We start from the raw sequence: 56,359 nt of genomic DNA, 5'->3' as shown, positions 1-56,359 counted from the left end.
GCCAGTGGGATAAACAGATACAACATTGCGCCACCTTCCTCGTAGGAGCGTGGCTTGCCCGCGAAGGACCGCAAMGCGGTCCCAGACCTCACCGCTATCGGGGACCGCTGTGCGGTCCTTTCGCAGGCAAGCCAGCTCCTACAGGGTCAACGAGGCCATGACCGCGAAAGGGCCGCCAAGCGGTCCCCGCCTCTACCCATGCCGGATCAGGTTCGGCCTCAGCCCAGATTGGCGGCGATCCGCCGCGCCGTCTCGACGACGCGCTCGGTCACCGCCTCCTGGCGCAGCAGCTGGAAGTTGGCGCTGGTGCCCACCGCCGCCAGGCTGCCGAGGATCTCGTCGCTGCCGGCGACCATGATCGGCGCGGCGATACCGGTCAGGCCCAGGTTCAGTTCGTCATGGGTGACGCAATAACCATCCTTGCGGATCTTGCGCGCGGCCTTGGCGAAGCTGTTCCAGTCGTAGGGGCTGTGCGGGTCGCTGGCCATCTGCTCGTCGAACAGGCGCTGCAGGCGCCGGCCTTTCTGGTAGGCGATCAGCACCTTGGACTGGGCACCGCGAAAGAACGGCAACGGCTGCCCGCGGCCGAAGGCGAACTGGTAGGTGTCGGTGGGCTCGGCGATGTAGGTGTTGATGATCCGGCCATCGTAGAAAACGCTGGCGAACACCGCCAGGCCGGTCTCCTCGGACAGCCCGTGCATCAGCTCGCGGCCGGCGATCAGGATCGGATCGTACTGCCGCATCATCCAGTCCAGTTCGATGATCCGCGGCCCCAGGCCGTAGCTGCCGGCATCGACGCGGACCAGCAGGCCGGCGTCGCACAGGTCCTTCACATAGCGGTACACGGTCGCCCGGGACAGGCCCATGCGCTCGGCGATCGTCTCCGGGTCGATCTTCAGGGTCTGCGGGCTGAACAGGTCCAGCACGCTCAGCATCTTGCTCAGGCTACTCATCTTGCTCCTGGAATTTCGGGCGGTAGGGGTGCGGCCGCGGGCCGGCGGTGGGGGCGAAGGATAGGGTATTTGGCCTGAGAAAAACAGCTCGATAGTGGCGTTTATCAAGTGGGTGATTTTGCATAAATCTCAAATTATGAGTAAATCGCTTAAATTTCTGTTGTTTTGATATTTTGTTTGTGTGATAAATCTCTCCATCTGCAACGGCCGAAAATTCCGAGAGGGCTGAAAATGAATGGCGCGCAACTACTGGTGAAAGCGGCTGTGGCAAGCGGGATCGAATACTGCTTCGCCAATCCGGGCACCACCGAAATCCCCCTGGTGGCGGCACTGGCCAACGAGCCGTCGCTCAAGCCGGTGTTGTCCCTGTTCGAGGGCGTCTGCACCGGCGCGGCGGATGGCTACGGCCGTATCGCCGGGCGCCCGGCGCTGACCCTGACCCACCTGGGCCCGGGCTTTGCCAACGGCATCGCCAACCTGCACAACGCCCGGCGGGCCAACACCCCGATCGTCAACGTGATCGGCGACCACGCCTCCTGGCACGTCGACTACGACCCGCCGCTGGCCAGCGACATCGGTGCCCTGGCGGGCGCGGTTTCCGGCTGGGTGCGTACCTCGAAGTCGACCGATGGCCTGGCCCACGACCTGCAGAGCGCCATCCGCGCCGCCTGGCAGCCCGCCGGGCAGATCGCCAGCCTGATCCTGCCGATGGACCTGCAGGCCCGCGAAGTAGTGCAGGCGCCGCGTTTCAGCAGCCTGAGCGCGCCGGTTCGGCGCTTTGCCGGCGACCGCGTCGAGCGCGTCGCCGCGGCCCTGCGCGACGGGCGCAAGCTGGTGTTTATCGTCGGCGACGAAGGCCTCGGCGAAGCGGGCCTGCTGGCCGCCGGGCGCCTGGCGCAACTGCCGGGGGTCAAGCTGTTCGCCGAGACCTTCCCGCGCCTCAGCCATCGTGGCGGCGGCCTGCCGGATCTGGACCGCCTGCCGTATTTCCCGGAAGTGGCCATCGGCATCCTCGAGCAGTACGACGCCGTGGTCTGCGCCGGTGTCCCCGAGCCGATCAGCTACTTCGGCTACGAGGGCATTCCCTCGCGCCTGGCGGAAACCGATCGCCTGCTGCACCTGGCCGAGGTGGGTGACGACGTCAGCGGCGCCCTGGCCGCCCTGGCCGATGCGCTGCAGGCCCCGGCCTGCGCGCCGGCGCCGATTGGCGTGGAACTGCCGGATGCCGGCGAGGCCCTGTCGCCACAGTCGGTCGGGCGGGTCCTGGCCGCGGCGCTGCCCAGGGACAGCATCGTCTCGGTCGAGGGCGGCACCTGTGGCTATCCGTTCTTCACCGCCTCGGCCCGCGCCGAGCGGCACCGGGTCATGACCAATACCGGCGGGGCCATCGGCCAGGGCATTCCGGTGGGCTTCGGCGCGGCCCTGGCCGAGCGCGGCACCCCGGTGTTCTGCCTGCAGTCGGACGGCAGCGCGCAATACACCATCCAGACCCTGTGGAGCATCGCCCGCGAGCAGTTGCCGGTGGTGATCCTGATCGCCGCCAACCACCGCTACGCGATCCTGCAGAACGAGCTGCGCCGCTTCGGCGTGACCGAGTTCGGCCCGCAGGCCCTGAGCCTGACCGAGCTGGACCGCCCGCGCGTGGACTGGAAGGCCCTGGCCCAGGGCTACGGCGTGCCGGCCTGCACGGTGCACAGCAATGGCGAGCTGCACCGCGCGCTGGCCGAAGCCAAGGCGTCGCGCGCGCCGTTCCTGATCGAAATGGCACTGTGAGGAGGCCGTCATGAGCACACTGCAGATACTCCCCGAAGTCCGTGACCTGTTGTCCCGGCCAGGCCAGCTGTTCATCGGCGGCAGCTGGCAGGACGCCGCCGGCGGCGAGCGCTTCGCCGTCGAGAACCCTGCCGACCAGAGCCTGGTCAACGAAGTGGCGCAGGCCGGTGAAGCGGATGTGGACGCCGCCGTCGGCGCGGCCAGGGCGGCCTTCGAAGGCCCCTGGCGGCAGTGCCAGCCGGCCCGTCGCGGTCTGCTGATGCTGCGCCTGGCCGAGTTGCTGGAGGCCCACCGCGAAGAACTGGCGCAACTGATCACCCTGGAGAACGGCAAGCCGATCGCCAATGCCCGCGCCGAGGCGGCCAGCGCGGCCAATATCATCCGTTACTTCGCCGGCTGGCCGAGCAAGATCGAGGGCAGCACCCTGCCGGTGTCGCCGGCCAGCGGCAACCCCGTGCTCAACTACACCCTGCGCGAGCCGGTGGGGGTCTGCGCGCTGATCGTGCCGTGGAACTTCCCCCTGACCATGTGCGTGTGGAAGCTCGGCCCGGTGCTCGCCACCGGCTGCACCGCGGTGCTCAAGCCCGCCGAGCAGACGCCGCTGGTGGCCATCCGCCTGGTCCAGCTGATCGAGGCCGCCGGCTTCCCCGCCGGGGTGGTCAACCTGATCACCGGCCAGGGCGTGCGCACCGGCTCGCCGCTGGCGCAACACGCCGATGTCGACAAGATCGCCTTCACCGGTTCCACCCAGGTCGGTCGCCTGATCGCCCAGGCCGCCACCGGCAACATGAAGAAGGTCTCGCTGGAACTGGGCGGCAAGTCGCCGAACATCATCCTGCCGGACGCCGATATCGTCCGCGCCGCCAAGGGCGCCGCCGACGGCATCTTCTACAACCAGGGCCAGGTGTGCACCGCCGGCTCGCGCCTGTACGTGCACGAGTCGGTGCTCGACGCGGTGCTCGACGAGCTGCGCCGCCACGCCGCCGCCCATGTCATCGGCCCCGGCCTCGACCCGGCCAGCACCCTCGGCCCGCTGGTCTCGCAGCGCCAGCTGGACAGCGTCCAGGAATACCTGCGCCGCGGTGTGGCGGAGGGTGCCGAGCTGATCTGCGGTGGCCAGCGCCCGGCGCACCTGGAGCGCGGCCACTTCATCCAGCCCAGCGTGTTTCTCGATCGCCAGGAGCGCGCCTGCGTGGCCCGCGAGGAAATCTTCGGCCCGGTGCTGACGGTGATGAGCTGGTCCGACCCGGAAGAACTGGTGGCCCGCGCCAACGACTCGCCCTACGGCCTGGCCGCCGGGCTGTGGACCAACGACCTGCGCGCCGCCCATCGCCTGGCCGCCCGGCTCAAGGCCGGCTCGGTGTGGATCAACTGCTGGAACGTGGTCGATCCGGCCTCGCCCTTCGGCGGCTACAAGCAATCCGGCTGGGGCCGGGAAATGGGCAAGAACGTCATCGATGCCTACACCGAGACGAAAAGCGTTTTCGTCGACCTGGCCTGACTCACAACACGACACGACAAGAGGAATCAATATGGATCTGCAACTGCAAGGCCGCGTCGCCATCGTCACCGGCGGCGGCATGGGTATCGGCAAGGAAGTGGCGCGCTTCCTGTCCCAGGAAGGCTGCAAGGTGGTGATCTGCGCGCGGCGCATGTCCTACCTGGAAGAGGCCGCCGCCGAGATCAGCGCGGAGACCGGCAACGAGGTACTGCCACTGTTCTGCGACACCAACGAGATGGAGGCGGTCAGCGCCATGGTCGAGCAGGCCCGCGAGCGCTTCGGCCGCATCGACATCCTGGTCAATGGCGCGGCGGCGCCGTCCGGCGTGGTGCGCAACGATATCGAGCATGCCGGCGACGACGAGCTGCTGGCCGACCTCAACACCAAGGTGATCGGCTACTTCCGCTGCGCCAAGGCGGTGACCCCGCACATGAAGGCCGGCGGCTTCGGGCGCATCATCAACATCGGCGGCCTGACCGGGCGCGGCAGCAAGGTGCTCTCGGGCATGCGCAACCTGGCCATCGCCCACATGACCAAGACCCTCTCCGACCAGCTCGGTCCGGACGGCATCACCGTCAACCTGATCCACCCCGGCGTGGTCGATACCCCGCATATCCAGGAGCTCTACGAGCGCGAAGGACTCAAGCAGGGCAAGACCCCGCAACAGGTCGAGCAGGGCTACATCGACGCCACCCCGATCCGCCGCACCCTGCAACCCATGGAAATGGGCTGGCTGATCGGTTTCCTCGCCTCGCCGAAAGCCGGCGCCATCACCGGTGAGTCCATCGGCATCGACGGCGGCCTGACCCGCGGCATCTTCATCTAAGGAGTGCAGAGCATGAGCAATGGAACCCTGCTGGTCGCCACGGTGGGCCAGGCGGTCATCCGCAGCGCCGACGAGGGCCGCAGCTGGCACCGCCTGGGCGTCGGCCAGGCGCTGGAATTCGATGCCATCACCCGGTCCCTGAGTTTCAGCCCGCAGGCGCCGGAAACCCTGTATGTCGGCGCCGATATCGGCCTGTGCATCAGCAGCGATACCGGCGGCACCTGGCAGCGCGTCGAGTCGCCGTTCAACGGCCAGACGGTGTGGAAGGTCGCGGTGGACCCGCTGGACGCCCGGCGCATCTTCGTCGGCACCGGCGCGCCGTCCCGCGCCGTGCTCTGGCGCACCCTGGATGGCGGCGCCAGCTGGTACCGCGTGCCGGTGGAGATCCCGGAGTTCTGCGACGGGGTCAACCGTCCGCGGCTGCTGGCCTTCGCCTACGACCCGACGGACCGCGACCAGATCTGGTTCGGTCTGGAGGAAGGCGGACTGTTCCACAGCCGTGACGGTGGCGACAGCTTCGAGCGCATCGACGACCGCCTGTTGTGGGACTTCAACTCCGACATCCACAACATCCTGGTGCTGCCCAACCACGGCGCGAAGGTCATCGTGGTGGTGTGCGTCAACGCCATCTACCGCAGCCTCGACGAAGGCCGCACCTGGACCGGGATCATCGCCAGGGAGGCGTTCGGCCTGTACTACGCGCGGGTCATGAATGCGCCGCCGGGCAGCGAAAGCACGCTGTACATCAGCATCTCCGACGGCACCCCGGGGACCACCAGCAAGATCCTGGTCTCGCGCGACGCGGCCCTGAGCTGGGAAGTCCTGCCGCTGCCGCAGCAGCCCAATTCCTGTGTCTGGGCGGTGGCGTTCAACCCGGCCAATCCCCGGCAGATCGTCGCCGGGACCAAGTACGGCCACCTGTTCACCTCGGAAAATGGCGGCGACAGCTGGCAGAAGCACTGGCGCGAATTCAGCGAGATCGCCGACGTGGCCTGGACCCCGGCCGTGGCGACGATCAAGGCCGGACACCAGTCCGTGATCAAGTGAGCGGAGGTTGCCAGCATGAAGATCGACATCGTGCGGACCCACCTGTCGCTGTTCGTCAGCGACCCCGAGCGCTCTGCCCAGTGGTACGCGGACGTGCTCGGCATGCATGAAAGCGCCCGGGGCGAGAGCTGGATCATGATGGCCTTCGGCGCCAAGCACCACGACATCGCCCTGATCAAGGCCGCGCCCGGCGCGCAGCAGGGCGGCCTGGGCCTGCAGCACTACGGCCTGGAGATCGCCGGCGACATGACCACCCTGCGCCAGCTCTACGGCATGTTGCTCGGCAAGGGTGTGGAGATCGTCAAGATCACCGACCACGAGATCGGCAACGGCCTGTATTTCAACGATCCGGACGGCAACCGCCTGGAGTTCTTCCTCGAAACCGAACACGACGACGCCCTGGCCAAGGCCCGCTTCAAGGCCGCCGGCGCGCCGAGCCGACATTTCAACCTGGACCCACTGTGACAAGGAGCAACCTGATGAAACCGACCAATTTCGCCGGCTACCACATCCGCAAGTGGCACAGCTTCGTCGAAGAGACCCTGGCCAACGAGTCCGGCCAGCTGGCCGATGGCGAGGCGCTGTTCAAGTACGCCATCGCCGCGGTGATCCACAACCCGTTCGCCGGGCAGTTCAGCGAGAACCTCGACGCCCTGGTCGAGCCTTCGCCGCTGCTGGGCGAGGAGTTCGGCCGGCGCATCCGCGAACTGGCCGGCGAGCGCGCCGTGGTCAGCTACGGCAAGGCCTGCCTGGTGGGCAGCCAGGGCGAGTACGAGCACGGCAACGCCTTCCTCACCAACCCGGCGGCCGACCCGGTGCGCGTGGCCCTGGGCGGCGGCAAGTCGTGGGTGCCGTCCACCGGCAAGCGCGGCGGACCGGGGGCTACCATCGATGTGCCGCTGGCGCACAAGGATGCGTTGTACGTGCGCTCGCACTACGACACCCTCTCCCTGTCGTTCGGCGACGGTCCGGCCCCGGATGAAGTGATCATCATCTGGGCCTTCGCCACCCGCGGCCGCCTGCGTGCGCGCCTGGGCGGGCTGGCGGCGGCGGATATCCAGGGTGACAACGGCCTGGTCTGAACACGCATCCGGTCAGGGGAGTCCGTCCATGCCTGCAGCAAGCTGCTTTTTTCACAACCGCGCCGGCCTGCGCCTGCACTACCTGCGTCACGGCCGCCACGGCGGCATCCCGGTCGTGCTGCTGCACGGCCTGCGCGCCTATGCCCAGACCTGGGACGAGCTGGTGGCGGCGCTGGGCGACGGCTTCGACTGCGTGGCCCTCGACCAGCGCGGGCGTGGTGCCAGCGACTGGGCGGCCAGCGAGAGCTACCGCACCGAGGTCTATGTCGATGACCTGGAGGACCTGGTCGAGCACCTGGGCTTCACGCGCTTCGTGCTGATCGGCCATTCCCTCGGTGGCGCCAACGCCCTGGAGTACGTGCGGCGCAATCCGCGGCGGGTGCGCGCGCTGATCATCGAGGACATCGGCCCGGGCTCGTCGAGCGCGGGCGACGGTGCGGCGCGGATCCGCCGGGAAATGGCGCAGACGCCGCTGCTGTTCGCCGACTGGCGCGCGGCCGAGGCCTTCTGGCGGGCGTCGCGGCCCGGCCTCTCGGCGCAGGGCCTGGCCTCGCGCCTGCGCCACTCGATGCGCGAGGTCGCGCAAGGGGTCGGCTGGCGTCACGACCAGCAGGGCATCGCCACGGCGCGCCTGAGCATTCCGTCGATCGATCTGTGGCCGGCGGTGCGTGCCCTGGACTGCCCGACCCTGTTCATCCGCGGCGCGCGTTCGGATTTCCTCCCCGCGCCGATGCTGCAAGCGCTGCGCGAGTGCAATCCACGGGTCGCCACCGCGGTGATCGAGGATGCCAGCCACTATGTGCACGACGACCAGGGTGCGGCCTTCAACCGTGAAGTCCAGGCCTTTCTCGATGGCCTGGACCTGAGCCAACAACAATGAATCGGTGAGTGTCATGAAACGGGAAAGAACCCAGGTTGTGATCGTCGGCGGCGGCCCCAATGGGGTGACCGCCGCCCACTATATGGGCCTCTACGGCATCCAGTGCGTGGTACTGGAACTGGCCGAAGGCATCCTGCCGTACCCCCGCGCGGTGGGCATGGACGATGAAGCCCTGCGGGTCCTGCAGGGCGTGGACATCGCCGAGCGCGCGGTGCGCGACATGATCTGCGACGTGCCGCTGCGCTACTACAACGCCCGCGGTGTGTGCTTCGCCGAGGTCAAGCCGAGCGTCGCGCAGTACGGCTGGCCGATGCGCAATATCTTCATGCAGCAGTTGCTCGAAGAGACCCTGCGCGAGGCGCTGCCGCGGCATCCCGGGGTGCAGTTGCGCCAGGGCCATGAAATGCTCGAACTGCGCCAGGACGCCGACGGCGTGACCCTGCAGGTGCGCGGCAGCGACGGCGATGTCTACCAGCTGCAGGCGGACTACCTGATCGGCGCCGACGGCGGCCGTTCCTCGGTGCGCAAGCAACTGGGCATCGAGCTGCAAGGCCTGACCCATCCGCGCAAATGGGTGGTGATCGATACCCGCAACGACTCCCTCGACGCGCCGTTCACCGCCCTGCATGCCGACCCGCAGCGACCCTTCGTGTGCATCTACCTGCCGTATCAGCAGCGGCGCTGGGAGTTCATGCTGCTCGAAGGCGAGAACGAAGAGGCCATGTGCGAGGAGGGCAATATCCGCCGGCTGATCCGCGGCCATATCGGCGATGCCGTGGACGCCCTGGAGATCGTCCGCATCCGCGCCTACACGCACAATTCGCGGGTGGCGCAGCGCTTCGTCGAGGGGCGCGCGGTGCTGGTCGGCGATGCCGCGCATATCTCCCCACCGTGGGCCGGGCAGGGGCTCAATTCCGGCCTGCGCGACGTGGCCAACGTCTGCTGGAAGATCGCCGCGATCCTCCAGGGCAAGGCCGCCCCGCGCATCCTGCAGAGCTACGACCAGGAGCGCCGCGGGCATGCCACCGACCTCATCGCCCTGGCCGACAACATGGGCGCCGTGCTCGGCCTGACCAACCCGCTGATGGCCGGTGTGCGCGACTGGCTGTTCCAGGCGGTGAACAGCGTCGACAACCTGCGCTCGCACCTGCTGGAGTTCAAGTTCAAGCCCAAGGCGACCATCACCAAAGGCCTGGTCTTCCATGAGCGCGCCGAACTGCGCGAGGACGACCTGGTCGGCCAGCTGTTCATCCAGCCCGAGGTGGAAACGGCCGACGGCCAGCGCACCCGCCTGGACGAGGTGCTCGGGCACTCCTATGCGGTGCTGGGCTACCGGGTGAACCCGATCGAGACGCTCTCTGCGGAGCGCCGCGCGTACTGGGCGAAATGGGATACCCGCTTCATCCAGGTCAACCGCTCCCGCAGTGGCCCGGCACGCGACCAGCCGTTGCAGGCCGAAGCCGCGATCAGCGTGGAGGACGTCTCCAACCGCCTGGGCAACTGGTTCGGCGGCGTGCGCGATTCCATCGTGGTCATCCGCCCCGATCGCTTCATCGCCGCGATCACCACTCCCGAGCGCCTCGATGCGGTGCTGGGCAAGCTGCAGGAGCAGCTGTCATGAGCCTGGCCCGGCAGTTGCTGAGCCGCCTGCGCGAGGCGGCCGTTGCGGCGGCGCCGTTGCCCACCGAGGAGGGCGAGCGCCTGGATGTGGTGCAGGGCTACTGCCTGCTATGCCAGGCCCTGCAGCAGCGCCGCAACGGCGGCGAGACGCTGGTGGGCTGGAAGGTCGCCTTCGCCTCGAAGGCCGCCTATGAGCGCTTCGGCCTGAGCGAGCCGGTGTATGGCGCGCTGACCGATGTGATGCAGGTGGATGCCGAGCGCCCTGTCGACCTGCAACGCTTCATCCAGCCCAAGCTGGAGATCGAGCTGGCCTTCGTCCTCGACCGCGCCCTGCCGGCGGCTGAATACAGCGACGCGCAGCTGCTTGCTGCGGTAGGCCACATGGCTCCGGCCTTCGAGGTGGCGGACAGCCGCTGGCAGGGCTGGCGCTTCGGCGCCGGGGCGTTTCTCGCCGACAACGCCTCGGCCGCGGCCTTCTGCCTGGGCCGGCGCCAGCCCTTCGATGCCACGCTGGCCGCGCGCCTGGACTACGCGCTGTACCGCGATGACGCGCTGCTCGCCAAGGGCAGCCTGGGTGCCCGCGACGACACGCCGCTGCGCAACCTGTGCTGGGTGCTGCGACGCCTGCTGGAGGATGGTCATGCCCTGGAGGCCGGCCAGGTGATCCTCTCCGGCGCCTTGCTCGCGCCCCTCGCGCTGACCCCCGGCGACTACCGGCTGGCGATGCTTGGCACGGAACTGGCTTTGACTTTCACGCCGGCGCTGCCGGCCTGAACGGGATCCCGGCATTCAGGGAGGGTGCCGGGAGCCTTCCTGACTCCGCTCACAGCGTAAAGGGGCGCCAGCACATGTTCGCGGAAACTCGATCCTTCAACGACTCCCAACTGCATGCGGGCTCGATCATGGGCTGGGAGCAGACCTACGACCAGATCGGCCGCGGTGTGCTTTCCAGCGAGCTGACGCAACTGTGCGGCACGCGCTTCCAGGTGTTCCGCGAGGTGCTCGACAAGCGCGTGGTGCAGCAGGGCTGCGCGCCGAAAGGGCGCCTGTGCATCGCCATCTCCATGGACACCCCGCGTCCGCCGGTGATGCAGGGCCACGAAGTGGCTTCCTGTGGCGTGGCCCTGCTGCGCGATGGCGAAGAGTTCGTCCTGCATGCGCCGGAAGGCATGCAGTTTCTCGCGGCCAACCTCGATATCGTGCGCTTCGCCCAGCAGGCGGCACTGGAACTGAGCGATCAGCAGCTCAAACGCCTGAAAACCTCGTCCCAGGTCTCGGTCAGCGCCGAGGCGCTGGAGCGCCTGCGCTGCCGGGTGGTGGCGCTGTTCGGCGCGCCGCTGGGCGCGGGCCTGTCCGAACAGCAGCTGGAAAACCTCTTGCTGGAGGCCTTTCTCGATCTGTTCCTGGAGGCCCAGGACGAAGTCCGTTGCCGTCGCGGCAACCTCTCGGTCAGCGCCTACCTGGTCCGGCGCAGCCAGGAACTGCTGCTCGAACAGCCGCAGCAACCGCTGAGCATCCTCGACATCTGCGAGCGCCTGCGGGTCAGCCGGCGCACCCTGCAGAACAGCTTCCAGCAGATCACCGGGCAGCGTCCCGTGGAGTACCTGCGCACCGTTCGTCTCAACGCCGTGCGCCGGGCCCTGCTCGGCAGCAGTGTGGTGGAAGGTAACGTGAGCGAGGTGGCGGGTCGCCTGGGCTTTTTCCATTTGAGTCACTTCGCCGCACATTACCGCGAGCTGTTCGGCGAGTACCCCTCGGCCACCCCGCGCAAGGCTCACTGAGCCGTCGCTTCAGGTCCTGAACTGGGCCAGCAGCGCCTGCTGGTGCTGCGCCAGTGCGCAGAGGGTGCGATTCAGTTCGCTGGATTCGTCCATGCGTGCGGTCAGTTCCTGGCTGATGCCGTGCAGGTCACTCATGCGCCCGGTGATGGCGTCGAGCACCTGGTGCTGCTGGTCGGTGGCCGTGGCGATCTGCCGGTTCATTCGCTCGATGGTGTCGACCTCGGTGCTGATGGCGTGCAGGCGCGCGTGGGACTGGTCGATCTCCTCGACCACGCGCACGGTGCGGGTGCGGCTGGCGAGCATGCCGTCGAGGGCCTGGCGGCTGAGTTCGCCGAGGTGCTCGACCACCTCGCGGATCTCGGCGGTGGACTTCTGGGTATGGGTGGCCAGCTGGCGCACTTCGTCGGCGACCACGGCGAAGCCGCGTCCCTGTTCGCCGGCACGGGCTGCCTCGATCGCGGCGTTGAGGGCCAGCAGGTTGGTTTTCTGCGCCAGGGTGCAGATCACGTCCAGCACCTGGTCGATCTGCGTGCCGCTGTTGGCCAGGGCCTCGATGCGGGCGAAGGTCGCCTGCAACTGCTCGTCCAGTTCGGCGATGCCCCGACGGGTCTCGTCGAAGCGCAGCAGGCCGCTGCGGGTGGCCTGTTCCGCGGTGCTGGCGGCGTGGGCGGCGCGGGACGAGCGATCGGCGATCTCCTGGGCGCTGCTGCCCATCTGCACCAGGGCGGTGACGGTCTGCTCGACCTGGTCGTGCTGGCGGTGCATGGCGGCCGTGACCTCGGCGCTGATGCTGGCGCTGCGGCTGGCGCCGAGGCCGGTCTGGGTGGCGGCCTGCTGGATGGCCTGGATCACCGGTTGCAGTTTCTCCAGGAAGCGGTTGAAGCCATCGGCCAGGCGTCCGGGTTCGCGATCGGCGCGGCGTGGCAGGCGTTGCGTGAGGTCGCCGTCGCCTTGCACCACCCGGTCCAGGGCCTCGGCGACCTGTAGCAGGGGACGGGTCGCCGTGCGCGCCGACCAGCCCAGGACCAGCAGGCCGAGCAGGGCGAACAGCGTGCCCCAGCCGAGGCTGTGCCAGTTGGCTTCGCCGCTGGCCTGGTCGAACGCCTGGTGCAGGCCCAGGGCCGGGGCCTGCAGCAGGGCCTGGGGCAGGCGGATATGCAGGTGCCAGGGGCGCGCGTCGTCGATGGGGGCAAAGGCTTTGTCGACCTCGGCATCGTTGGCGGATTCGCTGCCGCGAGCCTGCGCCACGCTGATGCCGCTGGCGGAGCTGAGGCTGACCGACGCCTGGCCGTCGTAGAGCTGGCTGCGCAGCGCGTCGGTCAGCGCCGCCAGGGTCGTCAGGCCGATATCCACGCCGACCACGCCGATCACCCGGCCGTCGCGGGCGATGGGCAGGGCAATGCTGCTCATCAGGGTGTCCTGGCCTTCCACATCCACCGTGTAGGGCTCCACGACACAGGCCCTGGCCGTGGTGCGCGGGCAGTCGTACCAGCTGTTGTCCGGCTCGACCCCGGCGGGCGCCTTGTTGAGCAGGATGTTGTCTTCGCTGAGCACCGTCTGCTGGGTCCGTCCTGGCCTTGCCTGCGACCAGTACAGGGCGAAGCGGCCGCGCGCGTTGCCGGCGAGGGCGGCGCGGTCGATGAAGGCCTGGTCCGCGCCGTCCAGGGCGTCGGGCGCGTAGACCACATACAGCCCGAGCAACTGCGGACGCCGGGCCAGGGTGGCGCCGGCCCTGGCGACGATCTCCCGGCGCAGCGCCTCGGCGCTGAGCGCACCCTGTGCATGCAGGGCCTGCAGGTGCAGGAGCTGCTCGGCGAAGCCTTCGACGTAGGTGCGGTTGTCCTCGAAGAAGCGCTGCATGCGCAGGGTCTGGGCGCTGGCGCGGTCGTCCAGGCGCGCCACGGCCAGCTCGCTGAATGCCGCGGTGCTGCGTTGCTTGAGCGATTCGGAGATCTGTCGGGTCTGCACCAGGCTGGCGCCGAGGATGGAAACGACAACGGCCAGCAGGCATAGCCCGCTGAGCAGGGTGATGCGCCATTGGAGGCTCGAAGGCATGGTGGGTTCCTGTGGTCGGGCAGGGCACGGGCGGGAGGCCGGAACGACTGGCGCGCCGCGGGTTGTTGTTCTTGTTGGCGCAGCGATCATAGGTGGACCGGCGCGCGCGCCGTCATCCCGAATTGGCAGTGATGCGCCGTGCCACGCGAAAATCCCGGCCTGCCCTCGACCGGGCAACTCGCCGCATGCGCTGTGCTGCGCGACACCGCTTGGGTACGATGACTCCCTTTACGCGCGGAGAGGGAATTCATGCATCTGTATGTCGTGCGCCACGGGGAAACCTGGGCCAATGCCGAGCAACGCTACCTGGGAGCGCTCGACCCGGCGCTGACCGAGACAGGACGCCAGCAGGCGCGAGCGCTTGCCGGCACCTTGCCCGCGCAGCTCGACGCCCTCGTCGTCTCGCCACGCCTGAGAGCGCTGGAAACCGCGAGCATCCTCAATCAGGATCTGCAGCTTGCGCCGCGGACAATGGCGTGCTTCCGCGAGCGCGATGTCGGGGTGTTCGAGGGCTTGACCCAGGCCGAAGCCAGAGAGCGCTATCCACAACTGTGGTCGCGCAACATCACCCGTCGCTGGGACGCCGGGCCAACCGCTGGCGAGTCGATCGCCGAGGTGGTCGAGCGTGTGCGCGAGGGCCTGCTGGAACTGGAGGCGAGCTATCCGGCGCAGAGGGTTCTGCTGGTCGCGCACGGCTTCGTCGCGAAAGTGATCCGCGCCTTGAGCAAAGGGGACTTCGCGGATTTCTACGACTGGCAGCTGGCGAACGGCAACCTGCTGGCCCTGGAGCCTTGGCGCATGCCGAGCCTCGATGCCGAGCGGCTCAGGGACTCGCTGCCGGTGCCATGAAACCGGGGCAGCCGCAGCGATCGTTCAGGGCGCCAGCGCGCCCTGCAGGAACAGCAGTTCAAGGGTCTGCACGGAGTTCGCACTGGCCGCGCGCCCGCGGCGCTCGGCATCGACAACGCCGTAGATCATGCTCAGGAACATCTCGGTGAACACCGCGGCGCTGATATCGATACGAAACACCCCGGCCTGCTGGCCGCGCAGAAAGAAGGCATCCAGGGCCTCGGCATAGGATTGCCAATGGCGGCTGGTTTCCTGGTCCTCGAAGGTATCGGGACGGTACTGGAACAGCAGGAAGACCATGATCTCGCGATGCTTGAGATGCTCGGTGACGAGGTGGTGCAACGCCACCAGCGGTTCGGCCTGGCGCAGGTCGGCATCGCGGGTGATCTGGCTCAGGACCTGTTCGCCATGCCGCTCCAGCATGCGAACCAGATTGTCACGGGTGCCGCAGAAGCGGTGCAGGGTGGCCTTGCTGACGCCAGCGGTTTCGGCCAACTCCTTCAACGTGGCCCGGGGACGGACGACGATGGCATCGGCGAGGGCTTTGAGCAGGCGTTCGTCGGTGGCGGGAGAAGGCATCGGAATGGCTCGCAGTGCTGGCTGTGCACGGCATTGTGAAGCAAATGCGCACATCTGGCATCCATTCGATGGAAAAATGATTCATTTGAATCATATTGGGCTCATCCGCCCGCTCTACGACGCGGATCCCCGGGTCATGTCGGATCATGCACCTTGCGCCCGCGCAGCAGTCGTGGCTGCCTGGCCGGTCCGTATTGGCGCTGCCAATGGAGCGGAGTGGTGCCGAACCAGCGCTGGAACGCCCTGCTGAAACCGCTGGGGTCGGCGTAGCCGAGCAGGTCGGCGAGGCGGCCCATGCTGATGGCCGGATCATTGAGGTATTCACGGGCCAGGGCCTGGCGGGTCTTGTCCAGGACTTTCTGGAACGACGTGCCTTCCTGCTCCAGGCGCCGCTGCAGGGTCCGCGGGTTCACCGCCATCCAGCTGGCGGCCTTGTCCAGCGTGGCGCGCCCGCCTGGCAGCAGATGGCGCAGCAGTTGCTCGATGCAGGCGGGCAGTTCGGCGGGGGCCAGGCGCTCCATGCGGCCGATGTGCGCGGTGAGCATGCGGTGCAGCATGGTGTCGGTGGTGCTCAGCGGTAGCGACAGCAGCGACCGCGGCAGGACCAGGCCGCTGCAGGTCGCGGAAAATACCGGTGACAACCCCAGCGCGGCGCGGTAGTCCGCCTCGGGCGCCAGCGCCGGGTGGGCGATCATCAGGCGCACGGGGTGCCAGTCGGCGCTGGTCACGGCGCGCAGCAGCTTGAGCAGCACGGCGCACACCAGCTCTTCGGCCTGGCAGTGGCCCGGCCAGGGGGCATCGGCGGCCGAGAACGCCAGGGTGGCTTCGTCTTCGGCCTCGGTGTAGCTCATCACCAGCGCCCCGTTGTTCACCGCGTAGTTGTCGCGCAGTTCCAGGAGGGCCTCGCCGAGGGTATTGGCATTGCAGATCAGATAGAGCAGGTCGCCGAACACCGCCAGCCCTTGATGCAGGCCGAACAGCAAGCCGAACAGAGGGTTTTCGCTGTGTCGCGCGCAGAGGTCGAGCAGCGTGCAGTAGCGCCGGTACGCCAGCAGCGTCTCCGGTCTCTGCTCGATATCGGCGGGCAGGCTGGCGTGGCGCAGCAGGTCGCTGGCCCTGAGTCCCTGGGCCGTGGCGAACTCGCTGAACCGGCTCAGGGCCAGCGCACGAATAAAGGGGTTGGCCGGGGTCGCTGCCTGGTTCACGGAGCGTCCTCGCAGGCGTCCGTGAGTGCCAGGCGCTGGGCGCGCCGATAGTGCTTGCGCCACTTCTGCGGGGCGACCCCGCACCAGCGGGCGAACGCTCGGGAAAAGGTGCCCGGGCAGGTGTAGCCGAGCAGCACGGACAACTGCGTCAGGTTGATGCTCGAATCGCACAGGTAACGCTTGGCCATGGCCTCGCGGGTGTTGTCGAGCAAGGTCTGGAAGCTGGTGCCCTGGGTGTGCAGGTAGCGCTGCAGCGTGCGCGGGCTGAACATCAGTTGTGCGGCGATGTGCTCGATGCTGATGTTGCCGGCGAACAGGCCATTGCGGATCAGCCGCTCGACGTAGCCCGGCAGGGTCTGCAGGTCGAGATTCGAGAGGTCCTCGAAATGCCGTTTCAGCAGGTGCTGCAGGCCATTGTCCGCCGCGCTGATGCGGTTTTTCAGCAGGGCGTGGTCGAACACCCAGGCGTTGACCGGGCTGTCGAAGCGCGGCAGCACTTCGAGCAGCGCGCGATAGCCGGGCGGCCGCGCGCCCGCCGGGTGGCGCAGCAGCATTTCGTGGGGCAGCCAGGCGCGACCCAGCAGGGCCTCCATGATCCTGCCGCCGATGGCCATCGCCAGTTCCACCGTCTGCCGTGCTGCGGGCACCGTCCCATCGGTCATGTCGTACATCAGCCAGGCCTGCTGCCCATGCTGTTCGAGGCGCAGCGCCGCGCCGTTGCTGTGGGTCGGGAAATAGCGGATCAGTGCGTCCAGTGCCTCGCCGACGGTCTGCGCGCTGCGCACGACATGCAGCAGCGCGCCCAGGGCCGAGGAACCCTGGTGCAGGCCGAACTGCAGGCCGAACAGCGGGTTGCCGGATTGCTCCGCGGCCCGTTCCAGGAGGGCGGCGAAGCACTCGCCGCTGAGCGGGGCGTTGGGCTGGTCGTCCGCGGCGCCGACGGCTTTGAGCAATTGCTCGGGGTCCAGTCCCTGGCTGCTGGCAAATTCACGAAAGCCCAGAAGGGCAATACCAAGCACGAACGAACTCATATCAAGACCCTGGAGGGTAGGGGGCGGTCACACTGCGGAGCCATGCTAGCAGGCCACTGACAGGCTGAGAGGGCCTGCCGCCGAGCTGTCATCAATTGCATGGCGACTGGCGCGATTTGCGAAGCGCGGTCGGGCGATGGCAAGCAGACTCGTCAAGGCATGAGCACCGGGTCGCTGACGCGGCGAGGTGTCCAGGTGCTTGCGAATTGAATGTTCGAGGTCTTCATGATTGACGATTTTGCCCGCGGTTTCTCCCTCCATCCACGGCACGGTGCCCCTGCGGCCCCGACTGAACTCGATGGCTCTTTCCTGCTGCTGGTGAGCAACGCGGTGCGCTCATGATCGGCAGCGTTCTGGCCGTCGATGGTGGGCATCTGGTCATTAGCCTGTAACGCCATTTACTCCCGGTGGCTGGTCGTTCCGGCACCGCCCCATGCAACCGCTTTCTCGATCTCATCGCTGGCGAACCGCTGCGCGGTTCTGCGTCCATGACCGCTGCAGCATTTAAGTAACAATTGTTTCGTTAATTCACAATTTTGGTGCGGAGGCTGCTGCACGGACGTGCAAGGTTGGGTCTTTAAGTATCACGTATCAACTGTTATAAAAATTGTAAATCATTGATTTAGATAATAAAAATTTCATAAATCGGATTGGCATCCGGTTTGCTTGGTGCCACCTCGCCCGGCACCAGAACCGGTAGTTGATCAGACCTGGTCGTCGACCGTTTGCGAGTCAGGAAACGGCTGGCGGCAGTTCAGAGCTAAAGAGGACTTTCCAATGAAACATGTGATTCAGCGCCTTGATGTCGGTCTTGCTTCAGTCGGAGCAATCAGGCCGTTGGTGGTGGCATTCGCGACCCTGCTCGCCTGTGGTGCGACCCAGGCAGCCCAGAGTGATGCCGCGCAACTGGGCAGCAAGCTGACCCCGCTGGGGGGGGAAGTCGCCGCCGGCGGCAATGGTGCGATACCCGCCTGGGTGGAGCCCGGCAAGCAGGATTCGGGCTGGAGCTATGGCGAGGTGCGTGGCCAGCATTGGAAGTTCAAGGATGACAAGCCGCTCTTCAGCATCACCGCCGCCAACGTGGCGCAGTATGCCAAGCAGCTGTCGCCCGGCCAGCTGGAACTGTTCAAGAAGATCCCGGATTACCGGATGGACGTCTACCCGACGCGGCGGACCTGCGGTGCACCGGACTTCGTGGTGGAGAACACCCGCAAGAACGTTGGTTTCGCCACCCTCGACAGCAGTGGCGTGGCCCTGCAGGAAGCCCACGTGCCGGGCATTCCGTTCCCCATGCCGACGACGGGCGCCGAGGTCATGTGGAACATGAAGATGCGCTACCGCGGCGTCGGTTTCGACATGTCCAAGACCGTTTCCGGATTGTCTCCGCGTGACGCTGGCGGCAGCTGGCTGCGCACCTCCACCGACTGGTTCATGTACACCCCGTGGGGCCAGAAGGGCAGTGCGCTGTTCTCCTCGTTCGACCGCCTGGAACTTGCCACCTACTTCAACTACAACGAACCCGCCGCTCTGGCAGGGCAGGCCGGGGTGATCACCACCAAGGCCGGCGAACAGGCCACCAGTTTCTACTACTTCCCCGGCCAGCGTCGTGTGCGCCGCATGCCGTCCTATTCCTACGACGCGCCGCAGATCGGCCTGGACAACCAGTACACCGTCGATGAGTCGAACATCTTCTTCGGTCCCATGGATCGCTTCGACTGGAAGCTGGTAGGCAAGCAGGAACTGCTGGTGCCCTACAACGCCTTCGGGGCCTACGACGGTTCGGCGCGTATCGAGGATGTCGCCCAGCAGAGCTCCATCGCTCCCACGTCCCGTCGCTACGAGCTGCACCGTGTCTGGGTGGTCGAGGCCAATGTGCGCGAGGGCATGCGTCACCAGGCGCCCAAGCGTGTGTTCTACATCGACGAGGACAGCTGGAACGGCCTGATGGCGGTCGACTACGACAAGCAGGGACAGATCTGGAAGGTCCGCGAGGGTTACACCATTCCGGTGTACGAGACCGGCACCTGCGATATGGAAGCCCAGGCCCAGTACAACCTGGTCGATGGCCGCTACCTCTACGACATGACCTCCATCGGCGTTGGCAAAAAGGACCATCGCTGGCTGACCGAGGGTACTGGCAACCCCCGTCTGAAGCGTGACTTCTACACCTCCGACAACCTGCGAGCCATCAGCGAACGTTGATCCTTCACCTTTAGAGCGCCGACATGAAAAGAACAATCACAAAAGCTTCAGGCCTTGCTATTGCGTGCATGACTCCCCTGGCAATGGGGTTCACCTTCGAAACCGAGTCCATCCGCGGGTCGTTCGATTCGACGATTTCCTATGGCATGGGCATCCGCACCGAGTCCCAGGGTTGCAACCTGATCAATGAGGGGGCCACGGGCCATCACCCACCCACCGGGTGCCTGGCGCAGACGTCGGGCGTCGGCGATCAGGGCGACCTCAACTACGACAAGGGCGACCTGTTCACCCATTACCTCAAGGGCACCCACGAGCTGCTGCTGAAGCTGCCCGAGGACTTCACCTTCATGGCCCGTGGCAGCTGGATTCGCGATTTCGCCGCCACCGACACCACGGGCGCCTTGTCCTTCAACACACCGCCGGGCGTGGGCAGCGATGGCCTGACCAGCTCGGCCCGCGACGACCTCAAGTTCAAGGCCCGCCTGCTCGACCTGTGGGTGAGCAAGGGCTTCGACGTGGGTGACCAGCGCGTCCGTGCCCGCCTGGGCAACCAGGTGATCAACTGGGGCGAAAGCCTGTTCGTGCAGGGCGGTATCAACAACACCAACGCCTACGATATCCAGGCCCTGTCGCGTCCTGGCGTGCAGCTCAAGGAGGCCGTGCTGCCAGCGCCGATGCTCAGCGTCGCGTCCGGCCTCGGTTCCGGGGTCAACGTCGAGGCCTACTACCAGTTCGCCTGGAACAAGAGCGAACTGCCGCCGGTCGGCAGCTACTGGAACTACACCCCGGCGCTGGGCAAGGGCATGGGCGCCTACGGCTTCGACGACAAGAAAGCCCGTGACAGCGGCCAGTGGGGCCTGTCGGTGCGCTGGCAGCCGCAGGACAGCGATGTCAATTTCGGCGCGTACGTGATGCGCTACCACGACAAGCTGCCGTCGCTGACCATGCGCCTGCTGGACCCGGATACCTTCGCCCTGTCGCAGAAGTGGGTGTATCCGGAAGACCGCATGCTCTATGGCATCAGCGCCAACATGCCGATTGGCGACTGGGCGGTGGGCACGGAGCTGTCCTACCGGCCCAAGGACGCGGTATCGCTGAACCCGGTCATCGACCTGTGCAACAACAATGGCGGCAAATGCTGGAAGGACGAGAAGAAGTTCCAGTGGCACCTGACCGGCCTGTACAGCTTCACGCCGTCCAACTCCCCGGACCTTCTCGACTTCGTCGGGGCCAGCACCGGTACCCTGCTGACCGAGCTGGTGGTGATCAAGTACCCGGGGCTGCACGACAGTTACAACGGCGAGCTGGTCGCCGCGGGCGCGAACACCTGGCAGCTGGATCCGGCCAGCGCACCGAAGGCGCATGGCGACAAGACTTCGTCGGGGATCAACCTGGACTTCAGTGTGACCTACGACGGCACCTTGCTGCCGGGCTGGCAAGTGACCCCGGGCGTCTTCTATTCGCGCTCCCTGGGCGGGCGTACGCCCAACCTGGCGGCGACCTTCACCGAAGACGCGAGCAGCATGAACCTGTACCTCAACTTCGTGCGCAACCCGGCCAGCTGGCAGGTTTCCTTCAACTACGCGAAGTTCTTTAGCGGTGATACCCCGTACGACCAGTTGCTGCGTGATCGTGATTATGTCGGTGTGGTTCTGTCGCGCACCCTGTGAGGCTTGTCGTGAACATGTCTATTGATGTATCGAAGCAACCGGTGCGCGGCGTTCTGCCGCGCATCGAGGCCGGCTTGTTCGGGCACCGCGGTCTGGTCCTGATCCTGCTGGCCCTGTTTACCGCGGTGATGGCCTGGTTCGCCGTGCAATTGCGCATGGATGCCGGGTTCGAGAAGCAGCTGCCGATCGGCCACGAGTACGTGGCCACCTTCGAGCAGTACCGTGGTGATCTGCTCGGCGCGAACCGTCTGACCTTCGTGGTCAAGGCCCGCCAGGGCAACATCTGGACCGAGGCGGGGCTGCGCCGACTGTCCGATGTCACCCAGGCGGTGACGTTCCTGCCGGGCGTCTCGCGCGGCAGCGTGCGCTCGCTGTGGACGCCCAATGCGTTCGTCAACGAGATCACCGAGGACGGCTTCCGCGCCGATCCGCTGGTGCCCGGCACGGTGACACCGGAGCGTCTGGATGCGGACATCATTGCCCGCATCGCCGACTCCACCGCCCAGGGTGGCTTCATCGGCACCCTGGTGTCCCGTGACCAGAGCAGCGCAATGATCACCGCCGAGCTCAACGAACGTGACGCCAACGGCGAGCGCCTGGACTACGTGGCCTACAACCGGGTGCTGGAGGAGCAGATCCGCCAGCGCTTCGAGGATGCCGGCTTCGAGATCCAGATCATCGGCTTTGCCAAGCAGATCGGCGATATCGCCGACGGCGCGGCGGCGGTCATCGAGTTCTGCCTGTTGGCGCTGTTGCTGACGGCGGTGGCGGTGTACTGGTATTGCCACTCGCTGCGCTTCACCCTGCTGGCGCTGGGCTGCTCGATGACCTCGCTGATCTGGCAGTTCGGCAGCCTGCGCCTGCTGGGCTACGGGCTCGACCCGCTGGCGGTGCTGGTGCCGTTCCTGGTGTTCGCCATCGGGGTTTCCCACGGGGTGCAGCAGATCAACTACATCGTCCGCGAGATCGCCACCGGCAGCAGCGCGCAGGTGGCGGCCCGTTCCAGCTTCAGGGGGCTGCTGGTGCCGGGCACCCTGGCCCTGGTGACGGCCTTCGTGTCGTTCGTCACCTTGCTCCTGATCCCCATCCCGATGGTCCGCGAGCTGGCGATCACCGCCTCGCTCGGGGTGGCGTTCAAGATCGTCACCAACCTGATCATGCTGCCGCTGGTGGCCTCGATGCTGAAGGTCGATGCGCGCTACGCGGCCGCCGAGGAAGTCTCCCGGCAACGCCGCGCGGGCTGGCTGACAGGGCCGGCGAAGCTGGCCGAGTGGCGCTATGCGCGTTGGGTCATGCTGGTGGCCCTGCTGGTGTTCGCCACGGCCGTGTGGCAAAGCCACGATCGTGTGGTCGGTTCGTTGCAGGCCGGCGCACCGGAGCTGCGCGAAGACTCGCGCTTCAACCGCGATGCGCTGTCCATCGCCAACAGCTACGACATTGGCCTGGACTGGCTCAGTGTGGTCTTCGAGGTGCAGCCCGAACGATTGGCCGCAGGCGGCGGCAATGCCTGCGAAGATGTCGAGCTCGGGCAGTATCAGGACCGCTTCGCCTGGGCGATGGAAGGGGTGCCGGGGGTGCTCTCGGTGGCGTCGTTCTCCACGGCGATGCGTCAGTTCAACGAGGGCTACAACGAAGGCAATCCGAAGATGAGCGCGGTGCCCATCGACCCGATGAACTACTCGTCGCTGGCCGCCGAGGTGGGTCGCACGGCAGGGCTGATGCGCACCGATTGCAGCATGACCGCCGTGCACCTGTACCTGGCCGACCACAAGGCCACCACCATCAGCCGGGTGATCGACGCGGCCAAGGCGTTCCGTGCCGAGCAGCCGTTGCCGGGTGTCTCCGTGCGCCTGGCCTCGGGCAATGCCGGGGTGATCGCGGCGATCAACGAGGAGGTGGAGAAGAGCGAGACACCGATGCTGCTGTACGTCTATGCCGCCATCGCCCTGCTGGTCCTGGTGGTCTACCGCGACCTGCGCGCGGTGCTGGTGTGCTGCCTGCCGCTGACCATCGGTACCTTCATCGGCTACTGGTTCATGAAGGAACTGCAGATCGGCCTGACCATCGCCACGCTGCCGGTGATGGTGCTCGCCGTCGGTATCGGTGTGGACTACGCCTTCTACATCTACAACCGTATCCAGTTGCACCAGGCGAATGGCCAGCCGGTGGGCATCGCCGTGGCTCATTCACTGCGCGAGGTCGGCATGGCCACGATCTTCACGGCGATCACCCTGGCGGTCGGCGTCGCCACCTGGGCGTTCTCCGATCTCAAGTTCCAGGCGGACATGGGCAAGCTGCTGGCCTTCATGTTCATGGTCAACATGGTCATGGCGATGACGGTACTGCCGGCGTTCGCGGTCTGGCTGGAGCGGATTTTCCCGCGCAAGCGCCCGGTGCGCATGATTGGCGCGCTGGCGCATTGAGGAGAGCGGTATGGGATACCTGAAAACAATCCTGGGCGTGGCGCTGCTGGCGGCGCTGCCCATGGCCTCGTCGCTGGCCGCCGGGCTGGAGCCGGTGGCCGCCGTGCCGACGGCGCATGCCGCCCAGGCGCTGCTGCTGGGGGCCGACTGGGCCGGGGAACGGGTGGTCACGGTGGGCGATCATGGCGTGGTGCTGCTCTCCGACGACAAGGGCAACAGCTACCGCCAGGCCCGCGCCGTACCCGTTTCCAGCACCCTGACCGGGGTCAGCTTCAGTGACGCCAGTCACGGCTGGGCAGTGGGGCACTGGGGGGCGATCCTCGCCAGCACGGATGGCGGCGACAGCTGGCAGGTCCAGCGCCTGACCCCTGATGAAGACCGGCCGCTGTTCGCCGTGCACTTCTTCGATGAACGGCGGGGCGTGGCGGTAGGGCTCTGGTCGCTGGTGCTGACCACTGAAGACGGCGGCGCGACCTGGAGCGAACGCAAACTTCCGGCGCCTGCGGGTGCCAGTCGTGCCGACCTCAACCTGATGAGCCTGTTCGTCGATGGCCATGGCGCGCTGTATGCCACCGCCGAGCGCGGGCAACTGCTGCGCTCCGACGACCAGGGGCAGACCTGGCGCTACCTCGACACCGGCTACGAGGGCACGTTCTGGACCGGTGCGGTGCTGGCCGACGGCAGCCTGCTGCTGGGCGGCCAGCGCGGCAGCCTGTGGCGGGGAACGGCCGACGGCACGGACTGGCAGCGCATTGCGCTCGACGCCCGCAGCTCGATCACCTCCATCGCGGTGCAGGGCGAACAGGTCCTTGCGGTGGGGCTCGATGGTCTGGAAGTCCGCAGCAGTGACGGTGGTCGTACCTTCAAGGCGTCGCGCAGTGCCGACGGTGTATCGCTCACCGCCGCACTGGCCGGCAAGGGCGCCGATCCGTTGCTGTTCTCCCGCCATGGGGTCGCCGCGCTGCCTTCCCAATGAATCCGGCGCCGCTCTGCGGCGCGCGGTTCAGTCTGCAAATAGCGTTTGTCAACGCGCCTGTCCAGGTCGCCTCGAAGACCTTTTCCATGTGCTCGTAAAGCATGCCGAAAGCCTGCCTGGTATGGCCTGGACAAAATACATAACACTAGTTGCGTTAAATTGGATGCAGCAGTAGAGTCATCACAAACAACAACAAGTCGCAGTGAGGGTGCCATGTGTGAATCCAGCATGCCTGCAGCCTCTCGATGCGCTTGTCGTCCAGCTGGTTTCCAGCTGACCGGAGAGCGTGCATGAACCATTTCAGCGAAACACAGCAGCCCCATACCGGTGCTGACAAATTCCGTCCGATTGGTGGATGGGTGGAGCGTCCGGATGACCTGCAGGCGGCGCTGGAGGGCGACCTCGAGGCCGACGTGGTCGTCGTCGGCGCGGGCTTCGCCGGCCTCTCGACCGCACTGGAGCTGACCGCGCTGGGCGCCAGCGTGGTTGTCCTGGAGCAGGATTTCGCCGGCTTCGGTGCCAGCGGACGCAATGCCGGCTACCTGGCGGGCAGCATGGGTGTGGAGTTCGAGCTGTTCCACAAGCGTGTGGGTCTGGAGAAGGCCAGGAAGATCGTATCGTTCTACGATGAAGGCGTGAGCTACGTGGAAAGACGCCTGCGTGAGCTGGCGATCGACTGCGACTACAACCCCTCCGGCATCATCCGTGCCGTGATTCACCCCTCCCAGGAAAAGAAACTGCGTCACGGCATGGCGCTTGGCCAAGAGCTGGGCTCGGTCACGCGCTTCGTCGAGCGCGACGAAATGCGCGCCCGGGGCATTCCGCCGGCATTCCTGTTCGGCTGTACCCAGCACGGTGGCACCCTTGATCCCGGCAAGTACGTCATGGGCCTGCGGCGTGCCGCGCTGCAGGCCGGTGTACGCCTGTTCGAGCAGACCCGACTGCTGTCCTACAGCGAAGGCAAGACCATCACCTGCCGCACCGAGCGAGGCAGCGTGCGTGCGCCGTTCATGGTCCTCGCCACCAACGCCTACACGCCGCAACTGGGCCTGCTGCGCGACAAGGTGGTGCCGCTGCGGGTTTCTGCGCTCGAGACCGAACCCCTGTCCAAGGCGCAGTTGCAGAGTCTGGGCTGGCACGACAGGGAAGGGATCGTGACCCCGCACTGGACCATGGAAAGCCATCGCCTGACCGCCCGCGACACCTTGCTGGTCACCACCAAGCAGCTCGGCTACGCCTATGGCTCGGGCACGCCCAACCAGCCTGACAACGCCGCCTACAAGGCCTTGCAGCAAGCCTTGAACGATCGTTTCCCGACGCTTCGCGGCAGCGCCATCCGGGCCTGCTGGAGCGGCTACATCAGCCTGGCATTCGATGCCTTGCCCGTGGTCGGCGCCACCGGCGCGCACGGCAACATCCTCTACACCGCTGGCTGTTCCGGGCATGGCGTCGGTACCCAGTCGCTGGTCGGCCACCTGCTGGCCGAGCAGATCGGCGGTATCGAGCACCCGCTGCTGGCGGCGCTGCGCCACAAGACCCCGTCGACGCTACCCGAGCCACTGCAGTGGTGCGTCATGAGGACCGCCCTGGCCGGTGTGGGTGTGCTCGACGGTTACGTGAACCGTCGGGCCCGGGCATAGAACGCACACTAAACCGGTGATGCCGCGGGCCCGCCCTGGGGCTGGCCTGCGCATCGCCTTCGCAACCCTGGAGCAACAATGAACAGCAATTCGAACGATGCCGTGCGGATCACCGCCTGGGCGGCGATCCTGGGCGGCCTGTTTGCCTACCTCAACGTCTCTTTCATGCTGATGGTGACCCACGGTGACATGACTGTGACCCTGGACGGCGCGCAAATGCTGAGCCTGCCGGCAGAGCAGCGGCAGTTCTTCAGGCTGTCGATGTTCGCCGACCTGCTGGGCTTCTACCTGCCCCTGCTGGTGATCGGCGGCTATCTGTGGCGGACGTTCCGTGAGCAGGCCGGTGCCCTCGGCGACATGGCCGCGCTGGCCATTGCCACCTACGTGATCCTCGGTGTGGTGGGCGCGGCCCTGCAACTGTCGGTACTCAACCCGCTCGCGGCACTTCACCAGAGCGGCGCACCGGCCGTGCAGGCTGCCGCCGAAGTCGCCTGGACGAGCATCGCCGTGGGCAGCCAGCGCGGGCTCTGGTGGTGCGAAGGACCGGTCGTGCTGTTCTGGGGCCTGGTCGTGGGCGGCCACCTGAAGAATGCCGGCTGGGGGGCTTCGATCCTGTTGCCGCTGAAGGTTGTCGGCTGGTGCTTCGGCCTGTACTTCATCGTCGGCTTCTTCCCGCAGCTGGATGCCGTGACCAATGCGTTGCTGGTCCTCGTGGTGCTGATCTTCCCCTTCTGGATGGTGCTGTTTGGCCTGAGCCTGCGCCGCCGTTCGTCGCGCCTTGCGCTGGGCGCCTGAGCAGAACCGATAAAGGTGCTGCCCGCTCGCGTGCAGCACGCAAACAACAACCGTGTGAGGCTCCCTGTATGGCTGAAAGGCCCCCCTCCAACCCATTCGATCTCAAACGCCGGCAACTGCTGAAGTTCGCCGGTGCCACGGCGGCCGTCGGCGGTCTTGGCCTGCAGGCCACGCTGAGCATGGCCGACGAAGGCAAGCCCAAGGTTCCGGGCAGCGATGATGGCGTGCTCGATGTCGCCATCATCGGCGCCGGGATGGCCGGGCTCACTGCCGCCCGTGATCTGCAAAATGCCGGTTGTCAGTCATTCGTGGTGCTGGAGGCGCGTCAGCGCGTCGGCGGCCGGGTGCTGAACCATGACCTGGGCGGTGGGCAGATCTCGGAAGCCGGTGGCCAGTGGATCGGCCCGGGCCAGACGGCCGTGGCGGATCTTGCGCGCGAGCTCGATATCGGCACCTTCCCGACCTACTACCAGGGCAACACGGTGGTGCTTGGTGGGGAAGGCCGTCTTGAGATCGATCTGAAAGGCACTTTCGGCACCGATGAAAGCATCGGCGCCAAGCTCAGCGAATTGTCCAAGGTGGTGCCGTCGGGCGCTCCGTGGACCTCGCCGAGGGTAGCGGAACTGGACAAGCTTTCGATGGGCGACTGGTTGGCCCAGCAAAATATCAAGCCTGAAGATCGATCTGGTTGGGACACCAGCCTCACGCTGACGGGTGGGGTAACCCCGGCCAAGATGGGCCTGCTGCATTTCCTCTCGATGATCAACTCGGCGAGCTGCGACTACATGAAGCTCGACTCGATCAAGGACAGCGCGCAAGGCACGCGCTTCGTCGGTGGCTCGCAGGCGTTGTGCACGCGCATGGCCGAGGCCCTGGGTGACAAGCTGCGCCTGGCCTGCCCGGTACGGGAAATCGCCGACTGGGATCGCGACGTGGTGCGCCTGATCACCGACCAGGGCGAGGTGCGCGCACGCCGCGTGATCGTGGCGATCCACCCGGCGCTGTGCAACCAGGTGCGCTTCCAGCCCGCACTGCCGGAAGGCCGCGCCGCCCTGCAGCGCGCCTGGCCCGCGCACAGTCCGGCGCGCAAGACGGCGATGGTGTACAAGCGGCCGTTCTGGCGGGACAAGGGCCTCAATGGCCACACCCTGCAGATCAAGGGCCAGGTGCTCTGGGCCTGGGACAACTCGCCGCCCGATGGCGAAATCGGCGTGATCAACGCCTTCGTCGTCAATGCCATGGTGCCGTCCGACCATGATGCCGCGCGCCAGGTGCTGGCGCAGATCTATGCGCGCTCGTTGGGTGACGAGGCGCTTAGCCCGATCGGTTATCACGACCATGACTGGGGGCAGGCCGATCCCTGGAGCCTCACCTGCGTGTCGGCGATTCCACCCGGCTTCTGGAGCCAGCATGGCCCGTCGCTGCGACCGGCCTGCGGCAACCTCATCTGGTCGGGTACCGAAACCGCTGAAATCTGGGCGGGCTATATGGACGGCGCGGTGCGCTCGGGTCATCAGAGTGCGCTGCAGGCACTCGGTTCGCTGCGTAAGGCATAGGGGCGATCATGAAGAAGAAATTGTTGTTGGGTGTCGCGGTTGTCCTGGTCGTGCTGCTGGCCGTGTTCGGGCGCGATCTGCTGGGGATGTACCGTCTGCTGGACTACATCGATACCACCACCCAGGCCTACGAGGCGGAGGGACCGTGGCCACAGACGGCGGACGCCTGCATTGGCTGCCATGGCAAGCAGGGCACCTCCCTGCATCAGCGCTATCCGAGCCTGGCCGGGCAACCCACCGAGTACCTGCAGGCGCAGCTCCATGCCTTTGCCAAGGGTCAGCGCATCAACCCGAACATGCAGCCTCTGGCGATGACGCTCACCGAGGAAGAAATCCTCAAGCTGGCCAATCACTACGCCGCCCAGCCTGCGGTGGAAAACCACTGGTTCAAGCCTGACCCCGCCTTGCGCGAGCAGGGTGAACGGCTGGCGACCGCGGGTGCCTGCACGGCCTGTCATGGCGAGAAGCTGATGGGCCAGGCCCTGTTCCCGCGTCTGGCCGGGCAGGGCGCCGACTACCTCCAGGCCCAGCTGGATGCCTTCGCCCAGGGACGGCGGGTCGACCCGACCGGTTCGATGACGGCGATCACCGCGACCTTGTCGGCGGAGGATCGCAAAGCGCTTTCCCATTACCTCGCATCACTCGTCCCAGCGTCGAAATGAAACCCCGAATCCGATAAAAAAGAGAATTTCGCTATGGAAACCAGAGATATAGCCGCCTTGCTCACCTGTGTACTCCTGGTCACCTCGGGAGCCACCTATGGCATCAAGTTTCTGCGCAAGGGCAACTTCCTGTTGGGGCTGGAGTGGCTGATCGTGGCATTCTCCGGCAGTAACCTGCTGATCTTCCTGCTGACCCAGTGGAAGGTCTCCTACAACATTTCCTTCTTCCTCGACGCCTTCTCGCGAGGCTTCGGCATCCCCATCGTGACCGTGCTCGGGCTGATGGCGGTCACCCACGACTACAAGCCGTCGAAGCTCAAGGATGCGCTGATCTTCGCGATCACCTTCGCCAGCACTTTCGTCATGATCAAGGCCGATTTCATGGTCAAGCCGTTGCCTTACTTCTACGTGGGCATGTGGATCGCCTATTCGGTCTTCCTGGCGTACTTCATCGGCCGTCTGCTGAGTGCCGGTGAGCGCCTGCATGCGCTGGGCGTCACCCTCGCAGCGTTGACCGGTCTGATCGTGGCCTGCATCTACGACTTCTACCCGATCCCGGGAGACGACTCGAAGGCGATCTTCATGTCCATCGCGCTGGTCACCTGGTCCTACATGATGATCCAGCTGTACTACGCCTTCTTCGCCCTGGCGCGGGCAAAGCAGCAACCGTCCTACGCGCGCTGATGCGCGCGTTCGCCAGGCTTCGTCAACGAAGCCTTGGCGAACCCTCGGAACCTCACCCGGAGAACACCCCATGTCCATCGAGCAAGTCGCACCGGCGGTAGAGCGGATGCGCGAAGTTTTCGCCCAGCAGCGCAAGGCATTCGCGCAGGAGCGTTACCCTTCCTTTGAGTCGCGTCGTGCCAACCTGCAGGCGCTCAAGGCCCTGGTGCTGGACCACGCGGACGATATCGCGGCGGCCATTTCCAGCGATTTCGGCCATCGCTCCGCGCACGAAACCAAGCTGCTGGATATCTTCGGCCTGGTCAGTGAAATCAACCACGCGATCAAGTGCCTGAAGGGCTGGATGAAGCCGCGCAAGCGTGGCGTCGGCATCTGGTTCCAGCCCGGGCGCGCCGCGTTGCTCGCCCAGCCGCTGGGGGTGATCGGCATCGCCGCGCCCTGGAACTACCCGCTGTACCTGACCCTGGGGCCGCTGTGCGGCGCCCTGGCCGCCGGCAACCGCGCGATGATCAAGGTCGCCAGCGATTCGAGCCATTTCGGCCGCCTGCTCGCGGAACTGCTCGGCAAGCGTTTCGCCGAGGACCTGGTGGCGGTCGTGCAGCCGGGCCCCGGGATCAACGATGGCTTCTCGCGCCTGCCGTTCGACCATCTGATCTTCACCGGCTCGCCCGCCGTGGGCCGGCAGATCATGCGCAACTGCAGCGAGAACCTGACGCCTGTCACCCTGGAACTGGGCGGCAAGTCGCCGACCCTGGTGGCCCCCGGCTATTCGCTGCAGAAAGCGGCTGAAACCATCCTCTGGGGCAAGTGCCTCAATGCCGGGCAGACCTGTGTCGCGCCTGACTATGTGTTCCTGCCGGCCGATAGCGAAGATGCATTCATCGAGCATGCGAGGGCGGCGGTGAACGGGCATTACCCGACGCCGCTGGCCGACAACCCGGACTACAGCTGCATGATCAACGCCCGCCAACTGGCGCGGGTCGAGGCCCTGCTGGCCGATGCGCGGGAGAAGGGCGCGCGGGTGGTGGCCCTGGCCGATGCCGAAGGTGCCCGGCGCGTCGGCAAGCTGGCGCCGCACCTGGTGTTCGATGTGCGTGACGACATGCTGATCATGCAGGAGGAAATCTTCGGGCCGGTGCTGCCGGTGCTTGGCTATCGCCGCCTGGAAGACGCTGTGGAGTACATCAATGCCCACGAGCGGCCGCTGGCCCTGTACCTGTTCGACGAAGATGCCGGGCGGGTCGAGACGGTGCTGCGGCAAACGATTTCCGGTGGTGTTTCGGTCAACAGCGTGATGCTTCACGTACTGCAGGAGAACCTGCCGTTCGGTGGCGTGGGCAACTCGGGGTTGGGTCACTACCACGCCGAGGAAGGGTTCCAGACCTTCAGCAAGATGCGTCCGATCTTCTACCAGGCAAAACACAACGGCAGCTTCATGCTCAAGCCGCCGTATGGTCGCCTTACCCAGATTCTTCTGCGCCTGGTATTGCGTTGATGCACAGTGCTCCACGGGCTGACGAAGCTGCTACGAGCTGACACTGTTCCTGTCATGTCATGCCCCACTTTTGCGCCCTTCGGGGCGCTTTTTTTTGCCTGGCATATGGGTATCTACACAACGCCAAGGGACTGACAGGAGACCGTGTCGAGGCTTCCAGGTACCCGCCTTGAGCCTTGCAGCGCCCTTGAGACCGAGCGCCGCGCGGGCGGCGCTCGGTCTCAAGGACGCTGCAAGGTTCCAGACAGGCTGCTCAGATCAAGCCTGTGCAACCCACTCGGCACCGCGCTCGGCGATCATGATCGACGCCGCGTTGGTGTTGCCGCCGACCAGGGTCGGCATGATCGAGGCGTCGATGACCCGCAGGCCCTCGATCCCGTGGACGCGCAACTGGCTGTCGACCACGGCCATCTCGTCCTGGCCCATCTTGCAGGTGCCGATCGGGTGATAAATGCTGTCGGTGCGCTTGCGCAGCAGCTCGATCAGTTGCTCGTCGCTGTGCAGGCCGGTGCTGTAGAAATCGCGCAGGCCGAAGCCGGCCATCGGGGTCTGGGCGATGATTTCCCGGGCCATGCGGTAGCCCTTGAGCAGGGTCTTGACGTCGTCGTCGTGCTCCAGGAAATGCGGGTCGATACGCGGTGCGACCCGCGAGTCCGGGGACGTCAGGCCGACGCTGCCGATGCTCTTGGGGCGCAGTACGCAGACGTGACAGCTGAAACCATGGCCCCAGTGCAGTTTGCGGTTGTGGTCGTCGACCGTACCGATCACCGCATGCAGCTGGATATCCGGACGCGCCAGGCTCGGGTCGGTCTTGAGGAAACCGCCGGCCTCGGCACAGTTGCTCGATAGCGGGCCGCGCCGATGGCGCAGGTATTCGTACAGCGCCTTGCCCATGTTCAGGCTGCCGCCCACGGAGACACCGAGCAACGAGGTGTCGCTGCTCTTGTAGCAGAGCACCACGTCGGGGTGATCCTGCAGGTTCTGACCGACACCCGGCAGCTCATGCCGCACTTCGATGCCCTGGGGCTTGAGCTCGGCCTCGGAACCGATGCCGGAGAGCATCAGCAGGTGGGGGCTGCCGAACGTACCGGCGGCCAGGAGGACTTCCTTGCGCGCCTTCAGGTGAACCCGGCGGCCCTTGATCAGCGCCTGCACGCCCGTGGCCCGGTCGCCCTGCAGGACGATGCTTTCGACATGGGTGCTGGTCAGCACCGTGAGGTTGCGCCGTTGCCGGATCGGTTTGAGGAACGCGGTTGCCGTGCTCCAGCGCCGACCGTCGCGGATGGTCACGTCGTAATAGCCGACGCCTTCCTGTTGCGGGCCGTTGAAGTCGTCGTTGAAGCGATGGCCGGCGCGAATCGCCGACTCGACGAAGGCCTCGGTGGCGACATGCCGGTGTGCGGGGCCGACGTAGAGTTCACCTTCACCGCCGTGAAAGTCATCGTTGCCGCCGTGGTGCATTTCGCTCTTGCGGAAGTAGGGCAGCACGTCGTCGAACGACCAGCCGTCGTTGCCCAGTGCCTGCCAGTCGTTGAAGTCGTCCTGATGGCCACGGATGTAGATCATGCCGTTGATCGAACTGCTGCCGCCCAGCACCTTGCCGCGCGGCTGGTAGCCGAGGCGGCCGCCCAGGCCAGGTTGCGCGGTGGTCTTGAAGGCCCAGTTGACATGCCGGGTCGGCAGGATGGCGGCCATCCCTACCGGGGTGTGGATCAGGGGAGAGCGGTCTTCGGGACCGGCCTCCAGCAGGCCTACGCTGACGCTGGGGTCGGCACTGAGGCGGTTGGCAAGGACGCAGCCGGCAGAGCCGGCGCCGACGATCAGATAGTCGAATTCCATCTTGTTGTTCTCGAAGGGTGGCGATGAGAGGCACGGCGTTACTGACGAGGTGGATTCACCCGTTCCAGGCCGTGTACCGATTGACGAAGCCGATGATGTTGCGTTGCGCCGCCAGGGCCTGGGGCAGTGCCGGCATCATCTGGAACACATGTGGCAGGCGCTTCCAGACCTCCAGTTGCACGGGTACGCCGGCGGCCGCGGCCTTGGCCGCGGCGCGTACCGAATCGTCCAGCAGCATCTCGGTGCTGCCGACCTGGAACAGCAGGGGCGGCAGCCCCGCGAAACTGCCGAACAGCGGCGACACCGCCGGCAGCCCGTGGGTCTCGGCCGGGGCATAGAAGGTGCGGATACCGATCGCGAAGGCCGGGGTGAAGATCGGGTCGTGGCGCGCATTGCCCAGTGCGCTGGCACCGCTGAGGGTGAAGTCGAGGAACGGCGAGAGCAGCACGGCGCAGCCTGGCGCGACTTCGCGGTCGTCGCGCAGGCGCTGGAGCAACGACAGCACCAGGTTGCCGCCCGCCGAGTCGCCGGCGATCACGATGTTTTCCGGCCTGATGCCTTGGTTCTGCAACCAGCGATAGGCCTTCAGCGCGTCATTGAGCGCCGCCGGGAACGGGTGCTCCGGCGCCAGGCGGTAGTCCACCAGCAACGCCCGCGCCTTGAGCGGCTGGCACCAGCTGGCGACCATCGCCGCGTAGACCTCGGGGGTATAGGCGACGAACGCCCCGCCATGGATGTACAGCAACACCCGCTCCGGCCTGCAATCGGTGGGCGTCAGCCATTGGGCGGCGACGCCGTTGCAGTTCACCGCGTCGCGCCGGACGTTCGCGGGGAACGCCTTGGGCGCCTGGCCATCGAGCCGGTCGAACTGCTTGCGCAGCTTGCCGATATCGATGTTCAGGCCATGCCCCGACTTGACCAGCAGGCGCAGGGCCAGGTTGACCAGCCTGCTTTTCCAGCGCCCTTCGGGCAGATCGATCTCGCGGGTGTAGAGCTGCGCGTTCATGAGGTCACCTTGGGCTGCTGAGCAGTTGGCCAGCGGTAGTCGCGCAGTTGCTCGCGCAGCTGCACCTTGCTGACCTTGCCGGTCGCGGTGTGCGGCAGTGCCTCGACGAACACGATGTCGTCGGGGATGCAGAAACGTGCGACCTTCCCGGGGTACTGGGCCAGCACGTCTTCGCGGGTCGCGCTCAGGCCGGGTTTCAGTACCACCGCCACCAAGGGGCGCTCGTCCCATTTCGGATGGGCGATACCCAGCGCGGCGGCTTCGGCGACGGCCGGGTGACTCATGGCGATGTTTTCCAGGTCGATGGAGCTGATCCATTCGCCGCCGGACTTGATCACGTCCTTGGCCCGGTCGGTGATCTGCATGAACCCGTCGGCGTCGAGGGTGGCCACATCGCCGGTGGGGAACCAGCCGTCCGCCAGCGGGCTGGCGTCGATACCGAAGTAGTGGTCGACCACCCAGTGGCCACGGACCATCAGGGCACCGGCGGTCTTGCCGTCGCGCGGCAGTTCGTTGCCGTCGTCGTCGATGATTTTCAGGTCGATGCCGAAGGGCGGGCGGCCCTGCTTGACGCCAATGGCAAAGCGCGCCTCGGCGTCCAGGGTCAGTTGCGTTGCCTTCAGCGTGTTGATCGCGCCCAGCGGCGACAGCTCGGTCATGCCCCAGGCGTGTTGCAGGCGGATGCCGAATTCTTCCTCGTAGCTGCGCATCATGGCCGGCGGGCAGGCGGCGCCGCCGACGACCATGCGTTTCAGGTCCGCAAGGCGGCCCGTGCTCTGGCGCATGTGCTGTTGCAGGCTGAGCCACACCGTGGGGACGCCGGCGGAGAAGGTCACGCGCTCGCGCTCGAACAGCTTGAAAATGCTTTCACCGTCCAGTGCGGCGCCAGGAAACACCAGTTTGGCACCCACCAGCGGCGCCGAGTACGGCAAGCCCCAGGCGTTGACGTGGAACATCGGCACTACCGGGGAGACCACGTCGGTTGCGGACAGCGCCAGTGCATCCGGAAGCGAGCTGGAGAAGGCATGCAGCAAGGTGGCGCGGTGCGAATACAGTACGCCCTTGGGGTTGCCGGTGGTGCCCGAGGTGTAGCACAGCGCCGCGGCCGAGTGCTCGTCCAGTTGCGGCCAGGAGAAGTCGCTCGACTCGGCGTCGAGCAGTTCTTCGTAGCACAGCAGGTTGGCGATCTGCGTGGCTGGCATGTGCGCACGGTCAGTCATCGCTACCCAATGCTTCACGCTCGGGCAGTCGGCGGCAATGCTCTCTACCAGCGAGACGAAACTCAGGTCGAAGAAGACGATTTCGTCTTCGGCGTCCCTGATGATCCAGCGGATCTGTTCGGGGAACAGTCGCGGGTTGACGGTATGGGTGATTGCGCCGGTGCCCGAGATCGCATAGTAGAGCTCGAAATGCCGGAAGCCGTTCCAGGCCAGGGTGCCCACGCGGCTGCCCGGGGTCGTGCCCAGGCGGATCAGGGCGTTGGCGGCCTGCTTGGCGCGCTTGTGCGCGTCAGCATAGGTGTAGCGATGAACGGAGCCTTCGTGGGTACAGGAGACGATTTCCGTGTCGCCGTGATACCGCGCTGCGTGTTCGAGCAGTGAAGGGATGGTCAGGGGCAGCGTCATCATTTGACCTTGCATCGGGTTCTACCTTTCTTTTTTTTGTCAGATCCCGACCACTCGAAGCGCAAGCCAGTGGCCGGGCAGGAAGTTGCACTCAGCTGGCGACGCGCGAAGGCCTTACGGCGCTGACGTGTCGCTCGCTGCGGACGAATTTCAGGCGGTGGTCTTCGACGGGATCCTTGAGCAGCATCTGCTTGTCACGGCCGTAGTGCATGAACACGAACCACGGGTAGGACTTGCCCTGGCGCGGCAGGAACTGCTGGTCGCGCTGGATGTATCCCGACTTCATGGAATTCATCATCCCGTCGTTCAATGCGTTGTTGGCATCGTCACGAGGGGTCACGACGTCGAAGCGGTTTTCGTCCATGTAGCGGAACAGCCGGCACAGGTACCGGGCCGCCAGATCGACCTTGAGGGTCCAGGACACGTTGGTGTAGCCGAAGATCCAGGCCATGTTCGGCAGGTTTTCCAGCAGCACCGCTTTGTAGGTCATCTGCTCGCCGAGCTGGCGTGGAACGCCATCCACCGAGATGCTCATCCCGCCCAGCAACTGCAGCTTGAGGCCGGTCGCCGCGATGATGATGTCGGCTGACAGCTGCTTGCCGGACTTCAGGAGGATGCCGTTTTCGGTGAAACGCTCGATGTGATCGGTCTCGACCGAGGCCTGGCCGCTGCGGATGGCCTTGAACAGATCACCATTGGGCACCGCGCACAGGCGCTCGTCCCAGGGCATGTAGTTGGGCGTGAAGTGGCGCATGTCGGCGTTGGGGCCGACCTGGCGGCGCACGTGGGACAGGATGATCCGCCGCGCCAGCTGTGGCCATTGCCGACAGGCGAGGTACACCGCCCGGTACAGGGCGATATTGCGCTTGCGCGCCAGGCCATGGGCCCAGCGCTTGGGCATGATGTGGGCGAGCGCGGTGGTGAGTTTGTCGGTGGCGGGCAGCGAGTAGATGTAGGAGGGCGAGCGCTGCAGCATGGTGATGTGGCGGGTCTTGTCAGCCATGGCCGGGATCAGCGTGGCCGCGGTGGCACCGCTGCCGATCACCACGACCTTCTTGCCGGTGTAGTCGAGGTCCTCGGGCCAGTGCTGCGGGTGAACCCGCACGCCCTTGAAGGCTTCCTCGCCCGGGAAGCTGGGCAGGAAACCGTCGTCGTGGTTGTAGTAGCCGGTGCAGCACAACAGGAACCTGCAGGTGTAGTGCCGCACGGCTCCGCTCGCCTCGTGGTGGGCGGTCACTTGCCACAGGCGCTGCTCGCTGGACCAGTTGGCGTTGGTGATCTTCAGCCCGTAGTGAATCTTCTCGCTCAGCCCGTACTGCCTGGCAGTGTCCTGGATATAGCTGCGGATGGCGGCGCCGTCGGCCAGCACCTTTTCGCTGTCCCACAGGCGGAATTTGTAGCCGTAGCTGAGCATGTCCGAGTCGGAGCGAATGCCCGGATAGCGGAAAAGATCCCACGTCCCCCCCATGCAGTCGCGCCGCTCCAGGATGGCCATGCTGCGATCCGGGAACTCTTTCGCCAGGTGGCATGCCGTGCCGATGCCTGACAGGCCCGCACCGATGATCAGGGTATCGAAATGTAGGTTGCTCATGAGGTCTCCGTGCCTGTGCGACCAGGCCGGGCAATGGATTGAGAGGGGCGGATCCGGGTCGACAGGGACTGCCGGCGGAGCGTGGTTTTTGCAGCGTGATGAGCTGCGCGGGCGAGGTCCCGCGGTGGCTCGAACCTGGTGGCCAGCGCTCTCGATCGGGGCAGCAAGCCCGGGAGATATGTCGACTGCACAGAGGCGCTGTGCGTGACACGGTGAGCGCGTTCGCGGATGGAGTGGTGCGTGGAGTCTGTCATTTGATGAGCTCCTGTAATTGTTGTTCTACAAGACTGTAAATCGCTGTGAATATTAACGCAACGACTGTTATGTATATTGTTGATCCACATCAACGGCGGATTGCCCGACCGACACGGATGAGTGCGTCAACGACGGTGCCTGCCTCACGCAGGCACCATTCACGGGAGGGATGAGCGGCCTTATCGGGCCGTCGGGGCGAGACCTGCGAGGTAGTGCGCCAGGGCTTGCAGTTCGTCGTCCGGAATGAGGCTGACGGTGGCGTTCATGGCGCCGCTGGGATCCGTGCGCCGGCCCTGCTTGAAGGCCTGGAGTTGCTCCAGCAGGTAGGCCTGGCCCTGGCCGGCGAGACGTGGGCCTATCTCACTGCCGGACAGCTGCGCGCCGTGGCAGGCGCTGCAGGCGCGGGCGGCGACACTGGCCTGGCCGCGGGCCTGCAGGGCGTCATCTGGTGCGGGTGCGTGGGTGATCCGCGGCTCCTGGCGGGCGAAGTACTCGGCCAGGGCCTGGATGCGTGCCTCGCCCAGGTCTGCCACCAGTGGCTGCATCTGCGGGCTGTGCCGTTTGCCCTGGGCGAACGCCTGCAGTTGCGCCTGGAGGTAGGCCGCCGGTTGCCCCGCCAGCGCCGGGTATTGCGCGTTTTCGGGTTGCCCGCGCACGCCATGGCACAGCGCGCAGGCATCCTGCGGTTGCGGCCAGGCACCACCATTGGCCTCGTAGCTGGCGTAGTGGCGGTCCAGGGCATTCATGAAGCGGTAGCCGGCGACCAGTTCCGGCCCGTAGACGGCGGCCGCGCCGAGCAGGGCGCCGACGAGCAGTGCGCTGCTCCACAGCAAGGTGCGCTTTCTCATGCCTGCCTCCGGCTGCCGACGAGGGCCTGCAGGGCTTCAAGTGCTGCGCGGTGGCCGGAGCGTACCGCGCCATCCATGCTGCTGGTCCAGAGATCGGAGGTCTCGGTGCCCGACCAGATCAGGCGCCCGACTGCCGGCTTCAGGTAACGCCCCCAGCGGGTGAGGAAGCCCGGGGGAATGGAGCCCACGCAGGTCAGGGTCCAGGGATCGACCTTGGCCCAGTCGTGGTCATGGAATTGCTTGACCTCCAGTGCTTCCTTGCCCAGCGCCCGGGCATAGATCCGTGCGAGCCGGCGTTCGGCTGCTGCGGGTTCATCGGTGAGCTGGGCGCTGCGCACGAAGCCCATCAGGATGCCGACGCTGGCGTCTGGCGGAGAGTTGTCGCAGGAGAGAATCAGCGGGCCGTCGGCCTGCACGACCTGGCCGTTGAGGCCCTTTTCCCGCCAGAACGGCCGCTCGTAGACATGCACCGTCTTGCGCATCGGCGCGTGGGACGGCCACAGGCGTTGCAACTGCGCCCGGCCTTCCGGCAGGGGTGGGTCGAAGACGATCTGGTTGCACAGCGCCGGGTGCAGCGCGGCGATGACCTGGCGGGTGCGGAACACGCCCTGGTCGGTATGGACCTCGACGATGTCCTGGTCCCAGCCGACGATCTTGCGCACCGGCGTGGACAGTTTCACCTGATCGCCCAGCGCTTGCGCCATGCGCTGGCAGAGGACCTGCGAGCCGCCCACGAAACGGGTTTCCTGGGCACCGTCCTTGAATCCCTCGAGCTTTTCCATGCTGCAATCGGCGGAGTTGATCAGCGAGAGGTAGTGCAGCAGCGCGAGGCTGGAAGGCGGGGTGCCGGTGGTCAGGCCGATGGAGGTGTCGAAGCTCAGCCGGCTGACGTTGTCCAGGCCCTGGCTGGCCAACCATTGGCCCACCGACAGTTTGTCGATCTCGGGCGCATCCGCCGCGGTCCAGGGCTCCTTGCTGGGGACTCGGCGCGCCATCTGGTTGAGCTTCTCGGTGATCGGGTTGCTGGCGCCCTGGGCTTTGCTCAGGTCTTCCTCGTACTGGGCATCGCCCACCAGGTAGACCGTGCGCCCCTGGTAGTAGGTGGGGAAGGTCTCGACCTCGAGTTCACGCGCCAGGTCGAAGATCGCGGTCTGGCCGGGGCCGATCCATTCCCCGCCGGCTTCCGAGACCAGGCCATTGCCAAGGGGATGGTTGTAGGTGCGTCCACCCACGCGATCCCGTGCTTCCAGTACCACGCAGGAGGTGCTGCCGGCCCGTTGCAGGTCCCGGGCTGCGGTCAGTCCGGCGAGCCCGGCGCCGATGATCAGCACGTCCAGCACCGGCTGGGAATCAGCCGTCAATGCCTGGGCCATGGCCCGTCCGCTGAGGGCAACGCCCCCGATCAAGGCCGCGCTGCCCAGCGCTTGCACGAGCAAGCGCCGCTTGAGCGCGGCCTGTGACAGTTCTCTGCTTCGTTGATCCATCTTTGCCTCGGCCAACCTGTTTTTATATTTAGATAACTGTAGTTATGCAAAATATCCTACTGCGCCCGGGCGGCCAAGGGAATACCCCTGATCGGTGATTGGTCGGGTTGGCGAATATCGCGCGCAAGTGCTTGCGAAGGAGAGACGAGGCAGGCTAGCTTAAAATGGAAACGGTCGTTATTTTAAATCGAAGAGAAAACCGGAGAGCTACCGATGAAGGTTCTGAACGTGCTGGTCATCGCGTCGGTCATCAGCCTGCCGCTTCACGCGGCGGAGGCACCGAAACACGACTACTGCCAGGAAAAGATAGCCCAGCTCGATCATATCGAGCGGACCGACGGGATGGGGGTGCAGGGCGGGGTGGCGACCAGCATTCGCCGACTGATCGAGCAAGCCAGGGCAGCTCAGGCCAAAGGTGATGCGAAAGCCTGCCTGGCGGCGGCCAACCAGGCGCTTAGCCTGTACCAGACCGCGACGCACTAGGCTCTGTGTGAAAAGCCTTGATACTCGGTGATGCTGCGTTGAAAACAGCCTCGGAATGCTCATTTACAACCCGTAAACTCCGCTTCCTCGGCTGTTTTCGCCTTGCCTGACCTTCGTCTCAAGACTTTTCACACAGACCCTAGCGGACAGACGGGCACCCGGCTGATGCGCGCGGGCGGTCGTTCATCAGGCTTTCGCCTTGCTCCTGGCAGTGCTCTTCACGGCTTTCGGCGGGGCGATCAGGACGATGAGCGCATCGAGCAGCGCCTTGCCGCGCTCGCCACTGAAGCGTTCCGGCTCGATGGGCAGCATCATCAGCCAGCCGTCGCAGATCGTGCTGATCTGGTCGGCCAGCACGTCGGCGTGAATGTCGTTGCGAATCTTGCCGTCTGTCTGACCTTGTTCGATAAGTCGGGTGAATACCAGGCGGAAGCGGTCATAGCGCTGTTTGATGATGTCGGCGAACACCGGCTCATGGCGGGCGTGGGAGAGTATCTGCAGCCAGGACAGCCACATGGTCGGCTCGTCGAAGTTGACCCAGTTGATCCACTGGTGCAGCAGCGAGGCGATATCGAGCGGTTCCTGGTTCGCTTCCAGCAGCGTGTCGACCTGATCGAACAGGCTCTGCGCAACCGCCGAGATCATCTCTTCCTTGTTGGCGAAGTAGTAGGTCACCGCGCCGGTGGTGCAACCCGCCTGCTTGGCGACCTTGCGCATGGACGCGCCGGCGTAGCCATCCTGGGCGATGACCGCGATCGCTGCCGCCAGCAGTTCCGCACGTTTCGCATCGCGGTCGCCGACCGGTCTTCCCCTGCGGGCAACGGTCTCTGGCGCGTTTTCGCATTCGCGTGAAGGGGCGGTTGTGGAACGGGCTTTGGTATCGGGCATGGGTACTCAGGACGTATCGAAGTCGGATGAAGGAAGCGGTTTTCGCCTGCCGATGCAGGCGAAAAGAGCCTCAGCATAGTGAAGTTGCGCCAATAAAACACCCCGGTCCGGCCGGGTGCGGAGCGCCCGCACCCGCCGTATGGGCTGTGGGTCAGTCGTCGGCGCGAAATATCGACGGGGTGATGTTGGTGAAGTTCGTGACATCGGCGAGCACCGCCGGGGTTCCGGGGGCGGTGAGCGCCGCGTCGATCCCGGCCTGTCCGGCAAAGCGCAGGATCAGGCAGGCCACCAGGGGTTGCGGACCCGCATGGGGAAACAGCACCTGCGCGTCCTGCAGACCGTACCCGCCCCAGGCCTCCCGGGCCAGGGGGAGGTGAGTGGACAGGTAGTAGTCCTTGTCGAACGTCGCGCCTTCGGCGACGGGGTAGCTGACGATCAGGGTAGCCATGGCAATTCCTTGCTGGGTTGGAGGTAAACAGGGGCGCGATCGTCAGGCCTCGCCGCAGCCCGCGACCGCGACGGCGCGGATTTCGACGAGTAGCTGCGGCATGGCCAGTTCGCTGATGCCGACCGCCGTCCAGGACGGGTAGCGCGTCGGGAAGTACTCGTCCTTGACCCTGGCAAACTCCGCCATGTCGCTCTGCATGCGGGTATGGAAGGTGGTCAGCTCGACCACGTCCGCCAGGGTCGCGCCGGCGGCTTCGAGCACCTGCCTGAGCGCCTGGAAGGCGAGGTGTGACTGTTCGACGATGCCGTCGGCGGGCGTCAGGCTGTGGTCGATCCCCACCTGGCCCGAGACCCAGATCAGATCCCCCACGCGGGTGGCCGGGGAGAAATGGAAATTGTCGTACAGCACCTGGGTCGCGGGCGGGGTGATGGACTGGCGCTTGAGATTGCGGGTTGTCATGGGCGTACTCCGGTCAGACGATCTGGCGGAAGGTGGGATGGCGGAACGGCGCGCCCGCGGTCAGTTGCTCCAGTTCCTCGGTAAACAGCACACCCTGTTGCGGGTAGCCGGCGGCGCTGTGGGCCGGCAGCGGCTGGAAGGTCGCGTCATCGCCGAAGAAACGGAAGACGAAGGTGCGCCGCCGCGGAAAGTCGGCATCGACCGGCGCACCGCCGTGCAGGGAGCCGGGATGAAGGAGCACGACGTCACCGGGCTCGGTGGCCCAGGACAGAATGTCGAACGCCTGCGGGTTGGCCCTGCGCTCGGCCTCGATGTCCGGCAGGCGGGGCAGGGCGCCATTGCCGTGCAGCGGCTGGGTCGGGTCGTCCGGGTCGGTGAAGGTAGTGCCGTCGTAGCGCGGTCCATGGTGCGAGCCGCGGACGATCTCCAGCGCGTTGCGCTTGGGCACGGCGTCGAAGCTGATCCAGGCATTGCCCCAATGGTTGCCGGCCCAGGGCAGGTAGGAGGTGTCCTGGTGCCAGAGGGTTCTGGCGCCCTGGCCACCGGCCTTGAGGAACACCTCTTCGGCGAAGTACCAGACGTTCTTCGAACCCCAGATCCTGGCGAACAGCTCGCCCAGCGGCAGCTCTGCAACCAGCGCTTCCAGGCGCTCCTTGGCCAGGGGATTGGCATTGTCGACGTGGGATTGCTGGGTGGTCCCGGCGAACATCCGGGTCGCATGCGGGCCGTGATTGAGCAGTGCCCAGTCGTAGGCCTCTGCGCAGCGGGCCAATTGTTCCTGGCTCAAGAGTCCCTTGACCAGCACGGCACCATCTTCATGAAACGCCTTGCTCAGCGAGTCTTGCATGACCGTTCTCCTGTTTATTGTTTTTTGCAGGTGCTCAGCAGCCTAGCAAGCGACCCTAATTAGGACAACACATGTTATTGTAAATTATGGAGCGAGATGATTCATCTTGTTTCCAGGCGACGGCCGGGCGTATTGCCATGGCCTCAGATGCCTATTTTCTGGCGTGATAGGTGAAGCTTTTGTGCCGATGCAAAAAGCACACTCGGATCCACCGATAACAAGAACGTTGCGCCCGGACGCTGTCCGGGCGATGGAGGATTTCGATGCGTCTATTGCCCTCGACCCGTCAGTTGGCAAGTGCAGCGGGGGGTGCGGATTGAAGTCTTTCAGCGCTTTCATGCGCGACCTGAGCGTGCGCAAGAAAATGTTCGCGGGCTTCGGCCTGGCGCTTTCGATCACCTTCTGTGTCGTCTGGGCGAGCCTTTCGGCGCTCAATTCGACCTTGCTGCGCTTCGACGACCTGCTGGAGGTCAACACCATCAAGGTCGGCCTGAAGGAAGCGCAACTGCACGAGAAGGAACTGATCATGACCGGCGACCTGCAGTACCTGGACAAGGCGCTGAGTCTGGTCGACGAGGTCAAGGCGCGGGCCGCCGAGTGTGAAGGACGCCTGCAACTGCCCGAGAACAAGGCCCTGATGCGCCAGGTGCAGAGCGAAGTCGGCAGCTATCGCGAGAAGCTGCTTGGCCTGGGCAAGGCCATTTCGGCGAACAAGACCGCCCAGGGCATCATGGATGAATCGTCACGCAAGGCGTTCGAGCAGTTCGATCAACTGGACGAGGTGCTGAGCAACGCTGCGGCCAAGCGCGTCGAGATGGCCGGCGACCCCACCGCCATGCGCCTGCTGGAAGACTCCAGCCAGGCCAACGAAATGGCCATGGAGCTGCATGAGGCCCGGCGCTCCAGTACCAACTACATCACCCGACGCCTGCCCGAGGATGCCGAGCAGGTCGAGGAGTTCTTCTCGATGCTGGAGTTCAAGGGCTCGCAGCTCTCGGCCGGGCTTGACGATGACCAGGCCCGTTCCAGTGTCGAGAGTGCCCTGGGCGAGCTGGGCGGCTACCGTCGTCAGTTCGCCGCGCTGCGCCAGAGCCTGGATGAGCTGGAGTCGACCCGCCACGACATGGTCGAGCGCGCCCAGCAAGTGGCGGCCTCCTCGGAGGCCTCGGCGCTGCTGGAACTCAAATCGCTGCGCAGCGAAGCCGACAAGGCGCGGATGCTGATCATCGGCGCCGCCATTCTCGCGCTGCTGGTGGGGCTGGTGGGGGCGATCCTGGTGACCCAGTCGATCGTCACGCCGCTGCAACGGCTGGTCGGCATTGCCCGCAAGGTCGCGGCGGGCAACCTGACCGAAGACATCCAGGGCGAGCGCCGCGACGAACTGGGCCTGCTGATGCAGGCCGTGCAGGAAATGACCATGAGCCTGCGCCAGCTGATCGGGCGGGTCAGCGGCGGCGTGGTGCAGATCGCCAGTGCGGCCCAGGGGCTTTCCGGTGTCACCAACAAGACCAGCGAGGGGGCAAAATCCCAGCGCCTGGAAATCGAGCAGGCGGTGACCGCGATGTCCGAGATGGTGGTCAGCGTGCAGGATGTCGCGCGCAACGCCCAGAGTGCCGCGGCCTCGGCGCGGGATGCCGATGCGCAGACCCGCGAGGGCGGCATTACCGTGCAGCATGCGATCCTGCACACCGAGAAACTGGCCCTGGCCGTCGAGCAATCCGCCGAATGCATCGGCCGGCTGAAGCATGAGAGCGCCAGCATCGGCACGGTGCTCGACGTCATCCGCGAGGTCGCCGAGCAGACCAACCTGCTTGCCCTCAACGCCGCGATCGAAGCCGCCAGGGCCGGCGACGGTGGCCGCGGCTTCGCCGTGGTCGCCGAGGAAGTCAGGACCCTGGCACGGCGCACCCAGCAGTCCACCGAGCAGATCCAGACCCTGATCCACAACCTGCAGCAAGGCGCGCAGAACGCCGTGGAGAAGATGGCGGAAAGCAGCCTGATGGCCAGCGAAACCGTGCAGGCCGCACGGCAGGCAGGGGTGTCCTTGATGGCCATCGATCGCTCCGTGTCCGTCATCCAGGAACTGAACCGGCAGATCGCCGCCACCACCGAACAGCAGAGCGCGGTTGCCGAGCAGGTCAACCAGAGCGTTTCCAGCATTCGCGATGTCGCGGAGCAATCCGCCGCCGCCAGTGAAGAGATTTCCGCGGCCAGCGCCGACCTGGCCCATCTGGGCGGCGAGATGACGTCGCTGGTGAAACTCTTCGAGTTCGTCGAGGACCCGCGCGCGAGCGCTGGGACTGGCGATCGAAGCGCTTCCCGGCTCGCTGACGGACGCCCCGCATAATGCCGGCAATGAGCACCGGGCATTGTCCCGGCAAGGCTCGCTGAGTGCCGACCCCCTCATGCGCGACCACCCCATCGATCCGGCATGCGCCTACTAGACTCTGGAAACTCCCAGGACGTTTGTATACCCGCGGCAGGATCCGATGCCGGCGCGCGTTTCGTTGCCTTTTGCCCTGATCGAGGGAAGATGAAATGACAGTGTGTAATACGTTTCGGGTGCTCGGGCTGCTCTGCGGCCTGGGCCTGGCCGTCAGCGGTTGCCAGCAGGAACAACGTTCGCAGGAGCCGCCGCGCCCCGTCCGTACGGTAATCGCCAAGCCCGGGTTGATCGGCGAGGAGGTTGCCCAGACCGGCGAAATCCGCGCTCATATCGAGACCGACCTGGGCTTTCGCATCCCCGGTCGGGTCGCCAGCCGTCGCGTCGAGGTCGGCATGAGCGTGGCCAAGGGGCAGGTGCTGGCGGTGCTCGATCCCAACGACGTGCAGAACGAAGTGCGGGTGGCCGAGGCCGAAGTCAGGAGTGCCGAAGCGGCCGAGGAGTTCGCCCGCTCGGGGCTCGAGCGACAGAAGACCCTGTTCGACAAGCAGTTCGTCGCCCGTGCCCGGGTCGATGAGGCCGCGTCCAACTGGCGGGTGGCGAACGCCAGGCTCAACGTCGCGCGCACAGGCCTGCTCAGCGCGCGCAACAAGCTCAGCTACACCGAGTTGCAGGCGCCCGACGCGGCTATCGTCAGCGCGGCGATGGTCAATACCGGCCAGGTCGTCGACGCCGGGCAAGTGGCGTTCAAGCTCGCCTCGACCCACGAGCGCGACGCTGTCTTCAACATCTCCGAGCGTCTGTACATCTCGGTGTCCAACGACATTCAGGTGGAAGTCGCGCTGGTGTCGAACCCCGCGATCAAAGTCATCGGCCGCATTCGCGATGCCAGCCCGGCCGCGGATGAGGCAACCCGCACCTACCGGGTCCGCATCGCCTTGCCCGATGCCCCGCCGGCGATGACGCTCGGGGCCACGGTGACCGGGCGTCTGCTCCTGCCCGGCAAGACCCTGTTCATTCTCCCGGCCTCGGCGCTGACCAGCGAGGATGGCAAACCCGCGGTCTTCGTGGTCCAGCCCGCCGACCAGGTGCTGGTGCGCAAACCCGTGGTGGTGACGCGCTTCACGGCGAGCCAGGCGCTGATCGAGTCGGGTCTTGCCGAGGGCGATGCGGTGGTGACCGCAGGTGTCAGCAAGCTCAGGGCCGGGCAAAAGGTCGTCTACCACGCTGAGCAGGTGGCCCAATGAAGTCGGACACCGGACAACCCGAGGAGAAGGGCGGATTCAACCTGTCGGCGTGGTCGATCGGGCAGATGCCGCTGATGTTCTTCCTGATGCTGATCACTCTGGTCGGGGGTGCCCTCAGCTATTCCAAGCTGAGTCGCAACGAAGACCCGGCCTTCACCATCAAGACCATGGTGGTCGCCGCCCGCTGGCCTGGCGCGAACATCGACGATACGACCAAGCTGCTGACCGATCGCCTGGAGAAGAAGCTCGAGGAGATCCCCTACCTCGACCGCCTCGACAGCTACACGCGCCCGGGCGAGACCGTGATCATGGTCAACCTGCGCGATGACGCGCCGTCGCACATCGTCCCGGATGCCTGGTACCAGGTGCGCAAGAAGATGACCGACATTGCCGCGACGCTTCCCAGCGGCGTGCAGGGGCCGTTCTTCGACGACGAATTCGGCGATACCTACGGGCAGATCTTCGGCTTCACCGCCGAGGGCTACTCCGATCGGGAACTGCGCGACTACCTGGAAGGCGTGCGGGCGGAGCTGCTGCGTATCCATGGCATCGGCAAGGTGCAGTTGCTCGGGGTGCAGGAAGAGCAGATCGTCATCGAGTTCTCGCCCGGTCGGCTGGCTTCCTTCGGGCTGGACGAGAATGCCGTACTGAAGGCACTGCAGGCCCAGAACGCGGTGATTCCGTCGGGCACCGTGCGCTTGCCCGACGACAAGATCTCGCTGCGCGTCAGCGGCGGTTTCGCCTCCGAGGAAAGCCTGCGCAACGTGACCCTGCGCGCCAATGACCGTTTCGTGCCGCTGGTCGAGCTCGCCTCGATCCGGCGCATTCCCGCCGATCCGCCGGCACCGCTGTTCCGGGTCAACGGCGAGAAGGCCCTCGGTGTGGCGATTTCGATGGCCGCCGGTGGCAACCTGCTGGACTTCGGTGAAACGGTGCGAAGCCGCATGGAGGAGGTCAGGCTGGCGCTGCCCCACGGCATCGAGATGCTTCAGGTCGCCGACCAGTCGATCGTGGTCAAGCAAGCGGTCAACGGCTTTCTGACGGTGCTGGCCGAAGCGGTCGCGATCGTCCTTGCGGTGTCCTTTCTTTCCCTCGGTGTTCGCGCCGGGCTGGTCGTCAGCATCTCGATCCCCTTCGTCCTGGCGCTCACCTTCATCGGTATGGAACTGACCGGCATCGGCCTGCAGCGTATCTCCCTGGGCGCGCTGATCATTGCCCTGGGGCTGCTGGTGGATGACGCGATGATCACCGTCGAGGCGATGGTCGGCAAGCTGGAAGCCGGCTGGGATCTGAAGCGGGCGGCGAGCTTCGCCTACGAGTCCACCGCCTTCCCGATGCTCACCGGCACCCTGGTGATGATCGCCGGGTTCATCCCGGTGGGCTTCGCCGCTTCCAGTGCGGGTGAGTACTGCTACTCGATGTTCATGGTGGTGCTGATCTCGCTGTCGGCTTCCTGGGTGGTGGCGGTGCTGTTCTCGCCGTTGCTCGGCACCCTGATCCTGCCCAAGGCGTTGCCGCAGCACGGCGGCGGGCACGGTCGAATCATGGCGTTCTATGAGCGCGCCCTGTCCTGGGCCCTGGGACACCGCGCAGTGACTCTCGCTGTCGCACTCGCGGCCTTCGGGGCATCGCTCGGCGCCTCGGCCTATCTCGAACAGCAGTTCTTCCCGCCTTCCGACCGCCCCGAGCTGCTGGTCAGCCTGACCCTGCCGCAGAACGCCTCCCTGGATGCGACCAACCGCGAGGCGTTGAAACTGGAGGAACTGCTCAAGAACGATGCCGATGTCGAGCGCTTCTCGACCTATGTCGGCTCCGGCGCGATCCGGTTCTACCTGCCCATGGAGGTCTTGCTGCAGAACGAAAACGTCACCCAGGCCGTGGTGATCGCCAAGGGCGTCAAGGAGCGCGACGCCCTGCAGGCGCGGCTGGCGCAGAAGTTCAAGACCGATTTCTCCGGGCTCATCGCCCGTGCGACACCGCTGGAGCTCGGTCCGCCGGTCGGCTGGCCGCTGAAGTACCGGGTTACCGGGCCCGACCAGAACAAGGTACGTGATATCGCGGCGCGCCTGGCCAACGTCGTGTCGGCCAATCCGGACACGCGGGAAGTCCATCTGCTGTCGGGAGAACCGCAACGCACTGTCCTGGTCCAGATCGACCAGACCCAGGCGCGGGCCCTGGGCTTCTCGTCGGAAGACATCGCCAGCGCCATGGCCACCATCTTCTCCGGTTCGGCGGTGACCACCGTGCGCGACCAGGACCGCCTGATCGATGTCATGGTCCGGGCGCAGACCGGGGAGCGCAGCGACCTGGCGACCCTGGCCAACCTGCAGATTCGCAACGGCGAAGGCCAGAACATCCCGTTGAGCCAGATCGCCAGGCTCAGCTACGGCGTCGAAGACCCCATTGTCTGGCGCCGGCAGCGCCTGGCCCTGCTCACGGTGCAGGGCGACGTGCGCGAGGGGCTCGAGGCTGCCACCGTGGTGCAGGCACTCGCGCCCACCGTGGCGCAGTTCGCCAGGGACCTGCCCAAGGGCTACAAGGTCGAAACGGGCGGCGCGGTCGAGGAAGCGGCGAAAGGCAGCAGCTCGCTCGCCGCGGTTCTGCCGATCACCGCGCTGGTGATGTGCGTGCTGCTGATGGTGCAACTGCGCAGTTTCTCGCGGATGTTCCTGGCGCTGGCGATGGCCCCGTTCGGCCTTATTGGCGTGGTCCTGGCGATGTTGCCGACCGGCACGCCGATGGGCTTCGTCGCGCAGCTCGGGGTCATCGCCCTGGTGGGCATGATCGTGCGCAACGCGGTGATCCTGATCGAAGAGGTGGACATCAATATCCGGGGTGGGCAGTCGGCGCTGGAGGCCATCGTCCACGCTTCGATGCACAGGGCCCGGCCCATCGTGCTGACCGCCTGCGCGGCCATTCTCGGCATGATCCCGATCGCCCCGCAGATCTTCTGGGGGCCGATGGCCTATGCGGTGATTGGCGGGCTGGCCGTGGCCACGGTGGTGACCTTGACCGTCCTGCCGTGCGGTGTCTCGTTCCTGCTGCAGTGGGAGAACCGCCGGCGCAAAGCACCGGAGCAGCCCGCCGGCTCAGTCGCCTGACGGGCGCATCATCCGCAGGAACGACTCCAGGCACGGGTTGCCGTTGCCTGGATGCCAACTGATGCCGAACTCGATCCGCGGCGAGTCGGCCAGGGCGAAGAAGCGGATGCCCGGCAGGTTGCTGCGGGCCATCGCCGAGGGCACCAGCGACACCCCCAGGCCCTCGGCCACGAGGTTGACGATGGTGCCCTGCAGTTGCGTGTACAGGCGCACCTGCGGCTCGAAACCCGCCGCCTGGCACTGCGCCATGATGTGGTCGTAGAGCACCGGCGCGGTGTTGCGCGGGGTGAGGATGAACGGCTCGGCGCTCAGTTCGCCCAGGCGCAGCTCGCGCCGGCGGGCCAGGGGATGATCGGCGGGCAGGGCGATGCACAGGGTTTCGCTGTGCAGGGCCTGGTAGCGCAGCGCCTCGTGCCCGGCCTGGCGAAACGACAGGCAGACATCGTTGTTGCCTTCCAGTACCGAGCGTTCCAGCTCCGTCGGCATCAGTTCGTGCAGGGACAGGCCGATGCCGGGCCAGGCCTGGGAAAATTCCTTGATCAGCCTGGGGAAGCCGGTCCAGGCCACCATCGAGGTGAAGGCGATGCGCAGCTCGCCGCGTTCGCCACGAGCCACCGCCTGGCTGGCGCGGATCGCCGACTCCAGGCCCGCCAGCACCTGGCCGGCGTTGCGCTGCAGCTCGCGGCCGGCGGCGGTGAGGCTGACCGAGCGGGAGCTGCGCACGACCAGTTCGCAGCCCATGGCTTCCTCCAGACTGGCGATCTGCCGGCTCAACGAAGGTTGCGCCAGGTTCAGGCTCGCCGCGGCATTGCCGAAGTGCAGGTGTTCGGCCAGGGCGAGGAAGTAGCGCAGTTGGCGCAGTTCGATCATCGATGTCTCCAGGCTATGGATCGGGGCATTTTAAGTCATTGGACCGTATCGAAACAGGTTCCTACACTGGCGTCGCTCTGTCCCGTCTGGAAGCGCCATGCACACCGTTCTCGTTGTCGTCGTCCCCATCTTCGCCCTTATCCTGGTGGGCTACCTGTGTCGCAGGAGCGGCAGGCTCGGGCCCAATGCCGCCTCCGAAATCAATCGGCTGGTGGTCTGGCTGTGCTTGCCCGCGCTGCTGTTCAAGGTCACGGCGAGTGCGTCCTGGGCCGAGATCTGGCAGCCCGGTTTCGTCCTGGCATTCGGCGGCGGGACGCTGGCGGTGTTCCTGGCGACGCTGCTCTGGCGCCTGTGCAGCGGCCACGGCCTGGCAACATCGAGCATCGACGGGCTCAGTGCCGGTTATGCCAACACCGGCTATATCGGCATTCCGCTGTGCGCGCTGCTGTTCGGCGACGCCGGCTTGCAGCCGGCATTGATCGCCACGCTGATCGTGGTCTGCGTGCTGTTCGCCATTGCCGTGGTGTGCATCGAGGTGGGGCTGCAGGCCGAGAAGCATGTCGGCCGCGCGGCGGCTAAGGTGCTGCGCGCGCTGGCAAAGAATCCGCTGGTGATTGCGCCCGTCGCCGGTGCGCTGTGGGCCGCCAGCGGGTTCGGTATCGCCCTGCCGGTGCTGCACTTTCTCGACCTGCTCGCGGCCGCGACCACCCCTTGTGCCCTGGTTTCGCTGGGGTTGTTCCTGGCCCAGAAGGCCCCGGCGCAGAACAGCAGCGCCTGGCCGCTGGTGCTGCTGAAACTGGTGGGCCAGCCGCTGGTCACCTGGGTGCTGGCGTTCAAGGTGCTGGCCCTGCCGTCGCTGTGGGCCACCTCGGCGGTGCTGCTCGCCGCGCTACCCACCGGCACGGGGCCGTTCATGCTGGCGGAATACTACAACCGCGAGGCGGGGGTGGTTTCACGGGCGATTCTGTTGTCGACGGTGGGGTCGTTGCTGACGTTGGGTGGGTTGTTGTACTGCTTTCATTTCTCTGCCTGAGGGTGGAGTGCGTCAGGAGGTTCTGACCTCGTTCAGCAGCTCGGGGTGGCGATCCAGCACTTTCAACAGTTTCACCAGGGCTTGCGGCGGTTTGGTCTTGCCGTTCTCGTAGCGCGAAAACGCATTGACACCGCCACCGAAAATCTCGGCCGCTTCGCGTTGGTCAAGCGCGAGCTTCTTGCGCACGCTGGCGATGAAATTCGGATCGACGATAGCCGCGTTGACCTGCTTGTTGAACGCCAGCATCGCCGCGCTGACACGGGCCGACTCAGCAGCCTCGAGCACAGCTTCCGAGCAGGCGGGGCAGAAGTCGCCGGTGACTGCGGCAAGGGTGGTCGACTCGTTCTTGTAGGTGTACGGCAGGTCGCGGGTGTCATGCACCAGTTCCGCTGCTGCGCAGGATGGGCATTTCATGTTCATAGCTCCTTGAAGGACACGATGAGCACGTCATCGATGACAGTGAGTTTCACATAGACGTCTCCGACTGCCGTGCTCGTTCGGTACACGTCTTGCCAAATCGTGTGATCTGCGTGAGTGGTCATGCTTTTGTGGAAGTCCTTGGCAGCCAGTGACCTGACGATGTCGACGATCCCTTCGAAGTCGAGCCCCAACGTGGCTCCGCCGTGAAGAGCAGACAAGGTGGAACGCACGTTCCCCGCGTCGATCAGGGCCTTGATCACTGACAGCTTGCAGTGTGGAGTCCTTTTTTCCATAGAAGACACGCTAACCTACTAGGTTTAATTTGGCAACTTGGTTAATTGTGTCAAACGCTGGCTTGTTGAAATCCTTTCGCTCAGCGGCCGCGTTCGACAGCTGGGCGATTGTGCTCAAGGCATGGAGGGAAGGGGGCAAAGAATGAATGTCGGGATGCGTCAACGTTGCGAAAGCCCGCGCAACACCTCCATCGCCCTGTCCGCATCCTGCACACCGACGAAAATATGATCGTGGTAGTACCCCGCAATCACATTGCAACTGATCCCGGCATCGCCCAGCGCGGTGGCGAATGCGGCGGTCAGGCCCACCGCCTGCAGCGCCGAATGGATGGTCAGGGTGATCCACGCCGCGACGTAGTCGTAGTTCAGGCCCAGGGCATCGGCGCGGCCGCGTTCGAGGATGACCGTCAGGCCTTCCTGTTCGCGGAAGCTGCCGAGCACTTCCTGGCCCTGCAGTGACGCCGTGTCGGCGACGCTGCAGAACACGTACTCGCCGTCGTTGAGGGTAGGGCTCATGCCGCGCAGCAGCGCGGTGAGGGAGGTTTCGCCAGACATGTCGGGTCGCTCCGCTGGAAAGGTGCTCCAGTCTGCCCGTCGCGCCCGCGCAAGTGGAATCAATCTTGCTGATGCTGGATTAGCGAAAGTGGCCGCGCTGGTGCGTATCGGCGGGGCAGTCGACGACCCGGGCCGCCCGCGTGCTGGAGACGGTGCAGGTTAGCGGCAAAGTTCGATGAGAAGACAGTCGATGCGCCGGCGCGGGCGCGGCAACTGCTGCGGTAGTGAGGCGGGGTGGGTACCTGCCTTGAGCGTTGCGGCGTTGTTGAGATCGAGCGCCGCACAGGCGGCGTTCGAGCTGGGTGTGCGGAATAACTGTCGGTATGAATGTGGGATATTTCCCAAATTTCCTAGGGAAATTCTGAGCGTTGGTTTTTGGGTCGAAATCCCCAAGTCAGATGTTTTACTGTCCGCGCCGGAAATTTGAATCGATCCGGCAGGAATTTCATCCAAGTTTGCGCTGAAATTGTTCAATTTGTTTCAGTTTTGGCGTCAACTTCCCAGGCGATGGTGTTTTCAATAAAAATCGCGGTTTCAAGGGCTGAAGTTCATTGCTGGATGTTTCTTCGGAAGCTTTCAGCAGGACAGCCCATGGGAAAAATCGTCAGCCGTTACCCACCGCCCAAGCACCGCAATCCCTACGACCTGCGCGTCCGCGACCTGGACGACAAGTTCCTCGACGTCTACGCCTTCGAGGGCCAGGAGTCCGCTACACCATCCGCTTCACCTGCGGCGAGCCGCGGGAGGTGTTCAACGGCGTCGTCAGCATGACCCAGGAGCAGTTCCTCGCGCGCAACGAGCGCAAGAACTCGCCGCTGGACCTGGACATGCCCAGCATCCTCAACCGCACTGCGCGTTTCGCCATCTACGGCAAGCCGCCGAAGGTGTTTGCCTGGCGGATCAAGAACGAAATCCACGAGCCGCTGCGCGAGCTGTTCGGCCTGATCACCGGCTTTCGGCGCATCGGCGGCTCGGTGGACGAGGGGCACTACGAGATCACCCTGGAGCCGCGCCTTGTGCGCCTGGCCCGAGGCAAGCGCTATCGGATCTTCCAGCATCAGTCGGTGCCGCAGATCGTCCGGCAGATCCTCGAGGACCATGGCTTCTTCGTGAACAGCGCCTTCCGGTTCGACCTCAAGCGCGAGTACCCGCGGCGTCGGCAGGTGATGCAGTACGGCGAGAGCGACCTGGCGTTCATCGAGCGGCTGCTGGCGGAGGTCGGCATCTGGTACCGCATCGTCTTCGTCTCGGAACTGAAGGTCGACCAGGTGCGCTTTCATGACTGGCAGTGCCACCTGGATTTCGGTGTCGAGCTGCCTTGCCTGACCCCCAGCGGGCTGTCCAGCAGCGATGCCGACGCGGTGTGGCAGCTGCGCACGCAGCACCAGGTGGTGGAGAAGGAAGTGTTCTTCCGCACTTACGATCCGCGCCAGGCCAATCTGCGGCTGCAGGGCGAAGTCAGCCGGCCGCCTGGTTTTTCGCTTCCGGAGATCCGTTATGGCGAAACCTACGAGTACGCCATGCCCTACACGGAAATGGGCACGCAGACGATGCATGGCTACGGTGCGGAAACGGAGAGCGGGCATTTCTTCGCGCGGCTGAGCCAGGAACGCAGCCTCAACCAGCGCGTCCTGTTGAGTGGCACCACCTGCAGTCCGACCCTGATGCCGGGGCAGGTACTACGGGTAACCGGAAATGCGCCGCAGGATTTCGCCAACCGGGTGCTGGTCCACACCATCGACGTCAGGGGCGCGCGCAACAAGCTGCATACGGTCGAGTTCAGCGGAATTCCTTACGACGAATACATCTGCTTCCGACCGCAGCTCAAGCCCAAGCCGAGCATCAGCGGCACGCTGCCGGCACGCATCACCAGCCAGAACGACGACGATCTCTACAGCCATATCGATGACGAGGGGCGCTATCGGGTCAGGTTTCTGTTCGACCGGGACGAATGGGATGCCGGCAAGGAAAGTGTCTGGCTGCGTTTGGCCCGACCCTACGCCGGTGCCACTTATGGCTTGCACCTGCCGCTGGTGCAGGGCACGGAAGTGGCGGTGGCGTTCGAGCAGGGGGATCCGGATCGGCCCTACATCGCTCATGCCCTGCACGACAGCCAACACCCCGATCACGTGGCCAACCGCAACAACCGGCGCAACGTGCTGCGGACCCCGGCCAACAACAAACTGCGCATGGAGGATGAACGCGGGCAGGAACACGTCAAGCTCAGCACCGAGTTCGGTGGCAAGACCCAGCTGAACCTTGGCCATCTGGTGGACAGCGAGCGCAGAAAGCGCGGCGAGGGCTTCGAGCTGCGCACCGATCACTGGGGCGCATTGCGCGCAGGCAAGGGCTTGTTCATCAGCGCCGATGCCCAACCCGGAGCGCAGGGCCAGGTGCTGGACATGGCTGCTGCGGTTGACCGGTTGCAACAGGCCGGTGACCAGCTCCAGCAACTCTCCGCTGACGCCCAGACCTGCCAGGCCGAGCCGGCGGATGTGCAGGCGCAGTTGAACCTGCTCCGGCAGGACCTGGAGCAGTTGAAATCTTCGGTCCTCCTGCTCAGCGCCCCGCAGGGGGTGGCCGTGACCAGCGGCAAGCACCTGCAGTTGGCGGCGCAGGACAACCTGATGCTCAACGCTGGCGGCGGAGCGGACATCAGCGTGATCAAGCGCCTGTTCATCGGCGTGGGGCAGGGGGTGAGCCTGTTCGTGCGCAGGCTGGGCATCAAGCTGGTCGCCAACCAGGGCCCGGTGCAGATCCAGGCGCAGAACGACACCTTGGGGATCATGGCGCGACAGGGGTTGGAGATCACCAGTACCGAGGATGAGATCCATATCCGCGCGGACAAGCGGATCACCCTCAATGCCGGTGGCAGCTACCTGATCCTCGACCCCTGCCGCATCGAGGCCGGAACCGAGGGCGATTACAACGTCAAGGCGCCCTACGTGGACTTCAGCGGCAAGGCGAAACAGCGCGAGGAACTGCCTGAGTTGCCGGTGCTGACGGCGTACGAGAAGAAGACCTACCACACCGGCAGGCACTCCGGCTGACCCATCCCCTATAGAAAGGACTGACCATGTTCACTCGCCTGTCCGAGTTCCTGTTCGGCAAAAACAGCGTCGAAGAAACACCCACCCCACCCCCGCCGCCACGGCCTGTACTGACCGAAGTCCCTAGCCCGCTCAAGCCCGAGCCACAACCCGAGCCCGAGCTGCTGACCCGCAACTGGAGCCATCCGTTCGGCGACCGCTCCAACCCGCTGCAGCAACTGACGCACCTGGCAAAAGCTGCCGATGGCTACTACCCCGTGGGCATCAGCGGTGCCTGGCATGGCGGTGTGCATTTCGACGACGGCACTGCGGGGGCCCTGGACCAGTCGAAAGTGGCGTGCCTGGCGGA

The 56,359-nt window shown here is 65.6% G+C and carries 49 protein-coding genes and 2 pseudogenes (2 of these 51 running past the window's edge); 30 read left to right on the top strand and 21 right to left on the bottom strand.

Going from position 1 to position 56,359, the window contains the following annotated elements; translation table 11 throughout:
* Positions 1–13: the final stretch of a VOC family protein gene (locus RTI28_RS25440; RefSeq protein WP_316923040.1), read on the top strand. Its footprint begins 377 nt before the window's first position; 13 of the gene's 390 nt are visible here — the last part of the coding sequence; its start codon lies off the left edge, out of view; it ends in the stop codon at positions 11–13.
* A gap of 205 nt (positions 14–218) precedes the next feature.
* Here RTI28_RS25440 and RTI28_RS25435 read toward each other — a convergent pair whose 3' ends face one another.
* Positions 219–953 carry an IclR family transcriptional regulator gene (locus RTI28_RS25435; protein ID WP_316923039.1) on the bottom strand — a complete coding sequence of 245 codons (735 nt, stop codon included), beginning with the start codon at positions 951–953 and terminating at the stop codon, positions 219–221.
* 231 nt (positions 954–1,184) lie between these two features.
* Here RTI28_RS25435 and RTI28_RS25430 point away from each other — a divergent pair, with 231 nt between their 5' ends.
* The 10 genes from RTI28_RS25430 (at position 1,185) to RTI28_RS25385 (ending at position 11,463) form a co-directional block, all read left to right on the top strand.
* On the top strand, positions 1,185–2,726 hold the full coding sequence (locus RTI28_RS25430) for an acetolactate synthase large subunit (RefSeq protein ID WP_316923038.1): 1,542 nt from the start codon (positions 1,185–1,187) through the stop codon (positions 2,724–2,726).
* A gap of 10 nt (positions 2,727–2,736) precedes the next feature.
* Entirely contained in the window at positions 2,737–4,227 is a 1,491-nt protein-coding gene (locus RTI28_RS25425; RefSeq protein ID WP_316923037.1) for an aldehyde dehydrogenase family protein, read from the top strand.
* A gap of 31 nt (positions 4,228–4,258) precedes the next feature.
* Positions 4,259–5,053 (top strand): SDR family NAD(P)-dependent oxidoreductase, encoded by a 795-nt coding sequence (locus tag RTI28_RS25420; RefSeq protein ID WP_316923036.1) that lies wholly within the window; start codon positions 4,259–4,261, stop codon positions 5,051–5,053.
* Positions 5,054–5,065: 12 nt separating this feature from the next.
* Complete coding sequence (locus RTI28_RS25415) at positions 5,066–6,100, top strand: VPS10 domain-containing protein (RefSeq protein WP_316923035.1); 1,035 nt, start codon at positions 5,066–5,068, stop codon at positions 6,098–6,100.
* 15 nt (positions 6,101–6,115) lie between these two features.
* Positions 6,116–6,565, top strand: coding sequence for a VOC family protein (locus RTI28_RS25410; RefSeq protein ID WP_042125870.1), 450 nt, complete (start codon positions 6,116–6,118; stop codon positions 6,563–6,565).
* 14 nt (positions 6,566–6,579) lie between these two features.
* Positions 6,580–7,182 (top strand): amino acid synthesis family protein, encoded by a 603-nt coding sequence (locus tag RTI28_RS25405; RefSeq protein WP_316923034.1) that lies wholly within the window; start codon positions 6,580–6,582, stop codon positions 7,180–7,182.
* A gap of 28 nt (positions 7,183–7,210) precedes the next feature.
* The gene (locus tag RTI28_RS25400; protein WP_316923033.1) at positions 7,211–8,062 is read left to right on the top strand and encodes an alpha/beta hydrolase; all 852 of its coding nucleotides are present in this window, start codon (positions 7,211–7,213) and stop codon (positions 8,060–8,062) included.
* A gap of 13 nt (positions 8,063–8,075) precedes the next feature.
* A complete protein-coding gene (locus RTI28_RS25395; protein ID WP_316923032.1) occupies positions 8,076–9,683 on the top strand; it encodes a bifunctional 3-(3-hydroxy-phenyl)propionate/3-hydroxycinnamic acid hydroxylase in 1,608 nt (535 codons plus the stop codon).
* A complete protein-coding gene (locus RTI28_RS25390; RefSeq protein WP_316923031.1) occupies positions 9,680–10,456 on the top strand; it encodes a 2-keto-4-pentenoate hydratase in 777 nt (258 codons plus the stop codon). Before RTI28_RS25395 ends, RTI28_RS25390 begins: the two co-directional genes overlap by 4 nt.
* 74 nt (positions 10,457–10,530) lie before the next feature.
* A complete protein-coding gene (locus tag RTI28_RS25385; protein WP_316923030.1) occupies positions 10,531–11,463 on the top strand; it encodes a helix-turn-helix domain-containing protein in 933 nt (310 codons plus the stop codon).
* Positions 11,464–11,472: 9 nt separating this feature from the next.
* On the opposite strand, the pseudogene RTI28_RS30525 reads toward RTI28_RS25385, so the two are convergent.
* Positions 11,473–11,988 (bottom strand): annotated as a pseudogene (locus RTI28_RS30525) (methyl-accepting chemotaxis protein); the annotation flags it as partial.
* 342 nt (positions 11,989–12,330) lie between these two features.
* A pseudogene (locus tag RTI28_RS30520) lies at positions 12,331–13,323 on the bottom strand (HAMP domain-containing protein); the annotation flags it as partial.
* Between the two features lie 444 nt (positions 13,324–13,767).
* Here RTI28_RS30520 and RTI28_RS25375 point away from each other — a divergent pair.
* The gene (locus tag RTI28_RS25375; protein ID WP_316923028.1) at positions 13,768–14,367 is read left to right on the top strand and encodes a histidine phosphatase family protein; all 600 of its coding nucleotides are present in this window, start codon (positions 13,768–13,770) and stop codon (positions 14,365–14,367) included.
* A 24-nt stretch (positions 14,368–14,391) separates the two neighbouring features.
* Here RTI28_RS25375 and RTI28_RS25370 read toward each other — a convergent pair whose 3' ends face one another.
* From RTI28_RS25370 to RTI28_RS25360, 3 genes are all read right to left on the bottom strand, one after another.
* Positions 14,392–14,946 carry a transcriptional regulator gene (locus RTI28_RS25370; RefSeq protein WP_316923027.1) on the bottom strand — a complete coding sequence of 185 codons (555 nt, stop codon included), beginning with the start codon at positions 14,944–14,946 and terminating at the stop codon, positions 14,392–14,394.
* Between the two features lie 134 nt (positions 14,947–15,080).
* Entirely contained in the window at positions 15,081–16,151 is a 1,071-nt protein-coding gene (locus RTI28_RS25365) for an AraC family transcriptional regulator (RefSeq protein WP_316923026.1), read from the bottom strand.
* A complete protein-coding gene (locus RTI28_RS25360) occupies positions 16,148–17,182 on the bottom strand; it encodes an AraC family transcriptional regulator (protein ID WP_316923025.1) in 1,035 nt (344 codons plus the stop codon). Before RTI28_RS25360 ends, RTI28_RS25365 begins: the two co-directional genes overlap by 4 nt.
* 777 nt (positions 17,183–17,959) lie before the next feature.
* On the opposite strand from RTI28_RS25360, the gene RTI28_RS25355 reads away from it, so the two are divergent.
* From RTI28_RS25355 to RTI28_RS25310, 10 genes are all read left to right on the top strand, one after another.
* Positions 17,960–19,384 (top strand): DUF1329 domain-containing protein, encoded by a 1,425-nt coding sequence (locus RTI28_RS25355; RefSeq protein WP_316923024.1) that lies wholly within the window; start codon positions 17,960–17,962, stop codon positions 19,382–19,384.
* Positions 19,385–19,407: 23 nt separating this feature from the next.
* Positions 19,408–21,054, top strand: a complete 1,647-nt coding sequence (locus RTI28_RS25350) for a DUF1302 domain-containing protein (protein WP_316923023.1) — start codon at positions 19,408–19,410, stop codon at positions 21,052–21,054.
* 14 nt (positions 21,055–21,068) lie between these two features.
* The gene (locus RTI28_RS25345) at positions 21,069–23,477 is read left to right on the top strand and encodes an efflux RND transporter permease subunit (RefSeq protein ID WP_316923022.1); all 2,409 of its coding nucleotides are present in this window, start codon (positions 21,069–21,071) and stop codon (positions 23,475–23,477) included.
* A 10-nt stretch (positions 23,478–23,487) separates the two neighbouring features.
* Complete coding sequence (locus RTI28_RS25340) at positions 23,488–24,453, top strand: WD40/YVTN/BNR-like repeat-containing protein (RefSeq protein ID WP_316923021.1); 966 nt, start codon at positions 23,488–23,490, stop codon at positions 24,451–24,453.
* Between the two features lie 290 nt (positions 24,454–24,743).
* Positions 24,744–26,093, top strand: a complete 1,350-nt coding sequence (locus RTI28_RS25335; RefSeq protein ID WP_316923020.1) for an FAD-dependent oxidoreductase — start codon at positions 24,744–24,746, stop codon at positions 26,091–26,093.
* 78 nt (positions 26,094–26,171) lie between these two features.
* Entirely contained in the window at positions 26,172–26,888 is a 717-nt protein-coding gene (locus RTI28_RS25330) for a hypothetical protein (protein WP_316923019.1), read from the top strand.
* 68 nt (positions 26,889–26,956) lie between these two features.
* Positions 26,957–28,444, top strand: coding sequence for a flavin monoamine oxidase family protein (locus RTI28_RS25325; RefSeq protein WP_316923018.1), 1,488 nt, complete (start codon positions 26,957–26,959; stop codon positions 28,442–28,444).
* 8 nt (positions 28,445–28,452) lie between these two features.
* Entirely contained in the window at positions 28,453–29,106 is a 654-nt protein-coding gene (locus RTI28_RS25320; protein ID WP_316923017.1) for a c-type cytochrome, read from the top strand.
* 33 nt (positions 29,107–29,139) lie between these two features.
* Positions 29,140–29,790, top strand: a complete 651-nt coding sequence (locus tag RTI28_RS25315) for a hypothetical protein (protein WP_316923016.1) — start codon at positions 29,140–29,142, stop codon at positions 29,788–29,790.
* 70 nt (positions 29,791–29,860) lie between these two features.
* Positions 29,861–31,285, top strand: a complete 1,425-nt coding sequence (locus RTI28_RS25310) for a coniferyl aldehyde dehydrogenase (protein ID WP_316923015.1) — start codon at positions 29,861–29,863, stop codon at positions 31,283–31,285.
* 258 nt (positions 31,286–31,543) lie between these two features.
* On the opposite strand, the gene RTI28_RS25305 is transcribed toward RTI28_RS25310, so the two are convergent.
* The 6 genes from RTI28_RS25305 to RTI28_RS25280 form a co-directional block, all read right to left on the bottom strand.
* Entirely contained in the window at positions 31,544–33,124 is a 1,581-nt protein-coding gene (locus RTI28_RS25305) for a GMC family oxidoreductase (protein ID WP_316923014.1), read from the bottom strand.
* A 55-nt stretch (positions 33,125–33,179) separates the two neighbouring features.
* Positions 33,180–34,130, bottom strand: coding sequence for an alpha/beta hydrolase (locus RTI28_RS25300; protein ID WP_316923013.1), 951 nt, complete (start codon positions 34,128–34,130; stop codon positions 33,180–33,182).
* Complete coding sequence (locus RTI28_RS25295; protein WP_316923012.1) at positions 34,127–35,755, bottom strand: 3-(methylthio)propionyl-CoA ligase; 1,629 nt, start codon at positions 35,753–35,755, stop codon at positions 34,127–34,129. The genes RTI28_RS25300 and RTI28_RS25295 overlap by 4 nt, the downstream gene beginning before the upstream one ends.
* 91 nt (positions 35,756–35,846) lie before the next feature.
* Positions 35,847–37,346, bottom strand: a complete 1,500-nt coding sequence (locus tag RTI28_RS25290; protein ID WP_316923011.1) for an NAD(P)/FAD-dependent oxidoreductase — start codon at positions 37,344–37,346, stop codon at positions 35,847–35,849.
* Positions 37,347–37,780: 434 nt separating this feature from the next.
* A complete protein-coding gene (locus RTI28_RS25285) occupies positions 37,781–38,449 on the bottom strand; it encodes a c-type cytochrome (RefSeq protein WP_316923010.1) in 669 nt (222 codons plus the stop codon).
* On the bottom strand, positions 38,446–39,933 hold the full coding sequence (locus RTI28_RS25280; protein WP_316923009.1) for a flavin monoamine oxidase family protein: 1,488 nt from the start codon (positions 39,931–39,933) through the stop codon (positions 38,446–38,448). Before RTI28_RS25280 ends, RTI28_RS25285 begins: the two co-directional genes overlap by 4 nt.
* Before the next feature lie 213 nt (positions 39,934–40,146).
* Here RTI28_RS25280 and RTI28_RS25275 point away from each other — a divergent pair, with 213 nt between their 5' ends.
* Positions 40,147–40,416: a hypothetical protein gene (locus tag RTI28_RS25275; protein ID WP_316923008.1), complete on the top strand. Its 270-nt coding sequence runs from the start codon at positions 40,147–40,149 to the stop codon at positions 40,414–40,416.
* Between the two features lie 186 nt (positions 40,417–40,602).
* On the opposite strand, the gene RTI28_RS25270 is transcribed toward RTI28_RS25275, so the two are convergent.
* The 4 genes from RTI28_RS25270 to RTI28_RS25255 all read right to left on the bottom strand — a co-directional run bounded on the left by RTI28_RS25270 (position 40,603) and on the right by RTI28_RS25255 (position 43,058).
* Complete coding sequence (locus RTI28_RS25270; protein ID WP_316923007.1) at positions 40,603–41,304, bottom strand: TetR/AcrR family transcriptional regulator; 702 nt, start codon at positions 41,302–41,304, stop codon at positions 40,603–40,605.
* A gap of 151 nt (positions 41,305–41,455) precedes the next feature.
* The gene (locus tag RTI28_RS25265) at positions 41,456–41,752 is read right to left on the bottom strand and encodes an EthD family reductase (RefSeq protein WP_316923006.1); all 297 of its coding nucleotides are present in this window, start codon (positions 41,750–41,752) and stop codon (positions 41,456–41,458) included.
* Between the two features lie 42 nt (positions 41,753–41,794).
* Positions 41,795–42,211, bottom strand: a complete 417-nt coding sequence (locus RTI28_RS25260) for a RidA family protein (RefSeq protein ID WP_316923005.1) — start codon at positions 42,209–42,211, stop codon at positions 41,795–41,797.
* Positions 42,212–42,224: 13 nt separating this feature from the next.
* Positions 42,225–43,058 carry a phytanoyl-CoA dioxygenase family protein gene (locus tag RTI28_RS25255; protein ID WP_316923004.1) on the bottom strand — a complete coding sequence of 278 codons (834 nt, stop codon included), beginning with the start codon at positions 43,056–43,058 and terminating at the stop codon, positions 42,225–42,227.
* Positions 43,059–43,374: 316 nt separating this feature from the next.
* Between RTI28_RS25255 and RTI28_RS25250 the strand changes: the two genes are divergently transcribed.
* The 3 genes from RTI28_RS25250 (at position 43,375) to RTI28_RS25240 (ending at position 49,789) form a co-directional block, all read left to right on the top strand.
* Positions 43,375–45,405, top strand: a complete 2,031-nt coding sequence (locus tag RTI28_RS25250; RefSeq protein WP_316923003.1) for a methyl-accepting chemotaxis protein — start codon at positions 43,375–43,377, stop codon at positions 45,403–45,405.
* 191 nt (positions 45,406–45,596) lie between these two features.
* The gene (locus tag RTI28_RS25245; protein WP_316923002.1) at positions 45,597–46,688 is read left to right on the top strand and encodes an efflux RND transporter periplasmic adaptor subunit; all 1,092 of its coding nucleotides are present in this window, start codon (positions 45,597–45,599) and stop codon (positions 46,686–46,688) included.
* Positions 46,685–49,789, top strand: coding sequence for an efflux RND transporter permease subunit (locus RTI28_RS25240; RefSeq protein ID WP_316923001.1), 3,105 nt, complete (start codon positions 46,685–46,687; stop codon positions 49,787–49,789). The genes RTI28_RS25245 and RTI28_RS25240 overlap by 4 nt, the downstream gene beginning before the upstream one ends.
* Here RTI28_RS25240 and RTI28_RS25235 read toward each other — a convergent pair.
* Complete coding sequence (locus RTI28_RS25235; RefSeq protein WP_316923000.1) at positions 49,778–50,659, bottom strand: LysR substrate-binding domain-containing protein; 882 nt, start codon at positions 50,657–50,659, stop codon at positions 49,778–49,780. The genes RTI28_RS25240 and RTI28_RS25235 overlap by 12 nt on opposite strands.
* A 97-nt stretch (positions 50,660–50,756) precedes the next feature.
* On the opposite strand from RTI28_RS25235, the gene RTI28_RS25230 reads away from it, so the two are divergent.
* Positions 50,757–51,692, top strand: coding sequence for an AEC family transporter (locus tag RTI28_RS25230; RefSeq protein WP_316922999.1), 936 nt, complete (start codon positions 50,757–50,759; stop codon positions 51,690–51,692).
* 12 nt (positions 51,693–51,704) lie between these two features.
* Here RTI28_RS25230 and RTI28_RS25225 read toward each other — a convergent pair whose 3' ends face one another.
* From RTI28_RS25225 to RTI28_RS25210, 4 genes are all read right to left on the bottom strand, one after another.
* Positions 51,705–52,106, bottom strand: coding sequence for a type II toxin-antitoxin system MqsA family antitoxin (locus tag RTI28_RS25225; protein ID WP_316922998.1), 402 nt, complete (start codon positions 52,104–52,106; stop codon positions 51,705–51,707).
* A 2-nt stretch (positions 52,107–52,108) separates the two neighbouring features.
* A complete protein-coding gene (locus RTI28_RS25220; RefSeq protein ID WP_316923050.1) occupies positions 52,109–52,405 on the bottom strand; it encodes a type II toxin-antitoxin system MqsR family toxin in 297 nt (98 codons plus the stop codon).
* A 159-nt stretch (positions 52,406–52,564) separates the two neighbouring features.
* Complete coding sequence (locus tag RTI28_RS25215) at positions 52,565–52,960, bottom strand: ACT domain-containing protein (RefSeq protein WP_316922997.1); 396 nt, start codon at positions 52,958–52,960, stop codon at positions 52,565–52,567.
* A gap of 159 nt (positions 52,961–53,119) precedes the next feature.
* Complete coding sequence (locus tag RTI28_RS25210) at positions 53,120–53,434, bottom strand: hypothetical protein (protein ID WP_316922996.1); 315 nt, start codon at positions 53,432–53,434, stop codon at positions 53,120–53,122.
* A 117-nt stretch (positions 53,435–53,551) separates the two neighbouring features.
* On the opposite strand from RTI28_RS25210, the gene RTI28_RS25205 reads away from it, so the two are divergent.
* The 3 genes in view from RTI28_RS25205 to RTI28_RS25195 are tightly spaced (at most 26 nt apart) and all read left to right on the top strand, a layout consistent with a single transcriptional unit that may run on beyond the window.
* A complete protein-coding gene (locus RTI28_RS25205; protein WP_316922995.1) occupies positions 53,552–53,731 on the top strand; it encodes a hypothetical protein in 180 nt (59 codons plus the stop codon).
* On the top strand, positions 53,728–56,010 hold the full coding sequence (locus RTI28_RS25200) for a type VI secretion system tip protein VgrG (protein WP_316922994.1): 2,283 nt from the start codon (positions 53,728–53,730) through the stop codon (positions 56,008–56,010). The genes RTI28_RS25205 and RTI28_RS25200 overlap by 4 nt, the downstream gene beginning before the upstream one ends.
* Before the next feature lie 26 nt (positions 56,011–56,036).
* Positions 56,037–56,359 carry the 5' end (the start) of a hypothetical protein gene (locus tag RTI28_RS25195; protein WP_316922993.1) on the top strand. 2,293 nt of this gene lie beyond the right edge of the window, so 323 of the gene's 2,616 nt are visible here — the first part of the coding sequence; the start codon lies at positions 56,037–56,039; its stop codon lies off the right edge, out of view.

This window comes from Pseudomonas sp. zfem002 (assembly GCF_032621685.1).
GTDB lineage: Bacteria > Pseudomonadota > Gammaproteobacteria > Pseudomonadales > Pseudomonadaceae > Aquipseudomonas > Aquipseudomonas japonica.
Note: the sequence above shows the minus strand (reverse complement) of the source record. Positions and strands in the feature narration are given on the sequence as shown.

Excerpts from the sequence above, each read along its gene's own strand:
- RTI28_RS25265 (WP_316923006.1), bottom strand. The coding sequence starts at position 41,752 with ATGGCTACCCTGATCGTCAGCTACCCCGTCGCCGAAGGCGCGACGTTC.
- RTI28_RS25315 (WP_316923016.1), top strand. The coding sequence starts at position 29,140 with ATGGAAACCAGAGATATAGCCGCCTTGCTCACCTGTGTACTCCTGGTC.
- RTI28_RS25285 (WP_316923010.1), bottom strand. The coding sequence starts at position 38,449 with ATGAGAAAGCGCACCTTGCTGTGGAGCAGCGCACTGCTCGTCGGCGCC.
- RTI28_RS25370 (WP_316923027.1), bottom strand. The coding sequence starts at position 14,946 with ATGCCTTCTCCCGCCACCGACGAACGCCTGCTCAAAGCCCTCGCCGAT.
- RTI28_RS25280 (WP_316923009.1), bottom strand. The coding sequence starts at position 39,933 with ATGGATCAACGAAGCAGAGAACTGTCACAGGCCGCGCTCAAGCGGCGC.
- RTI28_RS25350 (WP_316923023.1), top strand. The coding sequence starts at position 19,408 with ATGAAAAGAACAATCACAAAAGCTTCAGGCCTTGCTATTGCGTGCATG.
- RTI28_RS25260 (WP_316923005.1), bottom strand. The coding sequence starts at position 42,211 with ATGACAACCCGCAATCTCAAGCGCCAGTCCATCACCCCGCCCGCGACC.
- RTI28_RS25435 (WP_316923039.1), bottom strand. The coding sequence starts at position 953 with ATGAGTAGCCTGAGCAAGATGCTGAGCGTGCTGGACCTGTTCAGCCCG.
- RTI28_RS25420 (WP_316923036.1), top strand. The coding sequence starts at position 4,259 with ATGGATCTGCAACTGCAAGGCCGCGTCGCCATCGTCACCGGCGGCGGC.
- RTI28_RS25205 (WP_316922995.1), top strand. The coding sequence starts at position 53,552 with ATGGGAAAAATCGTCAGCCGTTACCCACCGCCCAAGCACCGCAATCCC.
- RTI28_RS25295 (WP_316923012.1), bottom strand. The coding sequence starts at position 35,755 with ATGACGCTGCCCCTGACCATCCCTTCACTGCTCGAACACGCAGCGCGG.
- RTI28_RS25385 (WP_316923030.1), top strand. The coding sequence starts at position 10,531 with ATGTTCGCGGAAACTCGATCCTTCAACGACTCCCAACTGCATGCGGGC.
- RTI28_RS25245 (WP_316923002.1), top strand. The coding sequence starts at position 45,597 with ATGACAGTGTGTAATACGTTTCGGGTGCTCGGGCTGCTCTGCGGCCTG.
- RTI28_RS25220 (WP_316923050.1), bottom strand. The coding sequence starts at position 52,405 with ATGGAAAAAAGGACTCCACACTGCAAGCTGTCAGTGATCAAGGCCCTG.
- RTI28_RS25310 (WP_316923015.1), top strand. The coding sequence starts at position 29,861 with ATGTCCATCGAGCAAGTCGCACCGGCGGTAGAGCGGATGCGCGAAGTT.
- RTI28_RS25255 (WP_316923004.1), bottom strand. The coding sequence starts at position 43,058 with ATGCAAGACTCGCTGAGCAAGGCGTTTCATGAAGATGGTGCCGTGCTG.
- RTI28_RS25325 (WP_316923018.1), top strand. The coding sequence starts at position 26,957 with ATGGCTGAAAGGCCCCCCTCCAACCCATTCGATCTCAAACGCCGGCAA.
- RTI28_RS25230 (WP_316922999.1), top strand. The coding sequence starts at position 50,757 with ATGCACACCGTTCTCGTTGTCGTCGTCCCCATCTTCGCCCTTATCCTG.
- RTI28_RS25405 (WP_316923034.1), top strand. The coding sequence starts at position 6,580 with ATGAAACCGACCAATTTCGCCGGCTACCACATCCGCAAGTGGCACAGC.
- RTI28_RS25270 (WP_316923007.1), bottom strand. The coding sequence starts at position 41,304 with ATGCCCGATACCAAAGCCCGTTCCACAACCGCCCCTTCACGCGAATGC.
- RTI28_RS25240 (WP_316923001.1), top strand. The coding sequence starts at position 46,685 with ATGAAGTCGGACACCGGACAACCCGAGGAGAAGGGCGGATTCAACCTG.
- RTI28_RS25415 (WP_316923035.1), top strand. The coding sequence starts at position 5,066 with ATGAGCAATGGAACCCTGCTGGTCGCCACGGTGGGCCAGGCGGTCATC.
- RTI28_RS25225 (WP_316922998.1), bottom strand. The coding sequence starts at position 52,106 with ATGAAATGCCCATCCTGCGCAGCAGCGGAACTGGTGCATGACACCCGC.
- RTI28_RS25375 (WP_316923028.1), top strand. The coding sequence starts at position 13,768 with ATGCATCTGTATGTCGTGCGCCACGGGGAAACCTGGGCCAATGCCGAG.
- RTI28_RS25390 (WP_316923031.1), top strand. The coding sequence starts at position 9,680 with ATGAGCCTGGCCCGGCAGTTGCTGAGCCGCCTGCGCGAGGCGGCCGTT.
- RTI28_RS25395 (WP_316923032.1), top strand. The coding sequence starts at position 8,076 with ATGAAACGGGAAAGAACCCAGGTTGTGATCGTCGGCGGCGGCCCCAAT.
- RTI28_RS25290 (WP_316923011.1), bottom strand. The coding sequence starts at position 37,346 with ATGAGCAACCTACATTTCGATACCCTGATCATCGGTGCGGGCCTGTCA.
- RTI28_RS25300 (WP_316923013.1), bottom strand. The coding sequence starts at position 34,130 with ATGAACGCGCAGCTCTACACCCGCGAGATCGATCTGCCCGAAGGGCGC.
- RTI28_RS25200 (WP_316922994.1), top strand. The coding sequence starts at position 53,728 with ATGACCCAGGAGCAGTTCCTCGCGCGCAACGAGCGCAAGAACTCGCCG.
- RTI28_RS25330 (WP_316923019.1), top strand. The coding sequence starts at position 26,172 with ATGAACAGCAATTCGAACGATGCCGTGCGGATCACCGCCTGGGCGGCG.
- RTI28_RS25430 (WP_316923038.1), top strand. The coding sequence starts at position 1,185 with ATGAATGGCGCGCAACTACTGGTGAAAGCGGCTGTGGCAAGCGGGATC.
- RTI28_RS25305 (WP_316923014.1), bottom strand. The coding sequence starts at position 33,124 with ATGGAATTCGACTATCTGATCGTCGGCGCCGGCTCTGCCGGCTGCGTC.
- RTI28_RS25425 (WP_316923037.1), top strand. The coding sequence starts at position 2,737 with ATGAGCACACTGCAGATACTCCCCGAAGTCCGTGACCTGTTGTCCCGG.
- RTI28_RS25360 (WP_316923025.1), bottom strand. The coding sequence starts at position 17,182 with ATGAGTTCGTTCGTGCTTGGTATTGCCCTTCTGGGCTTTCGTGAATTT.
- RTI28_RS25345 (WP_316923022.1), top strand. The coding sequence starts at position 21,069 with ATGTCTATTGATGTATCGAAGCAACCGGTGCGCGGCGTTCTGCCGCGC.
- RTI28_RS25355 (WP_316923024.1), top strand. The coding sequence starts at position 17,960 with ATGAAACATGTGATTCAGCGCCTTGATGTCGGTCTTGCTTCAGTCGGA.
- RTI28_RS25400 (WP_316923033.1), top strand. The coding sequence starts at position 7,211 with ATGCCTGCAGCAAGCTGCTTTTTTCACAACCGCGCCGGCCTGCGCCTG.
- RTI28_RS25340 (WP_316923021.1), top strand. The coding sequence starts at position 23,488 with ATGGGATACCTGAAAACAATCCTGGGCGTGGCGCTGCTGGCGGCGCTG.
- RTI28_RS25275 (WP_316923008.1), top strand. The coding sequence starts at position 40,147 with ATGAAGGTTCTGAACGTGCTGGTCATCGCGTCGGTCATCAGCCTGCCG.
- RTI28_RS25320 (WP_316923017.1), top strand. The coding sequence starts at position 28,453 with ATGAAGAAGAAATTGTTGTTGGGTGTCGCGGTTGTCCTGGTCGTGCTG.
- RTI28_RS25410 (WP_042125870.1), top strand. The coding sequence starts at position 6,116 with ATGAAGATCGACATCGTGCGGACCCACCTGTCGCTGTTCGTCAGCGAC.
- RTI28_RS25335 (WP_316923020.1), top strand. The coding sequence starts at position 24,744 with ATGAACCATTTCAGCGAAACACAGCAGCCCCATACCGGTGCTGACAAA.
- RTI28_RS25215 (WP_316922997.1), bottom strand. The coding sequence starts at position 52,960 with ATGTCTGGCGAAACCTCCCTCACCGCGCTGCTGCGCGGCATGAGCCCT.
- RTI28_RS25235 (WP_316923000.1), bottom strand. The coding sequence starts at position 50,659 with ATGATCGAACTGCGCCAACTGCGCTACTTCCTCGCCCTGGCCGAACAC.